Origin of the sequence: Pseudomonas sp. IPO3774 (assembly GCF_013386835.1) — a bacterium.
Lineage (GTDB): Bacteria > Pseudomonadota > Gammaproteobacteria > Pseudomonadales > Pseudomonadaceae > Aquipseudomonas.
Genome location: NZ_JACAQY010000071.1, coordinates 54,406 through 103,072 on the forward strand (window position 1 = coordinate 54,406; position 48,667 = coordinate 103,072).

Consider the following 48,667-nt stretch of genomic DNA (forward strand, 5'->3'; position numbering starts at 1 on the left):
TTGTTGGGTCGTGTGATTCGCACTGCTGGCGAGTGACAACAACGTTGAATTCTTTTAAGACGGCCTCAACCACCTGAGAAGGTGTGTCAAAGCACGCGAGAGCCTGAACAATAAAGGCTTTCACCTCACTTCGAAGAGCTGCCATTGGCGATCATCCGTCTTAACCTGTCTAAAATCAGGCCGACTTGAGCAGACAGGTTCCGCAGGCCCTCGATATGTTCAATTTCCCCACCTCAGCAGGACTGTTTGCCGCATCCACCAACGCTTGAACGTCAGGGCTCGCACCATAGCGGCGGACGACACCGACGAACTCTTCAACGTCGTGGCCCTGTAGCTTGATCTTCGGTGCACCGTCTTGGGTGAATGCTGGTTGACCGTGCTTGTCGGTCGCATGAGCCAGGTGGTACAGCTCGTGTTCGATCAGAGCGCAGAACTCGAGGTCACTGCACTGGGCGCAGTAGTCAGCCGCCAGGGTGATGATGAAGGCCGGCACATCGCCGAACCAATCACGCATCTGTTGCTCCATCCGAGCCTTCTGCCAACCGCCCGCGCGGAACGCTACCTGTTCGGCCTGGCCCAGGACTGTGCGCCCTTGCTTCTCGAAGCTCGACGACGCCCACATTACCCGGATGTCTGTATCCAGTAGATGGGCATGGTCTTCGTTGTGAATGCTGCCGGTGTCGGCAAGGATCTCGGCTCGGAGCCATTCCCACACTTCGGGCGCAGGCGTGAGCCGGATACCGAAGTCGGAGAGGTCAGACAGCTTAAGCAGTGATGATGGAGGGTATGGCCTATCCATATGTCACCTTAAACTTGAAATGATGGCGCTATGCCGGTATTGATGAAAAACACAAAAGGAGCATCAAGGATGAACGTGAAGTTACGAAGCCTTCTAGCCTGCACAGCGGTGGTGACCTCATCAGCATGTATGGCTGCCACGCCATATGGATCTTGCCCTGAACCGGCTCAGAAATATCAAGATCGTTATGAGTCAACGATGCGAGCTAGCGATCTGGTCTGCTATCAAAAGGCTCTTGAACGGGAGATGAGCGGCGGAACTAGCGACCCATGCACCCTAAGTGCCGACCATTATCAAACAGCATACGAAACAGGAATGCGGTCTTCTGACCTTGTCTGTTATCAGAAAGCATTGGAGAGAGAGCTGCGCTGAAAAGGAATTGGGGCCTGTCCGTGCCGCACTCACCTGCGGCACACCTACCCCGCCTTACCGATCTCCAGCTTGCGAACCCGCCCACCAGTGCAGGTGTCGCGCTTCTTCGCCATACGAATCGCATCAGTTGCAGTGGCGCCCATATCCATTGCCGTCAAAGCGTGAGCGCATCCATTGCCTATTGCATATGGTCGGTCGAGCTCCAGAGCATCCTTCCATCCGCCAGTCTTGTCGTCGTGTCCAATCAGCCAAAGTGTGCTGCCATCCCAAGCCAGTGCCGAAGCTTCTACTGCGCTCGACGCCTCGCTTCCGAAGAAGGCCGCAATCAGAGCTGGGAAATCGCAGTTCGCACCCGTGCAGAGAAAGGAGACGCCTTTGACCTTGTAAAGCTTGTTGGCGTCGTCATCCAGGATGGTGGTGCCACGGGTGCAGCGGGAGTCATAGGCGATCACACCATCTTTGTAGGCAATGGTCGTCATCGAAGTGCCACTCCAACTTGAACTGATTAATAGTTACCGGTATTGATAGATGTCAAATCACAAGGACGTTCACATGAGTGAAACGCAACAAGCTAGCCCTCTGCGCCCCAAACTAACAATTGCATTTTGGTCATTCGCTCTGGGGGTCGCCACAACGATAGCTGGAGCAGCCGCTCACTACGGTCGTCAGGACAGCGACCTAACAAACGTAAGGGAGCGAGTCGAAGACTTCAGAAAGGCAAACGACAGCCTAAATACTTCACTTAACCAATGGGTAGGGGCTTACAACAAACAGGCCGCAACGCTCGCAGCATCAGAGGAGAGAGTGCGTCAACTGGAAAACGATCGCTGCACGCCAATCAAAATGGATGTCGACGACATAAGGTCTGATATCAGCTCGGCATTGAGGTATTACCCCGAGAGGGTGAGTTCCCTCAAAGAAATGATGGAGCAATATCAACAAACCTTGCGCGCTTGCTATGCCGCGTCATCGAGCCCCACTCATACACCGTAAAAATCCCGCGCCACGATTTTTCACATTAGAAAACGTGGCGCGGATTACTGAGCTGTCCGGTTTAGAGCTTCGTCCACCTTGTCGACTGCCCGAGCCGCAGACGTTGCTGCCTTGGTGGCCTTCTCTGCGGCGGTACCAGTCTGGCGAGTGAGCTCTTCCAGTCGCTTGTCACGCTCGCTCATAGCGGTGTCGTAGGCCTTGCGAATGTCAGTGACCTGATTGCTCTGGCTCTCGGCGAGCGACCAGTAGGCGGCCTGGTAACCCAGAACGGCACCACCACCCACCAGCACGACGGCAATCGCCCAGACTTCGGCCCGGCGCCACCAGCGGCGTGCGATAAATTCCAATGCGCATCTGTCCATCAGGCTATACCTCCCAGCTTGGTGCGCAGGCGAGTGATCTCGTCGCTCTGCTGCGTCACGCGGTCAGTGAGCTGAGCGACCTGGCTTGTGAGTGCTTCGATCTTGCCTTCCATGCGCCCAACGGCGGCTGCAAGGTCATTCCGCTCTTTCGCGAATTGATCGGCGCGGGCCTCGGCTTCTTTGCGCGCGGCGCGCTCTTGGTTCAGCAACTCGTTAAGGCGCTTCAGCGTGCCGATATCGGCGCTGTCCATTGCCCGGTCGGTCGCGTCCTTGGAAAGGAAGCGGCGCAGCCAAAGCAGGCCGCCCAGAACAACGGTGGCGCTACCGCCCAGCCAGGTAGCTGTGCCTGGGCCGAGGTCAGTAGGATCCATCGTTACTCCATGAAGAAAATGGCCTTGGCCAGAGATAGGTCAGCCCCGGCGGCACTCCCCGCTCAGTGCGAAGGGTGTGGCGGGGCCGAAAACGAAAAAGGCCCCGCACGATGGCGAGGCCTTGAGATTGACCAGGTTTCCCTGAAACCAAACGAAAGAGGCCCCGTACTTGGCGGAGCCTCCTTTAGACCGGACTCATTGGTTGATTTCAACGCTGAAGACCGTTCGAAATGCAGTGTATGGGCACGATGAATAAATACTCTCTCATTTTCTCAATTAATGCAACGTTTCTTCGGATTCTGCATTGTGATTTATAGATGCAGAGTGAGCGGATCCAATGCGCTCTGTCCTTTCGAGAAGCGAAACGCCCGTATTTTGCCGTATTCCCTTCGCATGAATGGGTCGTGCCTACTGACTCAATAAGTAAATGAAGTCGTAGGGCTAACGGTGATCTGATACCGTTTAGCCACATGGTCGTGATACACGAGGTTAGTCATGGACGTAAATACCCACTTCCCTGAGTACGAAGCAGAACGCTTAAAACGCGTTGAGGCCCTTTGCCCGCAAAATGAACAAGACGATGAAGTCTTCGAAAAAATGATTTCAATGACTTCAGAATACTTCAATGCTCCCATCGCCCTGATTTCTATTGTCGACAAGCACCGCCAATGGTTCAGGGCACGGATCGGGATTGAGCAGCAAACTACACCTCGGGACGTTTCGTTCTGCGCACACTCTCTACGCGACAGGAAGGCGTTAGAGGTTTTGGATGCGCAGGATGATGAGCGCTTCAAAGATAACCCCATGGTCACCGGCGCGCCCTTCATTCGCTATTACGCTAGCGCGCCACTTCTCACAAGTGATGGTTTCTCTCTGGGTAGCCTATGCATAATAGATACTTCACCTCGACAACCAATGAGCAAGCGAGATGCAGCAATGCTCGTTTATTTCGCTCAACTCGTTGTCTTGCGGATTATGGGTTTACGTTCCCGTAATTTTATTGATCAGCCAACCGGACTTTTCAACCGACTCAGACTGGAAGAAGATATTCGACTAGCAAGCTCTAGCGGCATTCAGCACGATCTATTTGCTGTGGACGTAATATCTCCAAAATTTTTGAATGACGTAGTAAAAGCGCTCGGTTACAGCTTTTCTCAAAATTTAATGCTCAGCGTTAAGGGCAGACTTCAGTCTTTATTACCTAATAATTCTCTCTTGTACAAAATCAGTCCAACACGTTTTGGGTTTCTGTTAGAAGGTGGCCATCCGGTGGAAGGTCTCTGCCTTAAGATTCTTTCAAATTTTGACGAGCCGGTTGATTGTCAAGGAATCCCAATACTCATGCAGACAGGTATTGGGGTATTGAAAATCGCCGATGCAAAAGAGAGGGACTGGCTACGGTTAGTCGTAGGGGCAGCTGATGACGCAAGGGTTCGAAACTTGGGCTGGGCGATGTATCAACCTGAGTTGGACGCAGCTCAGCAGCGAGCGTTTACCCTATTGAGCTCCCTGTCTGATGCAGTTCGGTCTGAAGATCAGCTGAGCTTAGTTTTTCATCCGAAAGTCACATTACCTAGTCTAGCATGTGAAAATGTTGAAGCATTGATCCGGTGGAATCATCCTACGCTCGGGCCTATCAGTCCCGCAGAATTTATACCACTTGCAGAGAAAACTGCGTTGATGCATGCAATTACCTTCTGGGTACTTGACGCCGTAGTTGACCAAGCCAAGGAGTGGCTCGGCAAAGGTATTGAATTACGAGTTTCCATGAATGTCACTGTCAGTGATCTTGAGAACTCTAAGTTCTTAAATAAAATTACAGAATATATAAACAACGGCGCCCTTCTGTCGAAAAATTTAGAGCTTGAATTCACGGAAAGCATGCTCATGTCAGACCCGAAGACAGTTATTGAGCAGCTTGAGCGCGCCCGCGCGTTAGGCATTGAAGTTTCCGTGGACGACTTCGGCACTGGCTACAGCAACTGGACATATCTAAGGCAACTGCCTGTGAGTACGGTTAAATTAGACCAGTCACTAATCAGCAACCTCAACACCAACGAAAAAGATAAACGGCTAGTTAAGACACTCATCGAGCTTGCCAGAGGATTAGGCTATAGAGTCGTAGCAGAGGGCGTCGAAACCCAAAGCATTCTGGACCTGATCACGCTCTGGGGGTGTTCAGAGGCTCAGGGATACCTGATAACAAAACCCCTGAAAGCGGAACCATTAGAAAAATGGCTGGCGCAAGGTGGTTTCAGCTCGGTATGTGATGGGACTAGAACGCCAGGCACCGAGTCCTTGTAGTCCATCAAAACCTGTCGGCGGGAAGCCTGTTATCACCTCCCGCCGATCTTAAAGCTGATGTCGCTCAGGCCATCTGTCCAGTTCATTGCCGCAGCAAATTATGACGCCATGAATTTCTCCATTAGCCCCTCGGCGTCAAGTATCTCTTGAGCGGCCATCAGCGCCTCATTCACCTGGCCATCCAAAGAATTTCGTATGGATGAACGCCAACGATATCGGGTCGACTCTGGCTTTCCGTCATTGTCCCAATTGGTGATGTCGTACCATGCCGCTGGCAGCACCGCGGCGGAGCGCTTGCCGTCGGCGCCTGCTATCTGAGGAATAGCCCAGGTCAGCACGGCGCATTCCCGAAAGCGCTTCGGTGCTGGAGTCTTTACCGAATTCAGCAGCTCCAGAATGGCTCCGTGCTTGCGCTCTTCGTGAGTGGAGTACTTCGCTACCAGTGCGCGCCAGTGTGCAGGGGTGAGCGCTTTGTGCAGTCGGCCGAATACCCAGCAGTCTTGGAGAAACGCCGCCTCCTTACCGACGATCTCCCCCTTCTGCTTGGCGCACTGCACCTTGGGTTCAAAGTCGCAGCCGCCGGCGGAACTGATGGTCTCCGCCGCAAGGGCTCGAACTACTGCTGAAACAACGTTGCGATAGGTCATGCGGCTTCCCCTTTCTTCAGCTCTCTGGTCATTGCGCGGTATGTAGCCTTGATAGCTTTGATCTCATCTACTGTGTACTTGCGGGCCGGGTGCAGGCCTTCCAGCCAGGCGACCATTTCGACGCCGATACGCTGCACCAGACGGATGCGGTATTCCACTGCGTTGCCGGACAGATTCCGATTGCACTTCACGCACTGTCGATGGATGTTCAGCGGCTCGAAGCGCAGCTCTGGGCAGGCACCGACGGATCGGTAATGCCCGGCGTCCCAGCGGCTACCGGTCATGAGGTCGTTGTCGTTCGGCGTCGAGTCGCAGCTGATGCACGGCAGGTGTGCGTCACGCAGGCGCACGTACTCGTTCACCGCGGCCTGGGCTTCGCGCAGGTGATCCGCCCGGGTCTTCAACTTCTCCTTGCGGACTTTGATCTCGCGGCGCCCTACTTCGGCCAATGCCTTGCCGGCGATCGCCCGTCCCTTCTCGGACTTGCCGTGAGCGATGGCGCACTCGATCTCCCCGCACACGACTTGCGCGTCACGGGTACGCACGAACATCACCCGGCACTCGGGGCAGCGCTTGCGGCGCGGGCCACCGGACGCGAGTGGAGTCTTTCGTTGCAGCGGTGTGCGCTTCATACAGCCTCCTTGGCTTTCTGCTGCCCGAATTCAAAATTGCCACGCAAAGGCATGAGGTATTTCTCAGCAATGCAGCAACGCGGGTGCTCGACAAGGGTCTTGCCGATGGTCAATGACACCAAGCCATCTGCCTCCACCACCCAGGCGTTTGCATCTCCACGGTTAAACCATGGACCGTGGGCGGAAAACGAGTCGCAGCCAGGCCCCAAGCACTCAACCAGCTGCACGCAGCGCCCTATCAGGGTTGGCACCAGTGGACAGGAAACGATCAACGCCAGGTCGCCCGGCTTGAAGTTATGACTCATGCGGCCTCCTTGAACGCTTCAAACTCGGCCATTTCGGTCAGGCGCTCTTCGGTAAGCGTCGGCCAGTCGTGCAGCACCAGGTACGCGCAGCACTGTCGCCAGAAGTCTTGGAATACCTCTTCGCCCATCGAGTCGTAGGAGAGGCTTCGGGGTGTCTTGCGGGTGAGCTGGCCCAGGCCCGGAATGTCGAACGCTTCCTCATCGCAGTACACGCCCGACTCCAGTTGCAGGGCCTTGATCGCGTCGTGGGACTGCTTGCCGGAGAACCGGTCGATGTTCTGGCTCAGCACCCGGCCCAGGCCGTGGACCAAACCATTGAACCGTGGGTTGCGTGGCTGCTTGAGCTCGGCACGAATCTTCGTGTTGATCCGGAATTCACGCTCGCGAAGGATCGACCGATCGGCGTCGGAGGACGGCACGAACGCTGCCACCTCTTTGCCGGAGGCCGGATCGACCAGGCGGCGCAGCACCAGGTAGACAGGCATCGGACGGGGTTTGGCCGGCTTGGTCATGGCTTCACTCCCGTCGTCTTGCTCACCTTCCCTTCCGCCTCAAGCTGACGCATGGTCGCGCGCAAGGTTTTCAGGTCCCAGTAGAACTGCAGGTATTTGCCGAGCAGGTTGATTTTTGCGTTAAGAACCACAGCGACGACTATCAGCATCATCAGCACTAAAAGAGAGCCGCCCACCAACATGGAACCGTAGCCGAGCCACAAAGCGATTGAATCCAGGGTCATGACTGCTCTCCCTTGCCCGTGGCGGCGCGTCGACCTTCGTGGAACGCCATTACCTCCTGCATTCCGTCATCCACGGCGAGAATCTCCCGATCGAAGTAGGCCTGGCTGTCGGTCTCGCCTTCTGGAGGCAGCTCGCCCGGTCCGGCCAGCGAGTTGTAGATCCACTCCATCGCGGCGGCAGGTCCCTTGCCATGCTCTTCCTCGATGAGAGCCGAACGCATGGCGAGGATGTAGCGGCCAAACAGCAGATCCAGTTCCTTGATGCGCATGCGGGCCAATTCGTTCTCGGCTTTGAGCTGGTCGCGCTCGGTGATCAGGGCCAGGACCGCGGCTGGCGTTGCTACGGGTGCGAATTCAAGAAACGCCACTTCTGCTTGGCAATAGCTACGGTCCTCTTCCCATGCTTCACCCGGCAGGTATTCGCCGGCAGCGACACAGGCCTCGGCCAGCCGCTTCAGTTCGGTGTTGTCGGTCATTGCGCTGCCCTCTCCGCTTCCAGTTCCTGAGACTGCCGGATCAGCAGCGCCCGGCGATCCGCCAACTCATTGGCCGCTTCAATCCGCATTTCGGTTTTTCGTTCGGCGCTGGCCTTGCGCATCTCCAGCATCGAGTTTTTGACCAGTTCCAGCTTCTGGCGCAGCACTGGTGCAGGTTGGGTAACGGCGCCGGTGAGCAAACCGGCAATGGCGCGGCCATCCTCGGTAACTGGAACAATGCTCAGGTCAGCCAAGTACTTCTGGCCGTGCTCTTGTGGAATGCGCTTCAGCTCCACAGCCTTGGTAACGGCCTGGATGCGGCGGTTGGAGTCGAAGCCCACGGACACGTGCCAGTTGACCGGTTTCGCATCCTCGCGGGCCTGGCCCACGAACCTTTGGTAGGCGTCGATGAACGCCATGCGTGCACCGATCTTGTCGCCGCCATCCAAGATGGGTTTCGCAGCAGCCAGGGCCAGCTGGATCTCGTCGGTCAGCACCACGGTTTCGAATTCGTCGTTGGTAGTCATGGCGATGGCCCAGGCCTCGTCCTTGCCCGGCCGGCCATCGGAGGATTGGACCCGTTGCAGGATGTCGGCCATCGCCAGCTTTCCCTTCACTTCGAAGCGACACGCCTTCAGCGCCGCCTTCACGACGGGCACCGGGTAGGCACAGAGGTCTTCGGCCATCATCGCGGCAGTGCCCGGGTTCATTTCCTGGCCCATGGCCTCGGCTGTGGCGCAGATGGCGGCGGCCAGCCCGGCAACCTGCTGGTCGTTCATTTCAGAGGTATTCATTGCGGTCACCTGCTTGGCGTTTGGCCAGAACCATCTGGGCGGCCTGTTCTGCTGCGGAGTGGTTCGCCTCAGTCCGCTCCATCTGGCGGGCGGTTGTCCCGTTGATGCGCTGCCCGGTCACCCACTGGGTGTGATAGCTCTCGGCGTTGGCCAGCAGCTCGTTGAGGCTGTGGCACTTTCGCAGCACAGCGGCATCGCTGGTTTTCAGGAAGTGAGCGGCGACGTGGTGGGCGACATCGGCGCCGAGTCGGTCAACCAGTTGGCCGAGTTGGCCGCCGACCTTGGCATTCCACACCGGCCAGGCGCTGTAGCGTTTGCGGTAAGCCATGGCGTAGTTCGCCCAGACCTTGAAGGTTTTGCAGGACTGGTCTTTGGGGCCCGGCATGTCGGCGGGGATCTCGACCCGTGGGGTATCGGTACGATCAACCACCAACACCAAGCTGCGGGACTGAGCCGGCACAACCTCGGCGGGAGCCGGGGGTGCAATTGGTTCAATGACCGGTTCCATGACTGGTTCAAGAGAGTTACTGATTCTGGGTGCAACTGCTGCACTACCCCCTGGTGCAGGAGATTCACTAGGGGGTGAACCTGCTGCACTACCCGGGTGAATCTTCTGCACTACCCCTGGTGCAGGAGGTGCACCACCACCGTCGAGGGTGAGGAAGTAAACGTTCGACGAATTCCCCTTTGGTCCACCCTTCCGGATCTCCTTGCGCAACAGTCCCGCCTCACACAGAGCGGTGATGTGGTTCATGACAGAACGCTTGCTGATCTCGCACTGGTCAGCAATGTGCTGATAGGAGGGCCAGCACTCGCCTACGTCGCTGGCGTTGTCGGCCAACTTGATCAGCACCAGCTTGCGCAGCGGATTACCAACGCGAAGCTTCATTGCGGCAACCATAAGGCCCATGCTCATGCTGCACCTCCGGCGAACGCGCGGAAATCAATCGTCCGCACGCCCTTCCAGCTATTGCAGGACATGCAAAGGGTCTGGAGATTGCCCAAAGAAGCCTCTCCACCTTGGCTTTCAGGTACGACGTGATCAGCCCTCAAGCGCATCAGCACCGAGCAGCCACAGCGCAAGCACGCGTGGCCGTCGCGGGCGAACACCAGAGCACGCAAGCCAGAAGGGATTGGTTTCTTTTTTGTCCTGCGCCGGGCCGGGAGGACCGGCGGTTGGTGCGCGGTGACGTGGCCCATACGGTCCGGGTTCCACTCACAGCCTTTTTCGGTGAGTCGGAATGCTTCAGGGCGAAGCTCAATCAAACCGGCCTCTTCCAGGGCCGTCAGCATGCGATAAGCAGTGTCCGGCTTATCAGTGAGCAGCGGCAGCTCCTCGATGATCTTGGCCTTGCTCAGCGCGAAGAAGATCCCGTCATCAGTCTTGATTGGCTTGGTCCAGCTCGGGCAGCCGTAGACGAAGGCGAACAGCAGGGCTTGCTGAGAATTCAGCCCCCACTCCAACGCCTTCACCTGGTTAATCGTGACGGTGTATTGCATGTCAGGCCTTCCCGACCTTAGCGGCCAATTCAAGGAAGCGATCCACGTACCAGTGAGGCTGCGTCTCGCGGGGGCATTGAGGGCTGGTGAGGTTCTTGCCGTAGGCCATGCCCTTCTCGGTCACGGACCAGAAATCCACCATTTGCTGTTTCGAGTTTTTGCGCTGGAGGACCTTGAGGAAGCCGTGGGCCTCCAGTGCAAGGTTGAAGGCGCGGGCGGTGCTGGCGATGGCGTGATCTTTGATCAGGGCGGTAATTGCCTTGGTGGGCATCGACGAACCACCAGCGGCGTCAGGGGCGGCATCAACGGCGTAGCCTGGGAGGAACTTGGCATCCAGGCCGTTGTTGGCTGCGATCTGCGCGAGCATCATCATCTTGCTCGAGGGCGCCGGCTTCAGCAGGCGATCGAAGCATTCCAGAATGGCGAGTTCGCCAATGACCTTGGAGTTGTTCGTCTCCTGGCCGGTGTAAGAGCCGGTCTTTCGAATGGTCGGCAGGACTTTGCCAACCACCCACTCTTCGAACTGCTCAGCAGCCGGAAGCTTGGACTTCATCACCAGCCGGTAAAGATCGCGTTCAGGGATGATTTGCACTGCGCGGACCTGACCTCCCATTTCGGTATGGCAGGTATTGACCGCTTTGCAGTGAGCATTGATCGCCTTCGACGTGTTGGAGTAGCCCAGGGCTTCGGCGATGTCCTTGGCGATGAACCATGGCTCCCCGTGACCGTCGTCAATTACGCGGACAGGAAAGCCGTGGAAGTCGAAAGGTGTCACTGGTTTAATCCGCGCCACGTTTTCAGATTGCGAAAAACGTGGCGCGAGATTGTTGGGGGTATTGCCTTGAGTTATCTGTTGCATTAGAGTTGCCTCAAGTGATGTAGCAATGAACCGGGCCGTGAACCCGGTTTTTTTGTGCCTGAGATTCAGGCTTTATAGGTGTCCGGCGCATCCGTGGTAATTTCGAATTTCCACAAACGAAGGCCAGGAGGCCGGACATGTCATTAATCGATACTCAAAACTTCAACATCACCTGCGGCGAGTGCGCCCACCAATTCCCTCATTCGGTCGGTTATCTGAAGCTCAATGACCGAATGACCATCTGCCCCGAATGCGGGAATCGCCACCAACTCGACAAGGCCGGGTTTGAGGCTGCCGTCGCTGAGGGTGAAAAGCAGATCGATGACCTTCAAGCGAAGGTGCGGCGCATCGGAGAGAATCTGTTCAAGGGTGGCAAATAGCCCCTCAAGCTCGGAAAGACCGGGCTGAGCGTTCAGTTGAAGTTTCAGTTCGGCTTTCATCAGGCGCGCGCCTTGTGCAGCTCAATCACTGCATTGACTTCTTCGTGTCGAGCTGCCAAGTGTTTGGCATGCAGGGCGAGAATATCTTTGGCTTCTGCGGCATCAATTTCACCATCCTCCAATGCCAGGGCGATCAACTGGTCTACCCTCCCCCGCCTTACCGCTGTACGCAGAGAGCGGTGGTGCATGTCCACGTTATCCAGCGACTCGGAATCAGGAAGGCGGACGAAGATCCCGCCATACATGGCGCAGATGTAATCGGGGAGGAAGGTGGTTTTGGCCTGGGTTTCGAGTACGCAGACTTCGTCATCACTCAGCTTCTTGACCCCTGCCGACTCGTAAATCCGATTCTTGAAACGCTTGAAGTCCTCCTCGCCAAGAAATGCCGCGGCGCAAGGAAGGCCGCCCGATACGGCGTTGGCGGCAGCAATCACTGCTGCTCTGCGGGTTTCTAGCACTTGCGACTTCATCGTCTAGTTTTTCCTTGGGTCGGTTGCGGTCAGAATTGCTTCAATGGAACGGCGGACAGGGATGTCAGGCGGCGCCGCGTAGGACTTTGTGCGCCAGGTCGAGAAGATCCGGTCGCAAACCTGCGATGGTGATCTCTCCACCTGATGCGTCCTGAAGGCGCTCTGCCAGGTCGGCCGAGGCTTTTCGGTGACCGCCTGCCAGCTGCCACAGGTGCCCTACCGTCGTATTGGCAGCGGCAGCCACTGACTGGCGCCGTTCGTTTGAAGCGCTGGCGAGCCAGTCACGCAGATGGTCATTCATGGGATCTCTCCTTAAACATAGGAGAAATTTAGCTTATGGCTAATATCGTAGCAAGGAATATTTAGCTTTGAGCACATTTAGCATTGAGCTAAACGCTGGCATTCTTGCCCGCATGGATATTTATGCGATTCGTAAACAGCAACTGATCAGCCTCATAGGAAACCAGCGAAAAGGCGCGTGCGCCGAGCGCTGGGGAATGGCGCCTGCGCACCTGAGCCAGATTTTGTCGGACAAGACAGCGAAGAATTTGGGAGACGATGTAGCGCGGAGAATCGAGGCGATCGAGGGGCTGCCCAGAGGTTGGTTTGACTCCATATCGCCAGGTGAGTCGATAACTCCAGCTGAAGAGTTGACTTCGAGCGATCACGCAGGCGAGACATCCGCACAGACAGCGGCGGACCAGATAAAGCAGATGCTTTCGAAGGTCAAAGGCTTAACGAGCACGGCTCGTGACAGAATCATTGCGGCCGCTGACGAGTCGAGCAACGTCATAACCGTCGACTTCTCTCGCCCCGGCCAAGTTGGCGATGAGGTTTGGATCGCGCACTACGACGTGCGCGCAGCGATGGGTGGCGGGCAGATCCCGCACGAATACCCGGAAATGCTCCAGGACATACGGGTCAGCCCCAAGCACTTGCGTGACCTGGGCGTTACCTTCAAAGAGCACTTCCACCTCAAGATGATCACCGGGTGGGGTCAGTCGATGGCGCCGACGATCAAGGATCGGGACCCGTTGCTCGTCGACATCACGATCCGGGAGTTCACGGGTGATGGCATCTACCTCTTCTCCCACGACGAGATGCTGTATGTGAAGCGCCTGCAAAAGAAAGGCAAGGATCGCTTCAAGATGATTTCGGACAACAAGCACCACGACCCCGAGGACATTCGTGTCGACGACACCCACATCCTGGCTCGAGTGCTTTACGTGTGGAACGGACAACCGGTATAGCGCCATGCCCCTCACCAATTCGAACAAACAGCTGCGCAACGAGCTCAATTACCTTGGGCTGGGCCTCGAGCAAGCCGCGGGCGGCATAATCAACATCACTAAGGACTGCCAAGATATCGATGTTGCAGCCGTCCTAAAGCTGGTAGCGAAGCTATACGATGATGCGGATCGGCTCGCCGCCCTCGCAGACGAGGTTGGTGCTGGACTGATAACGCGAACCGAATCTGAGTAGGATCGAAGAAACAGCAAGGAGACTGCATGCCCCTCACCATGCCAAACCAGCAACTGCACCGCGACCTTAAAGAGGCTGCCGCCCTGCTCAAGTGGTCAGGCGTCGACCTGAAGCAGGCTGCTGTAAAGCTTTCTGATGCCGGCCAGGAAGATGACGCTCGCGAACTGATAGCGATCGCTATGAGGTTCCAGGAGGTCGAGGAGCTGATGGATGGGTATGCGGATGAGGTAAAGACGGCGCATATAACGCGCGTCAGTCGCTAGGTAAATAATCGCACAGATAAATGCGGAGAACTTGGCTATGACGCAGACTGCAAAATCTGAGGTTGAAGCTTACTCGGCGAACCTTGAAGCTATCGCCGAAACGCTGGCCAGTCAGGCAGTGGAATTAATGAATGCAGGCCTGATCGATCTCGACGAAGCAGCCCTGGAGCAGTCCGTAAAGCTCAGAGACGCCATTGAGCGCCTTCGAGCCATAGATCTGTAAGGACGCATTATGACCCTCGACAAGCCAAACCAAGACCTTAAGCGCGACCTGCAAGGCGTCGCCTCCGACCTCAAGTGGTCAGCCGTAGAGCTGATGAGGATTGCGGAGCGCCTGAGCCTTGCGGGGAACGAGGCGGACGCCCAGGCCGTGCTGAAAATGTGCACAGTGCTTCACGCTGACGAGGATCGGCTGGCCGGCTATGCGGATGAGGTGAAGGCGGGAAGGATTGTGCGTGGGAAGGCTTGAGTAGGCGCATGCCAGCTTGACCAAGAACGTCTGCTGTAATTTTCCGACTCTCCTATCATTTAATCGTTTTGGAACGCTCTTCGATTGCAGTAGAGCAGCAAGCACAGGAGTTTAGAGTGAAGGACATTAGGGATATTGATAAAAATATAATTGAGGCGATTAGCGATGCCAATTCCGCCTTGGTTTCTCTCATAGAGCACGTTGTCGCCTCGGATAAAGTCCTCATTGAGGTCGTAGGAATGCTGACTCAGCGCGCGGTGTCAGATGAGCGTATTGAGGATGTTCGATCTATGGTTAAAGCGCTTGGACAAACAAAGGAAAAATCAACCAACACCCTAGTTTCAATAAAGAAAGCGCTTATATCCGCCGAGAAGCTGTCGAGCCTCGGAGAAGAAGATGAAGAATGATAATTTCTCCAGGATGATGCATGCCCTAACAGATACCGATCATCAGGTTGAACAATGGGAAAAGCTGAATAGGCTTATCGATAACGCCTCGGCGAATGAAACCCTTCCTGAGCGTGACAATGCATCGCGATCAGCGAATACTGTAAGCATGAACGACATCACTCGCGAAGAATTCAATGCCCGCATGGAAACCATCGAAGTCAAGATGGATGCCAGGGTAGAGTCTGTATCCTCAAAAATTGATGCCTTCATGGCGGTACAGGATGAGCGGGATAAGCGGATGGAGGCCACCGTAAATCGTATTGATACCAGCCATGACCAGATAAAATCTGCATTTGGCTCCATGAAAGCCACAATCATTGTCACTGCGATTTCCACGGTTCTCGCAATCGTCATCGGCATTGGTGGTTTCAACGCCATGCTTACGTCGAACATGATTTCATCTTTTCAGATGGGTCGTAGCGAGCTTGCAGCTCATAAAGCAGTAGAGCAAGCGGCTCCAGCTCAGCCAGCCGCACCACCGGCACAGCAGAAGTGACTAAGCCCGGCCCAGCGCCGGGCTTCTTGTATCTGTCTGCGCCTAGTGCAAACCCTTCGGCTTTGTCGGCAATCGGACCCGGATTTCCTTTGCAGGGTTTACCAATGAAGCATCGATACTGCCATCCTCCCCTTTCGCTGTAGGCGCGAGCGTAATCCCTGAGACAGCGACAGCCAGACCCGGCAGCTTGGCCCCGCCGGCCTGAGTGACGCTGGTGCCGTTTGCAGTGAAGTGCATGGTCAACCCCCCAAGAACCAGTGTGGATATTCTGGTCGCGCAATAATGCGGTTATCAGATCACGAATCGAAAATGACCGCTCCTTCGTCGCCATAAGTCCCCCTGTCAGTTCTAAGATTCTCACTTGGAATAGTAGGATGCCTCGGCCAATGATGCCCGGCCCCGCCCCTGGCTTCTTGTTTCTTCCCTTTCCAGTTAGGATCAGTACTCGCATCCGTATGGAGGGGGCTGCATGAAACCCAATGCAACCAGGCTCGTCAAAATCACCGCTCTCATGAGTGTGTGTGCCTGCGTGACCTACGTGGCCCATGTAGTTACACGAGAGGTCGCCTACGTCCAATCCAAAGTCAGCAGATCGACGATCATTGATCCCGCCCACCAGGGGCTTCAATGGCCTGCAAAAGTCGCTATGCCGGAACTGCGGGATTTGTCTGTTAAAACGAAAGTCCAGGCCGGCCCGATGACTGAAGATCACCCGACAAAACGATGATCGGCATTTCACAAACCTTTCACAGTCGAGCGTATATGGTTTACCTCGGCTCCTTGTGAACCCCCTTTAAGCCCGCTATCCCCCATCGCGGGCTTTTCTTTGTCTGCGATTTTAGGAAACCAAAACGGGAACTGGAACCCTGCATCGGAACCTGGGCACTTTTTGATTGGCATCATGTCCATTCTGGATCGCTAACACGTTAGTACTTCATCATGCACAGCTGGAAGAAGATATCGCTCACTGAGGGGCTGGAGAAGAGTCTGCCAGGGCACCAGGTCGACTGTGTTCTAATTAATGGCTGGAATGCTACCGTGTTCGTGCGGCATCCGGAGCATGACTCAATGTTTTGCACTACGGGTATCAACCTAGCCGAGCTTTCAGACAGCTCAAGTGTGCAAAAGCTTGCCGATGAGCTTATTTTTGAGATCGACATGTCCAAGGCAGGGAAAGCTGGTTAGCTCTAGCTGTAGTTTCGCATTTATCATCCGAAAACCGTTTAGGCCGCACCACCCCGAACTTTCTTTGCCGGCATTCGGGTTGATCGCGTGAAGCTATACCTGGGCCGGACCTCTTGCCTCTAGAGCCGCGCTTCAGCAATCTGGCGATCAGCGGGCGTTATTACGCATTCTCTTGGGCTAGACTTGGGCTGAGCTATGGAGGAATCACGCATGGAAAAGTCGAAAACAGCACAAGAGATTCGAGCGCTTCTACTCAGCCAGCGCCCCGACCTTAAAGAAGATCTTGCGAAGATTTCAGACCTTGAGGTGCTGCAGTTCATGGCATGCGCCTATAAAAGTGCGATTGATATCAAAGAAGCCGAACTGGTTGAGATCGATAGGCTACTGGACGAGGCTGCTAGGGCGCTCTTTTCCCCTGTACTCCACTGATCTGCCCGCGTATCCAAAATATAGAACTCGGCTAAATGCGCACGGCAACGCCCACCACGGACCCGGTCCGATGCTGGGCTTCTTGTTTAAGCGCGCCGGTAAAGCTTGTCGGGCAGTTGCGCCCTCGCTCGCATCTCTTCTTTGACCTCCGCGACAAATCTCGCAATGTCCCGACTGGATGCGAGGCTTCTCGGGTCGATACCCGTTACCGTCAATTCTTCCTTTTCGGTTGTAGGGTTGATCAGTTGGATGACCAGCGAATTGCTAGAGTCAACGATGCAGACGCAGTGAGTCGGGAGGAACGCCGTCTCGATGATATGGCGCAATTCAAGGGAAGAAATCATTGTGCAGTCCGTAGGCATTTATTGTTGATGGATCACCAGTCATCACTTGACCAGGCTACTGACTATAGCCCCTCGCGCAGGATTATTCGTTCAAATTTGTTCAATTTGAGACGAGCACATCATAAGCGACGAGAAACTCAAAATGGTGGCCGTACGCCACGAATGATAGAGTACGGGCTTTCAAATGGAGAGTTTAGGGATGAAGGCTTCAATAATTACGGGGGCTATCGCCGCTCTCGTCGCGGTTGGCTGTTGGTTTGGATGGGGTGCATACCAGAGTCACCAAGAGAGCAGCCAGGCATTAAGCGCGGTTCAGGCGTCAGCGGCTTTATTCGAAAGGCAGATTTCTGCTCGGAATGAGGACGGCATAACCCTTGCCGAGTACTCGAGTCGCGCATCCGGTGCGTTGGAGTCACTGGATAAAGAGGCCGGCAAACTGGCCTCGATGGACTGGTCTCACCGCCCTGCCGACAGAGATGTAGTGCTCGAATTTATTGACGAATGCAAGGCAATGACGAGGCTTGCTTCTGCCAGGGTTCGCCTTATGGTGGAGGAGAGCAATGCCCAGAAAGCATATGATCAAGCCACCAAGGAACTCAATGAAGCTACATCTACAGAAAGGGAGTGGAGACACAAAAGGTTCGCCGTTGCCTCGGATGACCTGATAGCAGCACTCCAGAAAAAGATCGATGCATCCAAAGAAGCAAAAGGCAAAGTTGAGAAGTTTCTTGCCGCTGATGATGCCGTGAAAACTGCCTTTGGCGAGAACAAAGGGCTCTCCAAGCCCGTCGCCGAAGACTTCAGGAAAAGCATCTCACCATCACCACCTAAAGGGGGTGATGCGAAAAGCTAGACATTAGATAGAGATTAGAGCCCGCCACTGAGCGGGCTTTTTTGTGCCCGTCAGAAAGGCGCCCCCTCTTCTTCTGGCTCAAACTCGACCTCTCCCCTCCCTGCTACCTCGACTTCCTGCTGCTCCCACCTCACCGTCACGCTGCCGTCGTCGTTGAGCGTCAACTCGAGTTCGTCAGTGTCGGCAATCACACTCAGCACCTCTTCCCACTCCCGATCCCCGTCCGTGTCCAGGCGATGAATCGTCACCCAGCGCTGCGCCTGGGCCACCGGGTGATTGATCATCGATGAGACGCGTAGTGCAAGCCGCTCAATTCCGCTCATTTCCTGCCGTGCTGCCGGTGCCGTCTGTTTCTTTGCCATGACATCCCCTCCCAATTAGAAGCTGTATATACATACAGTTAATGGAAAAATCATAGCTCACTGCTAACTGGCGCGTAAAGCGCTTATAGGCCTCATCCATCGGCCGGGAGGGACACGGCACATCTCAATAATTTCGCCTATCGCTAAATATTTAGCTTGGAGCTATTGACGATATTTTAGCTTGGGGCTAAATTAACTCCATCGAGTCACCCAACAGGTACTCGCCAGGGCCTCAGGGCCTGACCGCTCTTTAGTCACACAGCTTCACCCTTGCCGGATCACCACCGGCCCAGATTCAAAGGCAGCGATGAACCGGCCTAAACGGTTCAGAGGGTTGGCAACTGACCCGGGCGTGCAGCGTAAAGCGCCAAGAACAGTTATCCAGCGGGAGAACAAGCCGAAAGGCCCGCGGCTGGAAGAACATTTGATTCAAGCCGGTGACCGACGCCAGTAGCGGGTCCCGGCGGAAGTTTTCACTGATGTACCCAGCTGCAGTTCGGTCGGGTGCATTGGGAAAACAACCGATCAAGCACGGAGCACCAAATGAGCGAGCAAACACTTCAATCCATGCTGATGGATGGCGTAACCCGATTCACAGACGGCGCCAAGCCAGCAGAAATCATCGATAAGCATGTGGAAAGCATGTTCACCGACATCATCAAAGACAATTTCCGCAGCTACAGCGACATGGGCAAGCTGGTCAGCCAGGCCATTAAAGATGCGCTGCCATCCAACGTGAGCGATCTGTTTGAGCTGACTCGCTACAACGACCTGATCGCCACCGCATTGAAAACACAGTGGGAGTCTTCTGGCGTTACTGGCGAAATGCTTCGTCGTTCGCAAGCAGCGATCGACGATGCGCTGAAAGACGACATCGTGCCGGAATTCGTAAACCTGAGCGATTTGCTGAATGCCTTCATCGAAGAAAACAAAGAGCGCGCAACAGACGAGCAATGGGAAAGCCCGCACATCACTATTCGCGAGGCTGAAAACGACTACATCGGCAGCAGCAAGCACATGCACATCTGCTTTGACCCACAGCCGGAAGAGCGCAGTTCGTCATCTCGATACTCCTCTGGTACCAAGCGCACCGAATGGGAGCTGGCCAATCGGATCAGCATCAGCGTCAAGGGCCAGAACGAGCGGGGCTACGACTTCGGTGAGGTCTACAGCGCGAAGCTGGACGGCGCACCCATTGGCCGCAACTTCATGATTTACAAGAAGTGGGAAAAGCTCACTGCGGCCCTCTACTTCGGTGGTGCCAAGCTGGTGATCGATTGCGACGAGCACGATTTCAGTTATGGCCTGTACGACTGAACAACCAGCGCCATGACGGCCGGGAAAGACCGGCACCTCCCCTTCCCCACCTCTATTACGTCAGCACTCCTCCCCCGCGCCCATCGGCAACCAGCGGGAGGCATGAGTGTTGACGAATACAGGTGAACAACCCGCCACCTTGGAGGCGACCATGAACGCAGCATTGAATATTTGCCAGGAGCGTTACGACGCTCAGTTGCCTCCAGAGGTCAGCGAGGGCGACGAGGTGACGGACTGGCTTGAGCATTCGGCGGAGCGCCTGGTGTGCGGCGTCGACATCAAGTGGAAGCGCCGCTACGGCCAGCCGCAGGTGGTGACGTTCGACCGATTCTGTACCGTCCTGCAAGGCCACCTGAATCAGCGCCAGATCGACGGCCTGGACCAGCGTGATTCGTTTGCCCGCCTGCTGCTGTCGGCAATGCTCGGCAGCCAGAGCGATGCCCGCGCCCACGCTGCCGACTTGCTGGGCCAGCAGCGTCCGATTGAGGCGGTCGAGAAGATCGCTGTAGCGCTGCTGAGGCCCTACGCCGAAGACGCTGTAGCAGCGGAACGGGAAGAGCGCGAAGACGACGTGGATGCTGATCTATGAGCCCGCACATCCTGATCGATGAAGCGCTGGAGGCACTGGAGCATCCCAGCAGCGAACCAGGCGCCCAAGCCGTCATGGTGCGGATGATCACCAACATGCTCACTGGCGATGCAATCACCGTCGAAGAATTCAACCACTACTGCCAGCGCCTGCTGAAAATCACCAGGCACCGCAAGGAGGCTGCATGACCACCGCACCGGTTAAATCGCTGATCGACGAGCAGCTCGACGACGTTGAGTCCAAGCTGATCATGCTGGGCTTCGGCCTCCCCTTCAATGAGCTGATCGGTCGCAAGCGTGAAGACTTGGTGCGGGATCTGCCGCAGCGCTTGGCGCCGACAATGAAGGGCGGCCGGATCGCGGTGAGGGTTCGGCCATGACAATGATTTGCGGAAGCTGCAACCAACCAGGGATTCGCTGGATGGGGCCGATGAGCCAGCTCACCCATACTGAATGCCCTCACTGCGGCGGCACGAATTGCCAGGTGGTCGATCAGCCTGAAGATCCAGAGGAAGAAGAGGAAGTCCTGTGCGCCTGCGGGAGCGAATACGGACCTCCCAACGCTGACGACGGTAAGTTTTACTGCAACCGTGGGCATGGTGGCGCATACCACTGCGCGCCATGACCACCCACCAGCGCACCCGGCGCCTACTCATCTGGCGCGGCTCCTTCTCTGCCCTCTCCGTCTGCACCTTTCTGATGTTGCTCAGCGCCCTCGCTGATCGAATTACTCAATAACCAATGCCTCACAGCGCCCCGCAAGGATGGCGCGGGAGATAGTCATGCTCGCAGCAATTGCAGATCGAATCCGTTCCAAATCCTACGAACTTCCCCTGTCCCGCGATTACGTCCGCCACTGGGGCCTGAAAGAGGCCATCCGGGAACTGGTGCAGAACGCCCTGGATAGTGAGTCACCTTTCGAATACGCCTTCGCTGACGGCCAGCTGTTCATCACCAGCCGCTTTGCAAGGCTCGAGGCCAGCACGCTGGTGCTGGGCAGCACCTCCAAGGCTGACCGCTCCGATGCCATCGGCAGCTTCGGCGAGGGCTACAAAATCGCCCTGCTGGTGCTGACCCGGAATGGCTACGACGTGAAGGTGCTGAACGGCAACAAACAATGGGTACCAGAGTTCCGGCACAGCGACCAGTTCGACGCCGAAGTGTTATGCATCAACGAGACCCCGGCGCACCGGCAGAATCAGGGTGTTGAATTCGTCGTCTCCGGCCTCACCGATGATGACGAAGCGGAAATCCGCAGCATGTGCCTGCGCATGCAGCCACCAATGAGCGACGTGATCGGCACCAAGTACGGCCACATCCTGCCCTCCCGGCCCGGAAAGCTTTACGTCGGCACGCTGTTTGTTTGCGAAACCGACCTGACCTACGGCTACGACATCCTTCCCGAACACCTGCAGCTTGAGCGTGATCGCCAGACGGTCAGCGGTTGGGACTTGAAACAGGTATCTAAAAACGCCTGGATCGACACCGGGCGCCTGGATGAAGTGGCGGAGAAGATCGAGGCAGGAATTCCCGACGTTGAATACGTCGAGTACGGCAGCACCGAGCTTGTGAGAGAGGCCTGCTACAGGTTGTTCCAGCAGAAGCACCCGGGCGCCATTGCCGTTCAATCCCAGGAAGAGCTGAACACCCTGGTCAAGCAGGGAATGACCAACACCGTAGTGGTGAGCCGGACATTCCACTCGCAAGTCGCCAACTCGACCTCATACAAACAGCAGGTCGCCCACGTCGTGGCCATCCAGACGCCCAAAGCTGCCCTGGAAGAATGGTATCGCGACAACAAAAAATACATGAGCAGGCTGCCCGCGGCTTCCTTCAAGGAGCTGGTCAAGCGTGCTGACGGCTGGAGGAATAAGTGATGTCGACGAACATGCAGATCTGGGAAAAAGTCAGCACGACCGACACCCGCTACACCAAAGCTGCGGAGGTTGGCGGCCAGAAGATCACCAGCCTGAACGGTACAGCGATGATCATGAAGGCCACCGAAGTATTCGGTCCGGTCGGAATTGGGTTTGGTTGGTCGGTAATGGAAGAGCGCTTCGACGAAGGCTCAGAAATGGTCAGCGGCGAAGGCGACAAACGCTTGGTGCTGGGCCGTGAGCTCAACCACACCATAAAAATTCGCTTCTGGTTCGAGCTGGACGGAAAGCGCGGCGAGATTGAGCAGTACGGCTGCACTCGCTACCTCTACAAATCGAAGTTCGGCACGACAACAGATGGCGAGGCGCCGAAGAAGTCGCTGACCGATGCCATCAAGAAGTCGCTGTCGATGCTTGGCTTCAGCGCGGACGTGTTCTTGGGCATGTTTGATGACGCCAGCTATGTCGAGCAGCTCAAAGACGATGAGCGTCTTGAAGATGCAGCCGACAAGGATGCCGAAATAGTGCGCCAGAAGCAGGAGCGCATTGACTGGCTAGCATCGGCGGTAGAGACCCTCGGCAAGGCAGTAACAGCCTACGAGCTGAAGACGCTGAACGTGAAATACATCCGCGAGGCAACTCGCCGCAACGAACCCACCTTCATCGCGCGAATCACTCGAGCATTCGAGGAGCGCAAAGCTGTGCTTGAAAAAAGCAAGGAGGCCGCAGCATGACTCAACTCTACGCACTCACCGGTAAGCTCGCCGAACTCCAGGCCATGGCCGACACCGACGACGACGGCTTGAAAGAGGCCCTGCAGCACGCCATGGACGAGGTTCAAGGCGACTTCAACGACAAGGCCGACAACATCGTCATGTTGCGCCGGAACATCGAAAGCGACGTGACAGCGATCGACAACGAGATCGAACGCCTGGCCGAACTCAAACGGATCAAGTCCAACAGCGTCTCGCAGATCAGCGACTACCTGCGCCGCAACATGGAAGCCGCCAACATCAAGTCGATCAAACGGCCGCTGTTCACCATCACCCTGGCCATGGGCAGCGAACGGGTGATCGTTGACAACGAGGATGCGGTGCCGGATGAGTTGACCTCTGTGAAATCAAGCATCACCCCAGACAAAAAAGCCATCGCCTCCAAGCTCAAGGAAATCCGCGATCACAACGAGGCTGTGCGCAAGCGGATGGCCGCCGGTGAAGACGCCGAACACCAACTTCTACCCGAACCAACCTGGGCTCATCTGGAGCGCGGCGACAGTTCGATACGGATCAAGTGAGGCCATCATGATCAGCAACAACCTCAGCCTGGTCGAGGCACTACGCCCGGCCTCGGATGAACTGGCGGCCCAGGTCGCCCAGTTTGTAGCGGCCGGCGGCGAAATCGAAATTGCCGAGCCTCCGCCGCCACCGAAGCCCGTCGTGTATGTGCCCCAGGAGCCGCCAGCACCGAAGCCGTTTGTTCGGCGGCGGGTTGAAGCGTCTCCCCTACCACTCGATAAGGACGACATCCGCACCCAGGAGCGACTCAAGCTGGCTGAGCAGATACGCCAGCTTGGCGTCACCCTCACCCAAACCGAAGTAGCAGCCACCATCGGTGTCAGCCGTCGGCTCATCTACAACTACGCCGCCCGGTACGACATCACGTTCAAGGCGCCAACGAGAGGCGGCGCCCGGAACTTGGTGCACAACACGGTCGATGAGGAGCGCGATGCGAAGTTCGCCGAGCGCATCAAGGCCTTCAAGGAACTGGGGATCTCCCGCCGGCAGTGCTGCGGGAAGCTGGCGATCGGCAACAAGGCCTTCGAGCGGATCATCGCCGCCCACGGCATCGACTATCCCAAAGCGCGGCGTGGCAGCACTTCATGCGCCGCATAGCCCGCATCCAGCAACGCAAACGTCAAACCTGGCTCGCACTGCCGGCCAGCGGAATAGAAGAGGTAGGCCATGGCGCGGATCTACGCCAGACGCAAGACACCGATCATCAGCGAGGTCTTTCAGATCGCCATCATGAAGATGGACTTGATGGGCGACTACGAACTGACCGCAGCTTAGAGTTATCCGCGCTGCGTAATTATGATATGCGAAAACGTGAGACTTAAAAATTTCAGAAAAAAGAAATTGAATAGAGGCTGTACTTCATAGACAAAGAAGCAATCTCGTTTTATCTGAGATTGCCTCACTTTGAATATCGACTCTCTCGTGCCAATATTTGCAAGCTAAAGTCAAAGAGCGGAATTGATTCTCTAAAATCTTGTGTTCACGTCATCTCTGCGACAACGACACTCTCCATTGCAGTAACAAAAGCTTTTAGGAAAGTCACGGCGTCTAATGCCTCTTGCTTGGTAATAGGCCGCATTTTCACCTCACGAGCCCTTTCCTGTATTATTAGGTCTGACTCGTGAACGATTTGGTTTCGCCTTTTCGCTATAGAATTCAATTGATCCTGTAGCTGTTGACTGCCTATGCCCCCACCGTACTCAATGCACATCTTCCTCCAAAAATCATCAACTCCTAATATCCTTGAAGCCTTCGTGATATTTGAAGAATTTTGAAAGGTGAAATCTCGATGAAGTATTTTACGCACTTCTTCTTTAATTGAATTTCCTGGGCGCGCCGCACGATTCTCCCTGATACGCTCAATCGCCCTCCTAACTGCATTAATGGGCAAATTTATTGATTTGAACTCTCTAGTTTGTTGCTCTATCGGCGAATTCAATATTTTCAAAAAATATTTTATAACTAATTCATGACTGTATCGATCAAGAGCGGAAACAGATGCTGAGATCGCCCCCCTCAGAAGCTCAGAGGCATAGTCATGGGTAAAAGACTCTCGGGTTAATCCCACAGATTCTCTAATAATTAATAAGCTTTTTTTGTCCTTGCCATCGATCCTGACAATTTTCTCTGCCTTTGGCCAGCGCATAAAACTAAGAAAGGACGTTCGCCAGTCATCTCGGATGGCTCTTTGGCGCGAGTCATGAACTAAATCATAAAGATCCAGAAAATGGTCAGCTCGTTTTACAGCATTTTTAAACAGATCTAGCGGCTCAATTGCCATCACCAATTCCCTTTTGATCCGGCTCCATGCCGGTAACCCGTAATACCCCAACCCAAACCAAATTGCCACCACCGTTAACCGGAGGGCGGCGCTTACCTGGAGTAAACGAAATGCCTGTACGCCATAGCGTCATCCACAAGATCGACAAGAAGCCCGACGGCAGCCCGGCTGTGCTGATCCTGGGCGCATCCGAACAGGTCGAAAGCCAGGCCCGCGACGACCTGATGAGCCAACTTAACGAAAGCTACAACGCCACCGCTGGTAAGGGCTGGGGGTTCTTCCATCACGAGTCAGGCGCTTTCCCATTCAGCGGCTGGCTCGGCAAGTACATGGCCGGAGTAACCGACTTCCTGGCGTTCAGCACCACAGCCGTCGAGCACCTGACCAGGCTCATGGAAGAATCGAACCTCACCACGGGTGGGCACGCGCTCTTCTGCCATTACCAGCAAGGTATGACCGATTACCTGGTCATCGCCCTGGTACAGGAAACAGAAGCGGTGACCATGACCGAAGAACTCCACCTGATGACAGTGAAGCGCCTGGACCTGGACCACATCCGCCTGGCCGCGCGGATCAATATCAGCGAATGGCAGAACAACCCGCGGTCGCTGCAATACATTTCCTACCTCAAGGGCAAGCAGGGCCGCAAGTTCAACGAGTACTTTCGCGATTTCATCGGCTGCCAGGAAGGAATCGACGGCCCGGGCGAAACCCGCACGCTGTTGAAGGCTTTCAGCGACTTTGTTGAGAGCGAGGACATGGTCGATGAGGCGGCCCGTGAGAAGACGGCCACCCTGGTCAACTATTCAATGGCCCAGGCCAAAATCGGGGAGCCGATCACGCTCGACGAGCTGTCGGGCCTGATCGACGAAGACCGACCGAAGAACTTCTACGACTTCATCAAGGCAAAGGACTACGGCCTGTCCGACACGCTGCCACCGGATAAAAAGACGCTCAACAAATTCCGGCGGTTCACCGGCCGTACCGAAGGCATGTCGATCAGCTTCGATGCCCACCTGCTGGGCGACAAGATCGAGTTTGACCAGGCTGGTGGCACTCTAACGCTGCGCAATCTGCCGACGCAGCTCACTGATCAGCTCAAGCGCGCCGCCGCCTGATTCGAGCCGCCGCGCTCTTCACAGAGTGCGGCACCTGACTGGAGATGCTCCATGGACCAGTTTTATCTACAGGACAGCCGGAGTCACGCTTATGTCGGCGACGGCCTGTCGTTTTGGGGTGTGGGCGGCTCTGGATATGTGACCGACCTGGCTAAAGCCCAGGTATTCACCAGGGACGGCGCCTGCGATCACCGCGACACGGACATACCGTGGCCCAAGGCCTACGTGGATGCCAGGGCGCGATTAGGTGTTGACTGCCAATATGTGACGCTGGGCGAGGCGCTGGACCAGCACCCTGACGCAGCAGAGTTTTACATCCAAAAGCCGCAGTGCTGGAACGGTAACAATCTGATTTGGCTCTGTGATGACGGAATGTTCACTAGCGACCTGTCAAAAGCCGTGGTGGTGCCAAGAGTGCACACCATTACTTGGATCGGAAAGCTGGGGCAAACAGGCGCCGTTGTGTGGCCTAAACCATACATCGACAAGTTCGCCCGCCGTTTGGTTGAGCGCGACGACGTGAACATCAAGGAGGCCTTGCGAGGCACCGGCATAAAACTGGCAAAGCCGCAAAAGCCGAGAATGATGATGTTCAACTGCGGCGGCTGTGGTCGGTTCATAAGTGACGCGCAGCGCTATCGGGAAGACTGCCGGAACTGCGGAACAACCAATACTCCTTGATCCGGCTCCATAGTTAGCCAGCCTTCATGACCTCTCTCATGCTCTCTTGCCATGCCTCAACAACGACTGGATCGGTTGAAATAAGTGGCGTCATTGCCTCTAGATTCGCTGCGACATGACCGAACGCACCGGGCAGCTCCGGGTTTCCGCCCGACGCGTAAATCCCGGCTAGCAGGCTGTTCAGAACAAAAACGTTTTCAATATTCAAGCGGGCCACTTGTTTGAGCTCGTCACGAATTGCCTCCGCTTCATTGCGAGCCTGCTTAGCGGCCTTGGCATCGGTTTTTATGGAGGCTTTCCAGAAAGATATCTCCGAAATACTGTCAGGACCGATAATTAAAAAAATCGCCACGAGCAGCCAAAGCGTGGCCACTGCGGTGAATGTGGCGACACCAATCCCACCTGCAAACAACGCAACGGGAAGGCCGATAAGCAGCGGCCATAAAATCGCGTAACCCGTTCTTCTTCCTATCTGCCCAGCCAATTCACTCATTTTCACTCCATGACCCGACCTCATGCCGGGCCAGACACAAATACCTCATATCTACGAATCACGCCAGCCGGCGAGGATCCTCTATGTCCGCACAACAGAAGAAGCCCCCATTCATCCATGCCCAACCGAGCATGGGCCTGCCATTCCAGAAAGAGCTGGTGGTAGATCTGTTCGCCGGCGGTGGCGGTGCAAGTACCGGCATTGCCCGGGCGTACCGTGAGCCAGACGTCGCGGTAAACCACAACCCGATTGCCCTGGCGGTGCACCGAGCCAATCACCCGCAGACGGCTCACTACGTTGCCGATGTGTTCGAGGTTGACCCGGTCATGGCAACCGGCGGGCAGCCAGTCGGCATCTTGTGGGCATCGCCTGATTGCCGCCACCACAGCAAAGCCAAAGGTGGTGCACCGCGCGACCGTGGAGTGCGCGGGCTGGCCTGGGTTGTTGTTCGCTGGGCGCATGCCACCCGGCCTCGCCTGATGTTCCTGGAGAACGTCGAGGAGTTTTGCGATTGGGGCCCAATCGACGACAGCGGCCAGCCCATCAAGGCCCAGCGCGGGCGCACCTTCAAGTCATTCATTTCGGCGCTCAGCACAGGGCTGCCGGATGATCATCCGGATATGCCGGAAATTCTGGAGGCCATCGGCGAATACGTGCCCAAAGAAGCCTTGGTGCGAGGCCTTGGTTACAAGGTCGAATGGCGGGAGCGTATCGCGGCAAACGCCGGCGCTCCCACCATTCGTAAACGCTTGTACTTGGTAGCGCGCAGCGATGGTATGCCGATTGTTTGGCCGGGGCCGATTCGGCACAAGAAGCCAACAGCGAAACAGCAACCCTGGCGCACGGCGGCCGAGTGCATTGACTGGAGCAACCTGGGCAAAACGATTTTCCGAGACAAGCCAATGGCGCTGCATACCCGCCGCCGGGTGGCCAAGGGGATGTGGCGCCACGTCATTACCAGCGACAAGCCATTCATTGTGCCAATGCGCGGGACGTCGGAAGCGCACACCAGTACACACGGCGTGGATGAGTCAGTTTCGACCATCAGCGCCGGCGGCACACACCACGCCCTGGTGCAACCCGTGGCAGCGCCGTTTCTCACTGAATGTGCCAACGGTTCATCGCAGCGCAACTTCGATGTTCAGGAAGCACTGAGAACTCAAGTTGCCCAGGTAAAAGGTGGCCACTTCGCAATGGCGGCGTGTCACTTGACCCACCTCACACACCATGGTGAACGCAGCGGTTACTCGCCAGATGAGTCGGCCCGCACGGTCACCGGCGCCAATCGCGGCGAACAGGCCATTGTTTGCGGGCATATGACGGCATTCGGGCAGAACGCTGTGGGAGGCTCTCCCTATGATCCTGCTCAGACTGTGCTGGCCGGTGCGGCGCGACACGGGATCGTCGCAGCAAATATGGTCACTTTGCGAAAGGGCTCAGTTGGTGCTGACGTCGACGGCCCCTTGGGCGTGGTTGCAACCAGCACCGGCCATCATGCGGTAACGGCGGCGTTTTTCGAGCAAGCCAATGGCGGTTTCTACAAGGGTGACGGGCGATCCGCTTACCAGCCCACCTCTACCATTTGCCAGTCGGGAGCCAATCAGCGCATCGCCACTGCATATCTGGTGAAGTACTACGGGTGCGATAAGGGTGGTGTCTCGCTGACAGAGCCGATGCACACACTGCCGACAAAAGACCGAGTTGCTTTGGTCGAAGTTGTCCAAGTCCCGGATACCTTAACGCCCGAGCAAATGGAAGGTGCCCGCCGCTGCGCCGCCTTCATGCATGAACATCTGCCGGAGCATTTCAAGGAGCCGGCCGAGATGATCATGATCGGCGGATATGTGCTGGTCGACATCACCTTGCGCATGCTGCAACCGCCAGAGCTGAAGGCCGCACAAGGATTCGACAAGGACTACATCATTGACCGAGGCCTATTCGTTGATCCTGTGACCGGCGCCGAACAGTGGCTGCCTATCAACAAGACGAATCAGGTCAGGCTGATCGGCAACAGCGTTTGTCCAGACGAAGCCGAAGCTCTGGTCAGAGCAAACGCTGCGGACATCATCGAGCTTTACCAGCGCCTCGCTGCATAGGCGGAACACCTACTTGGCAGAGCGACCTGCAATCAGCCTTGACCCGACCTCACGCCCAGCCACCTGCGCCAGGCCACGGTCAACATAGGTTCGGTCACCCGCAACAACCGGCACCACCACTTCGCCACCGCGCTTTACCTCGACGTTGATACGCCAGGTCTCCCGGCCTTCCTCGTCCTTGTCGCACTCCATGTAGTTCCAAACCTGAAAGCCTTCGATCTCATCGTAAATATCGTGCTTGGTCATGGTCCAGCCCATTTAGAGGAAGGGGCCATCGTAGCACCACACCCCGGGCATGGCCCGGCAGGAACTCGTAATGTCCATATCTCAGGCAAAGCTGAAAGAGCTGCTGCATTACAACCCGGTCACCGGAGTGTTCACCTGGGTTATCGGTCGCAGTCGAACTGCCGCCGGCAGCGTGGCGAACACCAAAGATCGGAAGGGTTATTTGAAGGCGGTCATCGACAAAAAGCCCTACTACCTACATCGACTTGCTTTCCTTTTTATGGTCGGTGAGTTTCCTCCTGACCTGGTTGATCACATAAACGGCGATCGCGCGGACAACCGGTGGTGCAACCTCAGGCCCGTCACTTACTTGGAAAACGCCAGGAACCAAAAACTCAATAGCGGGAACCTGACCGGTGTTCGCGGCGTTTCCTGGGATGAGCGTTCAAGCTGGAAGGCATACGCCTATCAAAACAACAGGCAGATTTTCCTCGGAAGATTTGATTCGCTGTTTGAGGCCGCGGCAGCGCGGAGATCTTTTGAGCTGCAGCACAAGTACCACGGAAACCACGGTCGCAACCCGGCAACCATGCGCAGCAAAATCCCTGTCGTGTATGTGGCTGGCCCATACCGGGCGTCCAGTCGGGAAAAGATTGCCGACAACATATCTGCAGCGAGGGCCGTAGCCGTCTCCACGGCGCGTTTGGGCTGGTTTCCAATCTGCCCACACACCAATACCGCTCACTTCGATGACGAGCTACCCGATCAGGACCAGTTCTTCCTAGACGGCACACTGGCTCTGATGGAGCGATGCGACGCAGTTGTTCTGATTGATGGTTGGCGGTACAGCGCCGGCACGCTGGGCGAGGTGCATCGGGCCCGCGAGCTGGGAATGCCGATATTCGGCTGCCTTGAAGACTTGCCTACTGCCGAAGAGTTCTCCGGCATGACGGTTGTGAATGCCCATGATCTGGTATCGATGGGCAACACAGTAAGCAGCTAGAAAACGTCGCAACGCGTCACCTCAAAAGCTGTATCGGACCTAAGACAGCTTTTGCATGCCTAGCACTACTAGATCTCCGAAACCGTTTATCAGGGTGCCAGCAATGAGGATGCTCAACTCCACGGACTTGAGCCGCTTGACTCGTCGCTCAATGTAATTGGCGAACATTGTCTCCAGCCCTTTATTTACCAGCGACTCCAAACCTTTCTTGTATGCGGCGTCTAGAGGGCGACCAAAAAAACGCTCATGCACCTCATAAAGCTCTTGCAATTGCTTTTCATCGCTCATTTCTCGGAAGCGACTTATTTGAGAGGTCAGCACTTCCTGAAGTCTGACAGACGCCGCGATCACCCCGATAACAATGATCACCGAGCCAGCCCTATTCAGCCATGGCGGGTCATAGAAATAACCGGCTAACGCGCCACATATCGCGATCACAACACATATTCCAACGATTATCCGCTCCAACCAGCTGGTTCTAACCTTCATCCTGATAACTCTCGCAGTAGATGCGGGATTCTCAGGCAGAAGGTCGACCAGAGCAAATTTCCCTCTCCCGCTTCAAAGTCAGCCGCTATAGCGGCAAGGATACCTATGCGCCTGAAGAAAGCTGAGCGCGAGCAAGTGCGCCTGAAGTACGGCGGGCACTGCGCCTACTGCGGCGTGCTGTTGGGCGACCGATGGCACGCCGATCACCTGGCCCCGGTTGTCCGTGAGCTGCTGTCCAAGAAGACCGCCGCCGGCACCTGGAAGCTGGTTTCGGGCAAGCCGCTGCGCCCCGAGCATGACGTGCTGGAGAACATGATGCCGGCCTGCGCGCCCTGCAACATCAGCAAGGGTGGCCAAACCCTGGAAGGCTGGCGGACGTGGATCGCCGGGCACATCAACTCCCTCAACAGCTACCACCCCATCTATCGCCTGGCCAAGTCCTACGGGCTGATCGCCGAGACAGGCGCGCCGGTGGTGTTCCACTTCGAAAAGGAGCAGCAGCCATGATCGCCACCCTCTGGTTCGCCTACGTCTTCATCTACAAGGGGCCGAGGCTATGACGCAGACAATGCAGGACGAGTTCGAAGCCGACTACTGCGCCCATGCACACCGGCTCCCGGCGCTGGTGAAGAATTGCCGGCTCTCGAACGGAAGCTACGGCGATCCGTGTATTGCAAAGGCGTGGCACTGGTTCAAGCGTTCGCGCGAGATGCTGGTGGTGGAGCTGCCGCCGGTACCGCAAGTTCCGGATGAGCCAGAAGAGGCTATCGACGACAGCCACATGGACGGATACCACGCCGCAAATCGCATGCGCAGCGCGTGCTTCAAGGCAGTCGACGCTGCTGGCATCACTATCGAGGGGGAATCGAATTGATGCGCCGAATGGTGAGCGTCCACACCGAAGAGTTGGACGGTGCCGCGCTGGGCTGGGCCATCGAATCGATTGAAGACGCGCCAACGCCGGCCTCCGGTCAACTGCAGTTGGCCTTCTGCACGCCACCGGTGGACGAAGCCCAGTGCGAGCTCCTGATCGCCAAGTACGACGTCTGGGTCGAGCCCGGCCACGCCGTCAATTGGGTGGCCGACACGCGGCGCGATCCGTTCCAGCGCGTGCACGGCGAGACCCGGGCAATCGCGGTGTGCCGGGCCGTGCTGGTGAAAGCCATCGGCAAGACCTGCAGCGTCCCCGCCGAATTCGCCTAACCCCAATCCCCCTACATGCCTGCCGGCGATCAAACCGAAGGTACCGGGCCATCCAAGAGTGCGTTGGGGGAGTTGAGAAACGAGTTCCATGCCTCAAAGGCATCGTGATGGCGCAACGTGGCGGCGTCCCAGTCAAGCCCCGAAACTTCCCTCGCAGAAACCATCATCATCATTTTGCTGGTGGCTGCGTCGAGCTCGATTAAGAGCTGGTGAGATTTGAATCTGAAGTCATCTATTCCGCTCATAAATTCGCCTTGCGGCGGTTATTGCCGGAGGCCCCGGAATGTTCCCACCGAAGCAGTGACATCTAATTACATGTGCGCACTCAAATAGAGCGATGAGCGGTCACGTGGACTACTCAGATATCGATCGAGGGAGCTTTGAAAACTTACGCGTATTCAGAGATTTTTCCCTGGAGGTAGTCCAGAGTTCTTTTGCTCTGGATATGCCCCACTCCATCGCTTGCGTCATTGTTTGGCCAGGCCGTGAGTCAAACGACTCCTCAAAAATCATAATTCCTTTCGGAGCGTATAACCCAAGAAACAGCTGCACAGCGCCTGTGCTTGAAGTCCGCACCTGAACGTTGACCTGAGCGCCGTCAGCAAGACGCTCATCTTTGGTTCGGCAATGAAGGTGCGGATTTGCCCAAGTCCAAAAGGTTCTACCGCGAGTGAACATTTCCGAGCCCCCCAAAGCGCCGGAGTATGGGCCTATTTCGCGGCTTTGAGTGCGATGTACTTATATATTTCTGCTCATCCCCTCCCCCTTCAAAGTCAGCCGCTATAGCGGCAAGGACGAGTGTTGCCGTGAGCATCATCGACGACGTAATGACCGACAAGATCACACTGCACGGCCTGGGCTTTGTGCAGGTCCAGCTGGAAGGCAATCAGCGCCTGCATGTCTGGCACTCAGAGTTACCGCGCCGCGCCTGCTTTGAGCACTCGGCCATCCATGACCACCGCTTCAACTTCATGTCGCGGGTGATCGTGGGCACACAGATCAACCACTGCTTCGAACTTGAGCTCTGCGATGACGGAGAATACATGCTGTACCTGCACGAAGGCGTCCGCACCGCGGGCGGCGGCAGGCCCTGGACGCCAGACGGCCGAGCCAACCTGGTGCCGGACGGCACATTCAGGATCGAGGCCGGCAACGACTACAACACCATCGCGTATGACTTCCACCGCACCGAACCCGGTGGTGACGGACGCGTGGCAACGATCATGGCCAAGCGCGGAGAGTACCCGGCGGGCGCGCATTCGACCTGCACCTATGGCGTTCAGCCGGACACAGACTTCGACCGGTACCAGTGGTCACCGGCCCAGCTCTGGGAAATTGTCGCCGACGTGATGCTCGGCCAGCGGGTGACGCCATGACCCTACGCCAGCGCACCACCACATACATGAGCGGCGTCGGCGGCTCCCGCGACAATTGGTTCTGCACCTGGTGGTTCCGGTTCCATATCGAGCCGTTCACCACCAAACAGATCCGCCGCGAGCTGGAACTGATGAAGCGTGAAGGCCTAGTCGAGTCGGACCACAGCCAGAGCAACAACACCAAGTGGCGGCTGACCAAATACAAATCTGATGGGGTGACTCCATGATCGCCACCCTCTGGTTCGCCTACGTCTTCATCTACAAGGGGCCGAGGCCATGAGTCGCATGGTCAGCATTCGAACCGAAGATCTGGCAGGGTCTGCGCTTGGCTGGGCCGTAGAGTCAATCGAAGGTTCCCCGTCACCGGCGACCGGCCAACTGCAACTGGCCTTCTGTGCGCCACCGGTGGACGCCGAACAGTGCGAGCGCCTGGTCGCCAAGTACGCCGTGTGGGTCGAGCCCGGCCACGCCGTTAACTGGGTGGCCGACACGAAGCGCGATCCGTTTCAGCGCGTTCACGGCGAGACGCGAGCGATTGCGGTGTGCCGCGCCGTACTGGCGGTAGCCATCGGCAAGACCTGCAGCGTCCCTGCCGAACTCGTTTAACCCCAATCCCCCTACGTGCCTGGCCTTATCAGAAGGTACTTAAACGTCGAGCTTGGAGTGCTCAAATGATGAGTAGGCATCTTGGGCTTGAAGAAGATCGGCATGTAGAGCAGCGAATGCCTTCTTGTCAGCCGCCTTCCACGGATCAGGAACACGCTGGAAAAAATCTTCCAAACGCTTGCTCGCGCTAGCCACTTGGCGAGCCAGATCAGCGATTTCACTCCAGTAAGTACTCATCCGCACACTCCTTTATGGGCGCAGGAATATTGACACGCCTCAGAAATGAAACTCAAGAACAGCATCTTGTCGAGGTTGACTAGGGCAACTGACTATCAACCCAGCGCTCTGCGACCGACATCGCTTCGTCCAGGGCCGCCGGGTAATCGGACCACGGTCCTGTTATCTCAGCTGCGACTTCACCCATTCCGTGTATGTCCACGGGCTCGATGATTGTCGCGGATGTAGGCACCGGGTCGTTCGGCCTTTTCCAGACGAACTTGAGGAATACCGTGTGACCTCGGTACTCATGAGCGATCGGCACATCTAGGTTGTGTGACACGCGTCCTCCCACAGTCGCAACGACTTGAACACCTGTTGTACACCCATCCAAAGGGTCGAGATACCCGAGCAAAAAGCCATCACTCCATTCCCCTAGATGCCTGCCGGTGAGCGGCGGGCGCACGCCTGGAAAATATTTATGACCATCACCGCCCCGGTCATCCGGTACCACGGCGCCAAGTTCCGGCTTGCGCCGTGGGTGTTGCAACACTTCCCACCGCACACCTGCTACGTAGAGTCGTTCGGCGGCGCCGCTGGCGTGCTGATGCAAAAGCCGCGGTCGTATGCCGAGGTGTACAACGACCTCGATGGCGACATCGTGAATCTGTTCAGGGTTTTGCAAGATCAGGACTCGCGATCGGGACTGGTCGAGCGCCTGGTATTCACGCCCTATTCCCGCGAAGAGTTCGAACTGTCCTGGGAGTCGAGCGCCGAACCAATCGAGCGTGCAAGACGAACAATCATCAGGGCGCAAATGGGCTTCGGCTCCGCCGGTGCCACCAAGGGCGTCACCGGCTTTCGCATCGATACAAAACGCCAGTACGGCACCGCGCAATCACTTTGGGCAACTTATCCAGAGCAGCTCGCCGAGGTTGGCCAGAGGCTGAGCGGCGTCCTAATCGAAAACCGCCCCGCGATCGAAGTGATCAAGGCGCATGACGGGCCGCAGACATTGCACTACGTCGACCCGCCCTATGTGCATGACACCAGGTACAAGGGCGCGTCGAGCGGACGGTACTACAGACACGAGATGGATGACGCCGCACATCGAGATCTACTCGGCGTTTTGCTCGAGCTAGAAGGAATGGTCGTGCTATCGGGTTACCCGAGTGACCTGTACGCGGAGCTGCTACCCGGCTGGGCCAGCTACAGCACATCCGCCCGCATCAGCGCAGGGCGCGGCACCGCCAACCGAACCGAATGCATCTGGCTTAACCCCGCCTGTGTCGATCGCGTAAGCCAGATCGGCCTGGACCTCTGCGAAAGAGCATAACCCTAACCCACCTTCTGCCGCCCAGCGCGGCAAGGACACCACATGTTCGCAATCAAACTCACCCTGATCCTGGTGGGCGCTTTGCTGTACCTGGTCGGCACCGCCGGCTGGTTCTTTTGGCTCGGCCCACGCCTTCTGGCGGATGGCGAAACGGCCGACATCCTCTACGGCTTCGCCGGCACCTGCGGCTGGATGCTGATCACCTTCAGCCTGGTCATTCACATCATCAAGACAGCCCGGCCCACGGCGGCCGGTGGGAGGTAGTTATGGACGGTATTCACTTCCTATCGCATGAAGAGGTTTGCACGCTTACCGGCGCGAAAACGAAAGCAGGCCAGGTGCAAGTTCTCAAAAGAAACGGCATTCGCCACACCATCAAACGCAGCGGGTGGCCTTGCGTCATCGCATCTGCACTCACTGGCGAGGCTGCCGGCGTGATGGAAAAACCGAAATGGCAACCGCGGCTGGTGGGGTAGATGGGACGAAAACCAACCCGGCCTGGGAGCATTCCCCGGCTACGCGAAAGGAAGCGTGGCGACACGACGTATTACCTTTACGACACAGGCGGGACGCCACGCAAAGAAATACCATTGGGCAAGGACTACGGGCTGGCAATTTTGGAATATGCAAAGCTCGAAAAAAGCCGTGTATCCCAGGCCATGGCGCAGGATGTACTGACTTTCGCCTATGTCGCTGAAAAATACATGCTGGAAGTTGTTCCAACTAAAGCGCCGGCGACGCAGAAAGACAACGCCAGAGAGCTGAAGCAGCTACTTGCCTTTTTCAATGACCCACCAGCCCCGCTGGAAGCTATTGAGCCCCAGCACGTTGCTCAGTACTTGAGACATCGAGGAAAGACTGCTCCTGTGCGTGCAAATCGCGAGAAAGCGTTGCTCAGCTCGATCTGGAACTTCGCCAGGACCAGCGGCTACACGTCCTTGGCCAATCCCTGCGCCGGTGTTAAAGGCAATAAGGAAAGCGGACGTGACATCTACGTCGAAGATGAAATGCTCGCGATGGTGTATTTGCACGCAGACCAGCCGCTAAAAGACGCGCTCGATCTGTTCTACCTGACAGGTCAGCGTATCGCTGACACCCTAAAAATGGATGAGCGCGATATCAGGGAGGATCGCCTTGCTGTGCAGCAGGGAAAAACCAAGGCCAAGCGACGAATTGAAATCGTTGGGGAGTTGAAGGTTGTGATCGACCGAATACTGGCCAGGAAAGACAGCCATAAAATCCGGTCCAGCAAACTCATCGTAATGGACAACGGGCAGCCCATGACCAGCAGTATGTTACGGGGGAGATTTGATGCTGCGAGAGAAGCTGCCGGCGTAAAAAAGGCAGACTTTCAGATGCGGGACCTGCGCGCAAAGGCTGGTACCGATAAGGCGGAATCAAGCGGAGATATTCTGCAAGCCAGAGATCAGCTTGGACACACAACCGTGGTGATGACAGAGAACTACATTCGCAAACGCATCGGCAAAAAAGTTACGCCGACGAAGTGAATTGCGGAAAGGAGAAGAATATTGCGGAAAAAAACAAAGAGCCAGCCAAGTCCTAAAACCCAGCAAACCCTTGAATATGATGGTGCCCGAAGCCGGAATCGAACCGGCACGCCCTTACGAGCGGGGGATTTTAAGTCCCATGCGTCTACCAGTTTCGCCATTCGGGCGGTAGCGCTATGCAGCAGGCCAAGCAGCGTTAAAAGCCCTTGCGCGTTGCAGCAGGCTAGGGAATATATAGATCAAGCCCCCTCGATGCAAGGTCGGGTGCGGGCTTTTTCAAACAATCAAGCGGCGCCCTGGCAAACAAAAAAGCTCGCCAGATCAGTCATCTACAGATTTTGCAGGCGGGAGTGGGCAATGGCGATACCGACCGCTTCACCAGGTGCCGCACCCGTGCCCCACCTGCATCAGGAAAAATAAGTCATTACCGCAATAACCACTGAAACCCAAACCAGGGTCATCAAAAACGACAGCGCAGCCAATGTCTTGCCCATTTGCCTACTCGCCCCGATGAAATCACTTCAAGGAACCCTCCCAGCGCCGCTTGAGAATAGCCACGCACGACGCAGTTCGCCTTCAACCTCCCACGAAAATCGTGGATACGATACTCCGCGCAAAAGGTTAGTTCCTTCACCAGCCTCGCCCACAAGGCACTGAGCCGCTGTTTATTCCCTGATACCCCAAAATGATCATCCCCGGCTTTCCTGCTCCTGCGGCGCCCCGGCCCATCTGATACGCTTTTTTCTTCTGCATCTGCCCCTGTATCGAAAACCGCCCTGCCCTGACAATACACCCACTCCCGACACGCCCGTGGAGCCCGGCAGGAACCGTCCTGCCGGCCCGTTCATTTCGGAGGCCTTATGGCTAAGATGGCATTTTTCCTGTTCGGTTTTCTTGCGCTGACCATCGCAATTGGTCTGCTGGCCACCATCTCACCGGTCTAGGATCCATGGCCTGCTGACGCAACCCGCTGGAGGTCAGAGGGCGTGTCAGCCGGCAAAACACATCGGATACAACGACAGCACCAACAGCCCCGCCATCGACCAGTTGAACACCCGCAACCAGCGTGGCTCGCGCAGTACATTGCGCAAGCCGCTGCCACAGCCGGCCCATACGCAAACGCTGGGCAGGTTTACCAAGGCAAACACCGCAGCAATCAACAGCACGTTGGTGACATAACCCTCGGCAGGCGTGTAGGTGGTGATCGCGCCCAGCGCCATGACCCAGGCCTTGGGGTTGACCCACTGGAAGGCCGCCGCGCCGAGAAACGTCATGGGTTTGCGCTTGTTATCGGTGTCATCGGACATCGCGCTGGACGTTGCGATTTTCCAGGCGAGGTACAGCAAATACGCCGCCCCCACATAACGCAATACGGTGTAGGCCCACGGAAACGCCTTGAACACTTCTCCCAGGCCCAGGCCCACGGCGATCACCAACAACATGAAGCCAATGCTGATGCCCAGTGCATGGGGGATCGAGCGAATAAAACCGAAGTTCACCCCGGACGCCAGCAACATGGTGTTATTGGGGCCGGGCGTAATCGAGGAGACAAAGGCGAACAGCGCAAAGGCTGACAACAGGCTTGAAGACATGAACATGGGCAACATCCGAACGAAGTACTGTGGCCAAGACAGTAGAACGTTGCGTCGGTATTCGCCCCGTACAGCTACCGGGAGATACGGGCATACACTTCATCAGGCCCGGGCATTCAACAAACAGTAATAGCGCACATGCACTGCCAGCTATACATCAAGCGGTTCCTTGCCCTGTGCCATTAATCAGCGGACAGCGACGAAGTGATTTGCGCAATCGCCTCCTGATCCAGGCAGTCCAGCGTGCGGTATTGGTTGATAATCGATGTCTCCTTTTCACTCAGGTCGTCCTGGTTGATCGCCGCCCTCTCCCCCGTCAGCACGAAAATCACGTCCACCCCCTTGCGCCGAAGGGCAATCAGGTAATCGGACTTGGGCAGCCGCACTCCACTTTCGTAATGCACCTGGGCATTGGCGGCGACACCGCCAATCGCACCAAACTCCTGCTGGGAAAGCCCAAGGACCTTGCGTTCTTCTTTCAGGCGGGCGCCGAGCTTGTCGTCCATGGTGGGTACCTCAATAACCGTGTTTAACACCCACCATACGCTTATACGCAAGACCGGAGTCCATTCATATGGACACTAACGGCGAATGCACCTTGCATCACCTGGACTCATTGCTCAGGATAGCGCTCTTGAGCTGAACATCGGCAGGGAAGCAGCAGGTTACCGAGGCCGACAACACATGACGCTCCATGAAGATAGCCCGCTGCACATAGAGGTGTGCCAGCGCCAGAAACACCTCTGGTTCTGGCTCCCAATTGGTCTTTTGATGGTTTTCTTGACGGTTACCTCGACGATTTTCCTGGGTACAAATCCGCCGGAATGGATGTTTGTCGCACTCAACTTTGGCTGGGCAATTGTCGCGCTGACACTGCTGGTGAAGCTATCGGGTGTTTGTTGCGCCAAGTGAAGCACCCAGGCGTTTCAGCTTGCATCGCGCATCACTCGGGCTCGTGCCCTCACCTTGATACGTCGTCAATGCCAGACAAACAACGTGAAACAACTCACATTTATGGAGTTTCACGGTTGAAGGTCAAAATTTGACCAAATATATTTCGCCCCACCCGAGCGCTCACCTCTATACGGATATTGTTCTGCGCCTGCTCGGGCCCCCGGAGATGCGCAGGCAATAAAACATTGAGGTTTGCCATGCGTCTTTCCAAACTCGCCCCAGCCGCCGCCCTGTTCAGCCTGTTCACTTTGACCGCCCACGCCGCCGACCTGTCTGCCCTCACCGGTGCCCTGTCATCTGCCTTGGGGGGTGCCGGCAACAGCAACAACACCGTCAACGCCAACAGTGCCTCCTGCCAGCAACAGATCCGCGACCTGCAGACCAATATCAATGCGGCCAATGCCAAGGGCGATACGTTGCGCGCGACCGCGTTCCAGGCAGCACTGACACAAACCAACAAGAGCTGCAGCAACAGCACCTACAACACTCAGGCACAAGTGGACACTAACCCTCAGCGCCAGCAAAACGTGAACAAGGCTGCGGATGCGATCAACGCAATTGGCGGCTTGTTCAAGTAAGTCGGGCTGCCCTGCGAGAAGGCCCGCGATTGCGGTTTTTTCGCCCATCGTACTTACCGGCAGACAATAAAAAACCCCGTAGACGTTAATCTACGGGGTTTTCTGGTGTGGAGGATTGTCGTCCCCCTTCACCTTAGCCAATGGCCGCCGACAGCTGCCATGTTCGCTTATTTCTTGGCCCAGTTGAGGATGTACTTACCGTAAGCACCTTCAAACCCATCGACGGCAATCGAATAGGTTTCACCCTTCTTGGCTGAAAAAGTCACAGCACTGGTTACATCATTTTCCGACTGGTTATTGTTCGTGCCGGCCACCGGCATCGAATTCAGGCTCGTGCTTTTATAAACGGCAAGCACGGTGTCGAATTTTGAGCCTGTGGTATCAAATGTGAAGCTTGCATCTTCTGGCGAAGTCCATTTGCACCAGACCGAATGGTAAGGCTTGGCAAAAGGAATATGTCCAGACTCACCAGCCTGGCTGGTGGCTAGTGTAGTGTCGCCGGCAACTGTACCTTTAACACCCTCGATAACCGTGGCTTGCGAGAAATCATCTGCGCAGCTCAGCGAGCTGCTTGTGCCGTTGAGGCCCTGATAGATCAGCGTGCCGGCTCCGAGCACGACAACAGCAATGGCTATTGGGAAAATAATGCGTGGTACGGCCATGACTCTTCCTTTTGAGGCGTATAGTTTCTGAACTGCTGCCATAGCAAGCGCAGCTTTAAATGGAAAAATGAATATCGGCTGATTAACGCCCACGAAATCATGCCATGGACGTTAAAAATGGCACATCAAGCTATAAATCTCAGGAAACAAGGGGATTTTCTCTCGACCAGCCTGCCCGCCAGAGGCCCCTCGGTCACGAGGGGTGGCGATATTAACATGATGCATGCACCTGATCATCCAACTCCTGTCATCCCGTAGATGTCTTTAGGGGTGTGAATGCGATACAGGTAGAGATCAATTTAAAAATCAATAAATCTATGCCGTCTCCCGCTCAAAAATGGAAGACGGAGTTCAAAATGGAACAGCAAATAAATTATTTCCCTTGGCATCCGAAGATTGCCGCAAGCGATATACCTCATATTCAAAACGTCAGCGTGACCGCAATCGTGTCGGTATAAGTGCCGGCCGGCAAACCCACCTTGCCTGGGGATTTACCGTAAATATTCACGGTTTGCGCAACCCCGGTGCTGGCCGCCAGATTGATAGTGCCGTTGTTGGCAAGAATTTGCGTGTGGGCGGCGTCGGTGTAGATGTCATAGGGCGCAAAGTGGCCGGCACCGTCTGCCAGGGCACGCGTTCCACCGGTGGATTTGCCATCATTGGCGCCGGACGTGATGGTCAATACCGGCGAAGTACCCGCCGAGCATTGAATAGACAAAGGCGCCCCGCCGCCGCCCAGCACTTGCCCATCAGCCTCTGTATACAGGGTGTTGGCGGTACCAAAGTTCAACGCACCGAAATTCAAGCCTGTGGTGCCTCCTACGCCGTTGACCAGGCAACTGTTGATCAATATCAGCGACGCACTGATTTGACCGGTGACGGTGGTCGCGGCCTGCGAGCCGGACACCCAGGCCAGTGTCGTCAACGCCAGTAAGACTCTTGAGATAAGTCCATTCATGAAGCTCTCCTTATGACTTGCCAACCCAGCGCGCCGATTCAGGTCCCTGAGGTGGACCCTTGACACTTGTACAAGGATGGCCGATGCGTAGAAGGTTAGTCAGTCAGGAGGAAACTGCCAGCCCGAGGCCAAATCGCTTTCACTTGCAGGCGGTTGCCTGGAGAGCTTTTCGGCCTTGTACCCGCAGGAGTCACTGGCCAGTTTTCGCTCCGTCGCTGCACGTCAGCGAACGGGTATCGGAACCGGAAATTACAGGTAGCTCCCTATCGATGATAAGCCTTCCGGTAGGTTGTGGGGCTCACGCCCACGATCGAGAAAAAGTGCTGGCGTAACGACAGGCTTGTACCAAACCCGCAAGCGTCAGCGATCGACTCGACGCTGTGGTCGGTTGTTTCAAGTTGCAGTTGGACGGCCTTGATTCGCTCATTCGTGAGCCACTTGCCAAACGTCGAGCCGGTCAGTTGCTTGAAGTGCCGGGTGAAACTGCGTCGACTCATCGCCAGCCTCGTCGCCACCTGATCGATTGACAACGGTTGTCCCAGGTTTGCCCGAAGCCAGTCCAGCAACTGGCCGAGACGCTGGTCGCTTGCGCCTTGAGGAACAGGCTGGCTGATGAACTGGGCCTGGCCTCCGTCGCGATGGGGGGAAACCAGCAGTTGACGCGCCAACGCGTTGGCAACCCCCCGCCCATAGATCCGCCTGACGATATGAATACAGCAATCGAGCCCTGCGGCCACGCCTGCAGAGGTCAGGATTTGCTGCGCCTCGACATAGAGCACTTTGGGGTCCACTTCAATGCGTGGGAAATCTCGCGCCAGATGCGCCGCCCACGCCCAGTGCGTGGTTGCCCGCTTGTCGCACAGCAGGCCCGCATGGGCAAGCACGAACGCCCCCAGGCACAGGCCGACCACCAGCGCGCCCCGTTCATGGGCTGCCTGAAGCGTTTCGAGGAGTGCGCACGGCGGCCTTTCGGTGACGTCCCGCCAGCTGGGAATGATGACGATGTCAGCTCCTGCAACCTGGTCCAAACCATGGTCACAGTGGATCGCGAAACCGGCGTTGGTAACCAGCGCCCCCTCTTCGCCCGCGCAGACCACCAATTCAAACCAGGGCGAATCCCCCACTCGGCGATCTTTACCAAATACGAGGCACGGCACAGAAAGGTGAAAGGGGCTGATGCCGTTAAAAGCGATGACTGCAACTTTCACACTTTTTTTCATAGGGCGGGCCTGATCGAGATTGGCCCGATTCTAATGAAAAATGGTCATTGGGCCAATGGTGTGAGTTCCCGGATGCGTTCACTCTGATCGCAGCTGCATTTCACCGGGAAATGCGCAAATCAGAGCTCAGGGCCTCAATGAACATCGCCACCTTTTGCACGCTGGGAGCACTTATGACCACTCTTTCGATGACCGCACCGGCACACGCCAGCGAACCGGTGCCGTCCGTCCCCTATACCACCGAGTCCACTGGCTATCATTGGTCCAGTGTGGACGGCGTGAGGGTTTTCTATCGCGAGGCCGGCCCCAGGGACGCGCCGACCCTTGTGCTGCTCCATGGCTACCCTTCGTCCTCGCGCATGTGGGATTCGCTGATCCCGCTGCTTGCTGACCGGTATCACGTGATCGCACCCGACTACCCCGGGTTCGGCAGAAGCGACGCGCCCTCGCCCGCGACCTACACCTACACGTTTGACCATCTGGCCGACACCATGAGCAAGCTGCTCACGCAATTGCAAATCCATGAATACACCCTGTTTATGCAGGACTACGGCGGCCCGGTAGGCTTTCGGATGATCCTCAACGCGCCGCAAAAACTGCACGGCATCATCATCCAGAACGCCAATGCCTATGACGAAGGCCTGGGTGCCAAGTGGGCGAACATCGCCAAGTACTGGAAGGCTCCCGCCGAACATCCCGAACAAGTCGATGGGTTCACGGGGTACGAAGGCACGAAGCAGCGCCACCTGGGCACCAGCCCTCATCCCGAGCGTTACAACCCTGATGCCTGGGAAGACGAGTTTGCCGCCTTATCCCGCCCGGGCCAGCGGGCGATACAGTCGGCGTTGTTGCTGGACTACCGAAACAACGTCGCCTCTTACCCTAAATGGCAGCAATGGTTGAAAGACAACCAACCGCCGATGTTGGTCATGTGGGGAAAATACGACCCGTCGTTCATTGTGCCGGGAGCCATGCGCTACAAGGATGATGTGCCGGGGGCCGAGGTTCATATTATGGACGCGGGGCATTTCGCACTGGATGAAAAGACCGAACAGATTGCCAGCCTGACGCGTCAGTTCATGGCGCGTATCACCGCCGGTAAATAGTAAAGAGTGGGAGGCCCGCGCCCGACTGATCGTCGGGTAACCCTGCAGTTCGTCGCCTCAAGCATTCCACTTCACCCAATCTCGAATACTGTATACACATACAGCACCCGAAATACCTCCTATGAATATCGACGAAGACACCTGCGGGTGGCTTGGCATCCCCACGCCTCTCGAAATGCACAAACAACATGCCCGGCTGCTCGAGAACGAGATCCAGGAACTGAACCTGCAACTGCGCAAGGCCCGGGCGGATATCTTCGGCCTGGTCGCGATGCTGACAGAAGCACAGGCAAAGAACGAAGAGTTTGCCGGATACCTCAGGCTGCGCGGTGCCGAAGCTGCAGCGATGAGGAAGCAGATCGCCAACCTCACCACTTCAGATCGACTCAGCACGCGCGAGGCCGAGAGGCTGCGCAGTGTGCTGAACGAACTGATGTCTCACCCGAAAACCATTGTCTAAGCTCAGGTTTCAGGTTGAGGGCTTGGCCATGTGCGGAAGACTTTCCCAGTACAGCGGCATTCACGACTTCGTCGCGGCGCTGAGCATGCCCAATGCCCTGGCGAACTCCGTGGGTGAGTTGCCGCTGGGAGAAAATCGACCTGCAACCGAGTGGAAGCTGACGCTGTTGATGACGGCGCGGAGGATCGCGCCAATCATCGTTTGGCTGAACGCAAACGCAGCCAAACCACCCCGACCAGCCCCAACGGCACCCCCAGGCTGAGCCATGAAAGCAGGTCATAGACGCCGTCACCGATCAGCGCCGAGAGCAATCCGAACAGGCTTAGAACAAAGAGCAACAGCGGCCAGCGAAAGATCATCCACAGTCCGCGCCTCATGATCGGCCCCCCATTTCCGGCCCGCTGGCATGCAATTCATCCAAGCGTTTTTGCAACGGTACCTTGCGACGGCTCAGCCACAGGTAGAGCCCACTGCCGAGGATGACGATGCTGATGAGATCGAGCAGCGTCCAGATGATCTTCAGCGGCACACCACCGTAATCACCAAAATGCAGCGGCTGCGAAACCAGCAAGGTTTTCACGTACAACGGCATCTCACGCATGTCGGTCAGCTCGCCGGTACTCGCATCCACCAGGGCCGGCTTGAGCAATCGCGCAGTGAGCGGCGTGGTGCCGCGCATGAACACTGCGTAATGGTGCTGGCTGCTGAACTGAGTACCGGGAAAGGCGATGAAGCTGGGCTCCATGCCTGGCGCCGCCTTACGCGCGGTATCCAGCGCTTTTTGCAACGACCCGAGGCGCTCCAGCGGCGGCGCATCCTTGTAGGGCGCGGTCATCTGCGCCAACTGGTCACTCTGCCAAAAGTCGAAAATGGGCAATGCCAGCGTATTGATCACGCCTGTCAGCCCCACCACCAACACCCAGGCGAGGGTGACGATGCCGAGCACGTTATGCAGGTCCAGCCACTTCAAGCGTGAACTGCGCCCGTTGCGCACAGTGGCGAAGTCCAGCTTGCGCATGAACGGTGTGTACACCACCACGCCGGACACCAGCGCCGCGACCAACAGCAGCCCCATGAAACCGAGGAACAGATAACCGGGCAACCCCATGAATAAATCGGTATGCAGGCGCAACATCAGGTTCATGAACCCTTCGTCTGGCGGCACCGCAGGAAATAACTCGCCAGTGCGTGTATCGAACGACTGCGAATGCCCCTCGATCGGTGGCGGCATAATGCTCGTTGCCGTGTACACCGTACCGAGCGGACTTTCCGGATCGAAACCGACAAAACGCACGACCTCCCCCGGCTGCGCCACCAATGCACTGGCAATGACGGTGTCGTAGTCGATTCGTGGTGTATCGGCGGTCAGCGGGCGCAGGGGCGGCGGCGGCTCGAAGTAGTGCTCAATCTCTTCATGAAAGATCAGTGGCAGCCCCGTCAGGCACAGCAACAACAGGAAAACGGTAGCGATCAGGCTGGTCCATTTGTGGACCAGAAACCAGATACGCAAGGTGCGTGCAGTCATGCTCGGTGGTTTTCCTTAAAGCGCCAGGGGCGCCGTAGCTGGCGGTCACGCAGCAAAGCCTGATTGCGCTGAGCATCGGATAATTCCTTGGTGTGTTGTTGGTTGGAGGCGGCCAGGTGCTGCTCGATGGCCAGGCGCTTGTCCTGCTCGGCGCGGGCCTCGGCGCTAGCGGCATTGCCGATCGCGTCAAGGTCCGTCTGGAATTGCCCCGCCTGCTTTGCCAGCTTCCCGTCAAACCGCCAGTCCTGCACCTTCCAGGCAGCGCCGACGCTAACGGCCATGGCCAGCAGGATCAGCGACGCCAAGCCTGCCAGCTTCTGCATGGTCGTCATGCCAGCACCTCCAGCGCTTTGTCATACAGCGCCTGGCGATCTTCCAGTCCATTGATTCCGCCATTGATGCGGCGAGTGATCTTCACGAAGTCGCCCTGATCCGCCAGGGTATTAAGCCCCGCGTCGACCAGAACCACGCCGCCGACATCGTGGCGTATTGCGGCTGCTCGAGCAGTTCGGGCTGATTGATCAGGTCCAAGCCCAGGGCATCGCCACACGACTTGTAGTTGGCCCGCCCGGTGATCTGGATCAGGCCGCGGCCACGGTACTTAAAGCCATCACCATTCACCGTATTACCCAAATCGGTGCGCCGTTCGTAGCCTGCCTGCTGCGCTGTGGGGCCCCACAACTCTTTCAGCCAGCGGAACGGCCCCGACTCATGCCCGACCTGGGCGATGAACGCAGCAATGCGCAGTCGAGTGACGATTCCGTACTTGGCCATGGCCGAATTCAGCACAGGAACAAAAACGCCGGCTTGGCGGCCGGAGCTCGAGAGGATCTGCAGCAATTGCTGCGCCGTAATCGGCATGCTTTTCTCAAGGCGAAAAAAAGCCCGCTCATTGGCGGGCTTGTATTTGGTGGCAATCAATTATTGAATATCCAGCTGAGTGAGATCAAATCCATGTTATGTATATCAATCCAAGGCAAGAACAACTGTTAAATTCGGAGAGAATGTCACGTCTACTCTTTGAAGATATAAAAAACCAAAGAATCTATCAAAGATCCATCTTATGGGTCTCGCGAATAAATTGTAAATCGCGTATTTAGCAGGAGATCCAAATATTGGCATTGATGGAGCACCGCAGTATCTAACACTAAGACCAACAGAATCTGCAAAATATCTAATTTTCCCGCTACCGATAGTTGTCTTATGCGTAACATCTCCGTGCTGATGAATTCGGCCAAGAGGACTATCGCCATTTGGGAACCTAGCCAATATTGCACCGCCAGGATTTAGCTTGTTTTTTACCTCGGCTAAAAAACCAGGAATTTCAACCTGATCGATATGCTCTAATACATCGAAGATTGCGACAACATCAAATCTTTTACCGCTTGGAATATCGGACAAACTAGAATATGACTCATACCCCATAGATGAAGCCATGCCCACAAGCTCATCATTTAACTCGACCCCTACAGTTTCAAGTCCGGAATCAACAGCGAATGACATGAACTCTCCATTTCCAAACCCAATCTCTAGAACGCTTTCAATATTTGAAACGCCCGTCCTCTTAAGTTCAGAATTAAAAAAGGATCTGTGCCACTTGCTATGCGAACCAAAGGAATCACAATCCCAGCCCTTCCAGGAGAGATAATTTTCTTTATTTTCACCTACCATAATTCCCTCTCGCTTTTTATTCTGTAGAAGAAGTCAAATCATCTTGATGCGCTTCTTGCTGGGTATGAAATCCATCTACCTCTCTTGACTTCCTTCCGAAAAGTATAACTATTACTGAGAAATACAATAACGAATACAGATAAAAGCCACCGGCAGAATTTATTGTAGAGGCAACAAGTACTGACAAATAGAAAACAACAAACTCCCTATTAACCATTCTTGCCCTAAGCATTCCAAGAACGACAAGCGAGAGAAATACTAAAACTCCGATTATTCCATAGAACAAAAACATCGAAATCCACAAGGAATTCTCTCTAACCTCGGCGGTCTCAAGGACCAAGT

74 protein-coding genes, 1 tRNA gene and 4 pseudogenes (1 of these 79 cut by a window edge) are annotated in these 48,667 nt (G+C 56.2%); 39 read left to right on the forward strand and 40 right to left on the reverse strand.

Annotated elements, in window-relative coordinates; translation table 11 throughout:
- The 3 genes from HYE77_RS31020 to HYE77_RS31030 form a co-directional block, all read right to left on the reverse strand.
- On the reverse strand, positions 1–145 hold the 5' end (the start) of the coding sequence (locus HYE77_RS31020) for a DUF2280 domain-containing protein (protein WP_167665108.1). Its footprint begins 317 nt before the window's first position; only the first 145 of its 462 coding nucleotides appear in the window; the start codon lies at positions 143–145; the stop codon falls past the left edge of the window.
- Between the two features lie 30 nt (positions 146–175).
- Positions 176–799: a putative metallopeptidase gene (locus HYE77_RS31025; RefSeq protein ID WP_177070404.1), complete on the reverse strand. Its 624-nt coding sequence runs from the start codon at positions 797–799 to the stop codon at positions 176–178.
- 416 nt (positions 800–1,215) lie between these two features.
- The gene (locus HYE77_RS31030) at positions 1,216–1,650 is read right to left on the reverse strand and encodes a proteasome subunit beta (RefSeq protein ID WP_177070405.1); all 435 of its coding nucleotides are present in this window, start codon (positions 1,648–1,650) and stop codon (positions 1,216–1,218) included.
- 73 nt (positions 1,651–1,723) lie between these two features.
- Between HYE77_RS31030 and HYE77_RS31035 the strand changes: the two genes are divergently transcribed.
- Positions 1,724–2,164, forward strand: a complete 441-nt coding sequence (locus HYE77_RS31035; protein ID WP_177070407.1) for a hypothetical protein — start codon at positions 1,724–1,726, stop codon at positions 2,162–2,164.
- Positions 2,165–2,208: 44 nt separating this feature from the next.
- On the opposite strand, the gene HYE77_RS31040 is transcribed toward HYE77_RS31035, so the two are convergent.
- Both HYE77_RS31040 and HYE77_RS31045 read right to left on the reverse strand, forming a co-directional pair.
- Positions 2,209–2,526, reverse strand: coding sequence for a hypothetical protein (locus HYE77_RS31040; protein ID WP_177070409.1), 318 nt, complete (start codon positions 2,524–2,526; stop codon positions 2,209–2,211).
- Positions 2,526–2,897 carry a chemotaxis protein gene (locus HYE77_RS31045; protein WP_025856073.1) on the reverse strand — a complete coding sequence of 124 codons (372 nt, stop codon included), beginning with the start codon at positions 2,895–2,897 and terminating at the stop codon, positions 2,526–2,528. Before HYE77_RS31045 ends, HYE77_RS31040 begins: the two co-directional genes overlap by 1 nt.
- A gap of 495 nt (positions 2,898–3,392) precedes the next feature.
- On the opposite strand from HYE77_RS31045, the gene HYE77_RS31050 reads away from it, so the two are divergent.
- Complete coding sequence (locus HYE77_RS31050) at positions 3,393–5,201, forward strand: GGDEF and EAL domain-containing protein (protein ID WP_177070411.1); 1,809 nt, start codon at positions 3,393–3,395, stop codon at positions 5,199–5,201.
- A 98-nt stretch (positions 5,202–5,299) separates the two neighbouring features.
- On the opposite strand, the gene HYE77_RS31055 is transcribed toward HYE77_RS31050, so the two are convergent.
- The 14 genes and pseudogenes from HYE77_RS31055 to HYE77_RS31115 all read right to left on the reverse strand — a co-directional run bounded on the left by HYE77_RS31055 (position 5,300) and on the right by HYE77_RS31115 (position 12,361).
- The gene (locus HYE77_RS31055) at positions 5,300–5,848 is read right to left on the reverse strand and encodes a hypothetical protein (protein WP_059398246.1); all 549 of its coding nucleotides are present in this window, start codon (positions 5,846–5,848) and stop codon (positions 5,300–5,302) included.
- Positions 5,845–6,480: a recombination protein NinG gene (locus HYE77_RS31060; RefSeq protein WP_177023268.1), complete on the reverse strand. Its 636-nt coding sequence runs from the start codon at positions 6,478–6,480 to the stop codon at positions 5,845–5,847. Before HYE77_RS31060 ends, HYE77_RS31055 begins: the two co-directional genes overlap by 4 nt.
- Positions 6,477–6,785 (reverse strand): hypothetical protein, encoded by a 309-nt coding sequence (locus HYE77_RS31065; protein ID WP_177023269.1) that lies wholly within the window; start codon positions 6,783–6,785, stop codon positions 6,477–6,479. Before HYE77_RS31065 ends, HYE77_RS31060 begins: the two co-directional genes overlap by 4 nt.
- Positions 6,782–7,297: a hypothetical protein gene (locus HYE77_RS31070; RefSeq protein ID WP_177070413.1), complete on the reverse strand. Its 516-nt coding sequence runs from the start codon at positions 7,295–7,297 to the stop codon at positions 6,782–6,784. The genes HYE77_RS31065 and HYE77_RS31070 overlap by 4 nt, the downstream gene beginning before the upstream one ends.
- Positions 7,294–7,521 (reverse strand): hypothetical protein, encoded by a 228-nt coding sequence (locus tag HYE77_RS31075; RefSeq protein WP_177028238.1) that lies wholly within the window; start codon positions 7,519–7,521, stop codon positions 7,294–7,296. The genes HYE77_RS31070 and HYE77_RS31075 overlap by 4 nt, the downstream gene beginning before the upstream one ends.
- On the reverse strand, positions 7,518–7,997 hold the full coding sequence (locus HYE77_RS31080) for a hypothetical protein (protein WP_177028237.1): 480 nt from the start codon (positions 7,995–7,997) through the stop codon (positions 7,518–7,520). The genes HYE77_RS31075 and HYE77_RS31080 overlap by 4 nt, the downstream gene beginning before the upstream one ends.
- Complete coding sequence (locus tag HYE77_RS31085) at positions 7,994–8,791, reverse strand: hypothetical protein (protein WP_177028236.1); 798 nt, start codon at positions 8,789–8,791, stop codon at positions 7,994–7,996. The genes HYE77_RS31080 and HYE77_RS31085 overlap by 4 nt, the downstream gene beginning before the upstream one ends.
- Positions 8,778–9,707 carry a helix-turn-helix domain-containing protein gene (locus HYE77_RS31090; protein WP_177070415.1) on the reverse strand — a complete coding sequence of 310 codons (930 nt, stop codon included), beginning with the start codon at positions 9,705–9,707 and terminating at the stop codon, positions 8,778–8,780. The genes HYE77_RS31085 and HYE77_RS31090 overlap by 14 nt, the downstream gene beginning before the upstream one ends.
- Positions 9,704–9,991, reverse strand: coding sequence for an HNH endonuclease (locus HYE77_RS32775; protein ID WP_256347606.1), 288 nt, complete (start codon positions 9,989–9,991; stop codon positions 9,704–9,706). Before HYE77_RS32775 ends, HYE77_RS31090 begins: the two co-directional genes overlap by 4 nt.
- Before the next feature lie 2 nt (positions 9,992–9,993).
- Positions 9,994–10,291 (reverse strand): annotated as a pseudogene (locus HYE77_RS32780) (phage replication protein); the annotation flags it as partial.
- 1 nt (position 10,292) lies between these two features.
- The gene (locus tag HYE77_RS31100; protein ID WP_177070426.1) at positions 10,293–11,150 is read right to left on the reverse strand and encodes a Bro-N domain-containing protein; all 858 of its coding nucleotides are present in this window, start codon (positions 11,148–11,150) and stop codon (positions 10,293–10,295) included.
- Positions 11,151–11,293: 143 nt separating this feature from the next.
- Complete coding sequence (locus HYE77_RS31105) at positions 11,294–11,590, reverse strand: hypothetical protein (RefSeq protein WP_177023278.1); 297 nt, start codon at positions 11,588–11,590, stop codon at positions 11,294–11,296.
- Positions 11,590–12,060, reverse strand: coding sequence for a YmfL family putative regulatory protein (locus HYE77_RS31110; protein ID WP_177023279.1), 471 nt, complete (start codon positions 12,058–12,060; stop codon positions 11,590–11,592). The genes HYE77_RS31105 and HYE77_RS31110 overlap by 1 nt, the downstream gene beginning before the upstream one ends.
- A 64-nt stretch (positions 12,061–12,124) precedes the next feature.
- Positions 12,125–12,361, reverse strand: coding sequence for a hypothetical protein (locus HYE77_RS31115; RefSeq protein WP_177070428.1), 237 nt, complete (start codon positions 12,359–12,361; stop codon positions 12,125–12,127).
- Between the two features lie 112 nt (positions 12,362–12,473).
- Between HYE77_RS31115 and HYE77_RS31120 the strand changes: the two genes are divergently transcribed.
- From HYE77_RS31120 to HYE77_RS31160, 9 genes are all read left to right on the forward strand, one after another.
- Positions 12,474–13,310 (forward strand): S24 family peptidase, encoded by an 837-nt coding sequence (locus HYE77_RS31120; RefSeq protein ID WP_177070487.1) that lies wholly within the window; start codon positions 12,474–12,476, stop codon positions 13,308–13,310.
- A gap of 4 nt (positions 13,311–13,314) precedes the next feature.
- Positions 13,315–13,542, forward strand: a complete 228-nt coding sequence (locus HYE77_RS31125; RefSeq protein WP_177070430.1) for a hypothetical protein — start codon at positions 13,315–13,317, stop codon at positions 13,540–13,542.
- Between the two features lie 26 nt (positions 13,543–13,568).
- On the forward strand, positions 13,569–13,805 hold the full coding sequence (locus HYE77_RS31130) for a hypothetical protein (protein WP_177070432.1): 237 nt from the start codon (positions 13,569–13,571) through the stop codon (positions 13,803–13,805).
- A gap of 37 nt (positions 13,806–13,842) precedes the next feature.
- Complete coding sequence (locus HYE77_RS31135) at positions 13,843–14,028, forward strand: hypothetical protein (RefSeq protein ID WP_177070434.1); 186 nt, start codon at positions 13,843–13,845, stop codon at positions 14,026–14,028.
- Positions 14,029–14,037: 9 nt separating this feature from the next.
- The gene (locus HYE77_RS31140) at positions 14,038–14,274 is read left to right on the forward strand and encodes a hypothetical protein (protein ID WP_177070436.1); all 237 of its coding nucleotides are present in this window, start codon (positions 14,038–14,040) and stop codon (positions 14,272–14,274) included.
- Between the two features lie 116 nt (positions 14,275–14,390).
- Positions 14,391–14,681: a hypothetical protein gene (locus tag HYE77_RS31145; protein ID WP_177070438.1), complete on the forward strand. Its 291-nt coding sequence runs from the start codon at positions 14,391–14,393 to the stop codon at positions 14,679–14,681.
- Positions 14,671–15,219, forward strand: a complete 549-nt coding sequence (locus HYE77_RS31150) for a hypothetical protein (RefSeq protein WP_177070440.1) — start codon at positions 14,671–14,673, stop codon at positions 15,217–15,219. Before HYE77_RS31145 ends, HYE77_RS31150 begins: the two co-directional genes overlap by 11 nt.
- A gap of 469 nt (positions 15,220–15,688) precedes the next feature.
- The gene (locus HYE77_RS31155) at positions 15,689–15,946 is read left to right on the forward strand and encodes a hypothetical protein (protein ID WP_177067416.1); all 258 of its coding nucleotides are present in this window, start codon (positions 15,689–15,691) and stop codon (positions 15,944–15,946) included.
- Positions 15,947–16,614: 668 nt separating this feature from the next.
- On the forward strand, positions 16,615–16,833 hold the full coding sequence (locus HYE77_RS31160; RefSeq protein WP_034135944.1) for a hypothetical protein: 219 nt from the start codon (positions 16,615–16,617) through the stop codon (positions 16,831–16,833).
- Positions 16,834–16,919: 86 nt separating this feature from the next.
- On the opposite strand, the gene HYE77_RS31165 is transcribed toward HYE77_RS31160, so the two are convergent.
- Complete coding sequence (locus tag HYE77_RS31165; RefSeq protein ID WP_177070442.1) at positions 16,920–17,177, reverse strand: DUF1652 domain-containing protein; 258 nt, start codon at positions 17,175–17,177, stop codon at positions 16,920–16,922.
- 199 nt (positions 17,178–17,376) lie between these two features.
- On the opposite strand from HYE77_RS31165, the gene HYE77_RS31170 reads away from it, so the two are divergent.
- The gene (locus HYE77_RS31170; protein ID WP_177070444.1) at positions 17,377–18,030 is read left to right on the forward strand and encodes a hypothetical protein; all 654 of its coding nucleotides are present in this window, start codon (positions 17,377–17,379) and stop codon (positions 18,028–18,030) included.
- 50 nt (positions 18,031–18,080) lie between these two features.
- On the opposite strand, the gene HYE77_RS31175 is transcribed toward HYE77_RS31170, so the two are convergent.
- On the reverse strand, positions 18,081–18,392 hold the full coding sequence (locus tag HYE77_RS31175) for a DUF1654 domain-containing protein (protein WP_177070446.1): 312 nt from the start codon (positions 18,390–18,392) through the stop codon (positions 18,081–18,083).
- 543 nt (positions 18,393–18,935) lie between these two features.
- On the opposite strand from HYE77_RS31175, the gene HYE77_RS31180 reads away from it, so the two are divergent.
- The 8 genes from HYE77_RS31180 to HYE77_RS31215 all read left to right on the forward strand — a co-directional run bounded on the left by HYE77_RS31180 (position 18,936) and on the right by HYE77_RS31215 (position 24,066).
- Positions 18,936–19,709 (forward strand): hypothetical protein, encoded by a 774-nt coding sequence (locus tag HYE77_RS31180; protein ID WP_058419779.1) that lies wholly within the window; start codon positions 18,936–18,938, stop codon positions 19,707–19,709.
- Positions 19,710–19,860: 151 nt separating this feature from the next.
- Complete coding sequence (locus HYE77_RS31185; protein WP_177070448.1) at positions 19,861–20,298, forward strand: hypothetical protein; 438 nt, start codon at positions 19,861–19,863, stop codon at positions 20,296–20,298.
- Entirely contained in the window at positions 20,295–20,486 is a 192-nt protein-coding gene (locus HYE77_RS31190; protein WP_177070450.1) for a hypothetical protein, read from the forward strand. Before HYE77_RS31185 ends, HYE77_RS31190 begins: the two co-directional genes overlap by 4 nt.
- Positions 20,483–20,677 (forward strand): hypothetical protein, encoded by a 195-nt coding sequence (locus HYE77_RS31195; protein ID WP_177070452.1) that lies wholly within the window; start codon positions 20,483–20,485, stop codon positions 20,675–20,677. Before HYE77_RS31190 ends, HYE77_RS31195 begins: the two co-directional genes overlap by 4 nt.
- Before the next feature lie 402 nt (positions 20,678–21,079).
- Entirely contained in the window at positions 21,080–22,174 is a 1,095-nt protein-coding gene (locus HYE77_RS31200; RefSeq protein ID WP_177070454.1) for a hypothetical protein, read from the forward strand.
- On the forward strand, positions 22,174–22,908 hold the full coding sequence (locus tag HYE77_RS31205; protein ID WP_218174623.1) for a hypothetical protein: 735 nt from the start codon (positions 22,174–22,176) through the stop codon (positions 22,906–22,908). Before HYE77_RS31200 ends, HYE77_RS31205 begins: the two co-directional genes overlap by 1 nt.
- Positions 22,905–23,468 (forward strand): siphovirus Gp157 family protein, encoded by a 564-nt coding sequence (locus HYE77_RS31210; RefSeq protein ID WP_177070458.1) that lies wholly within the window; start codon positions 22,905–22,907, stop codon positions 23,466–23,468. Before HYE77_RS31205 ends, HYE77_RS31210 begins: the two co-directional genes overlap by 4 nt.
- Positions 23,469–23,475: 7 nt before the next feature.
- A complete protein-coding gene (locus HYE77_RS31215) occupies positions 23,476–24,066 on the forward strand; it encodes a hypothetical protein (RefSeq protein WP_177070355.1) in 591 nt (196 codons plus the stop codon).
- 382 nt (positions 24,067–24,448) lie between these two features.
- Here the strand turns inward: HYE77_RS31215 and HYE77_RS31220 are convergent, their stop codons facing one another.
- Entirely contained in the window at positions 24,449–25,249 is an 801-nt protein-coding gene (locus HYE77_RS31220; protein WP_068967262.1) for a HEPN domain-containing protein, read from the reverse strand.
- Between the two features lie 110 nt (positions 25,250–25,359).
- Between HYE77_RS31220 and yejK the strand changes: the two genes are divergently transcribed.
- Together yejK and HYE77_RS31230 are read left to right on the forward strand one after the other, a co-directional pair.
- Positions 25,360–26,367: a nucleoid-associated protein YejK gene (gene yejK, locus HYE77_RS31225; protein ID WP_068967263.1), complete on the forward strand. Its 1,008-nt coding sequence runs from the start codon at positions 25,360–25,362 to the stop codon at positions 26,365–26,367.
- A 51-nt stretch (positions 26,368–26,418) separates the two neighbouring features.
- Positions 26,419–27,048 carry a hypothetical protein gene (locus HYE77_RS31230; RefSeq protein ID WP_068967264.1) on the forward strand — a complete coding sequence of 210 codons (630 nt, stop codon included), beginning with the start codon at positions 26,419–26,421 and terminating at the stop codon, positions 27,046–27,048.
- A 13-nt stretch (positions 27,049–27,061) separates the two neighbouring features.
- On the opposite strand, the gene HYE77_RS31235 is transcribed toward HYE77_RS31230, so the two are convergent.
- A complete protein-coding gene (locus HYE77_RS31235) occupies positions 27,062–27,541 on the reverse strand; it encodes a hypothetical protein (RefSeq protein WP_068967265.1) in 480 nt (159 codons plus the stop codon).
- An 83-nt stretch (positions 27,542–27,624) separates the two neighbouring features.
- On the opposite strand from HYE77_RS31235, the gene HYE77_RS31240 reads away from it, so the two are divergent.
- Positions 27,625–29,637 (forward strand): DNA cytosine methyltransferase, encoded by a 2,013-nt coding sequence (locus HYE77_RS31240; protein WP_177070460.1) that lies wholly within the window; start codon positions 27,625–27,627, stop codon positions 29,635–29,637.
- 9 nt (positions 29,638–29,646) lie between these two features.
- Here the strand turns inward: HYE77_RS31240 and HYE77_RS31245 are convergent, their stop codons facing one another.
- On the reverse strand, positions 29,647–29,883 hold the full coding sequence (locus HYE77_RS31245) for a hypothetical protein (protein WP_068967770.1): 237 nt from the start codon (positions 29,881–29,883) through the stop codon (positions 29,647–29,649).
- A gap of 70 nt (positions 29,884–29,953) precedes the next feature.
- Here HYE77_RS31245 and HYE77_RS31250 point away from each other — a divergent pair, with 70 nt between their 5' ends.
- On the forward strand, positions 29,954–30,865 hold the full coding sequence (locus HYE77_RS31250) for a DUF1937 family protein (RefSeq protein WP_177070462.1): 912 nt from the start codon (positions 29,954–29,956) through the stop codon (positions 30,863–30,865).
- 39 nt (positions 30,866–30,904) lie between these two features.
- On the opposite strand, the gene HYE77_RS31255 is transcribed toward HYE77_RS31250, so the two are convergent.
- A complete protein-coding gene (locus HYE77_RS31255; RefSeq protein ID WP_177070464.1) occupies positions 30,905–31,354 on the reverse strand; it encodes a hypothetical protein in 450 nt (149 codons plus the stop codon).
- A gap of 105 nt (positions 31,355–31,459) precedes the next feature.
- Between HYE77_RS31255 and HYE77_RS31260 the strand changes: the two genes are divergently transcribed.
- Genes HYE77_RS31260 through HYE77_RS31270 form a run of 3 tightly spaced genes read left to right on the forward strand, consistent with a single transcriptional unit; the run spans position 31,460 to position 32,557 of the window.
- Positions 31,460–31,861: an HNH endonuclease gene (locus tag HYE77_RS31260; protein ID WP_177070466.1), complete on the forward strand. Its 402-nt coding sequence runs from the start codon at positions 31,460–31,462 to the stop codon at positions 31,859–31,861.
- Between the two features lie 49 nt (positions 31,862–31,910).
- Positions 31,911–32,228, forward strand: coding sequence for a hypothetical protein (locus HYE77_RS31265; protein WP_177070468.1), 318 nt, complete (start codon positions 31,911–31,913; stop codon positions 32,226–32,228).
- Entirely contained in the window at positions 32,228–32,557 is a 330-nt protein-coding gene (locus tag HYE77_RS31270; RefSeq protein ID WP_177070470.1) for a hypothetical protein, read from the forward strand. The genes HYE77_RS31265 and HYE77_RS31270 overlap by 1 nt, the downstream gene beginning before the upstream one ends.
- Positions 32,558–32,586: 29 nt before the next feature.
- Here HYE77_RS31270 and HYE77_RS31275 read toward each other — a convergent pair whose 3' ends face one another.
- A complete protein-coding gene (locus tag HYE77_RS31275) occupies positions 32,587–32,802 on the reverse strand; it encodes a hypothetical protein (protein ID WP_177070473.1) in 216 nt (71 codons plus the stop codon).
- Between the two features lie 109 nt (positions 32,803–32,911).
- Positions 32,912–33,235, reverse strand: a complete 324-nt coding sequence (locus tag HYE77_RS32785; RefSeq protein ID WP_256344569.1) for a hypothetical protein — start codon at positions 33,233–33,235, stop codon at positions 32,912–32,914.
- A 149-nt stretch (positions 33,236–33,384) separates the two neighbouring features.
- Here HYE77_RS32785 and HYE77_RS31280 point away from each other — a divergent pair, with 149 nt between their 5' ends.
- Genes HYE77_RS31280 through HYE77_RS31290 form a run of 3 tightly spaced genes read left to right on the forward strand, consistent with a single transcriptional unit; the run spans position 33,385 to position 34,539 of the window.
- Positions 33,385–33,933 carry a hypothetical protein gene (locus HYE77_RS31280; RefSeq protein ID WP_177067525.1) on the forward strand — a complete coding sequence of 183 codons (549 nt, stop codon included), beginning with the start codon at positions 33,385–33,387 and terminating at the stop codon, positions 33,931–33,933.
- Positions 33,930–34,160, forward strand: a complete 231-nt coding sequence (locus HYE77_RS31285; RefSeq protein ID WP_177067436.1) for a hypothetical protein — start codon at positions 33,930–33,932, stop codon at positions 34,158–34,160. The genes HYE77_RS31280 and HYE77_RS31285 overlap by 4 nt, the downstream gene beginning before the upstream one ends.
- 49 nt (positions 34,161–34,209) lie before the next feature.
- Complete coding sequence (locus HYE77_RS31290) at positions 34,210–34,539, forward strand: hypothetical protein (protein ID WP_177067437.1); 330 nt, start codon at positions 34,210–34,212, stop codon at positions 34,537–34,539.
- A 39-nt stretch (positions 34,540–34,578) separates the two neighbouring features.
- On the opposite strand, the gene HYE77_RS31295 is transcribed toward HYE77_RS31290, so the two are convergent.
- Positions 34,579–34,776, reverse strand: coding sequence for a hypothetical protein (locus HYE77_RS31295; RefSeq protein WP_177067438.1), 198 nt, complete (start codon positions 34,774–34,776; stop codon positions 34,579–34,581).
- A gap of 460 nt (positions 34,777–35,236) precedes the next feature.
- Between HYE77_RS31295 and HYE77_RS31300 the strand changes: the two genes are divergently transcribed.
- From HYE77_RS31300 to xerC, 4 genes are read left to right on the forward strand one after another with little or no spacing between them, the layout of a single operon-like run.
- Positions 35,237–36,091 (forward strand): DNA adenine methylase, encoded by an 855-nt coding sequence (locus HYE77_RS31300; RefSeq protein WP_177070475.1) that lies wholly within the window; start codon positions 35,237–35,239, stop codon positions 36,089–36,091.
- A gap of 42 nt (positions 36,092–36,133) precedes the next feature.
- Positions 36,134–36,355, forward strand: a complete 222-nt coding sequence (locus tag HYE77_RS31305; RefSeq protein ID WP_177070477.1) for a hypothetical protein — start codon at positions 36,134–36,136, stop codon at positions 36,353–36,355.
- Between the two features lie 2 nt (positions 36,356–36,357).
- Entirely contained in the window at positions 36,358–36,567 is a 210-nt protein-coding gene (locus HYE77_RS31310) for a DUF4224 domain-containing protein (RefSeq protein ID WP_177021937.1), read from the forward strand.
- Complete coding sequence (gene xerC / locus HYE77_RS31315) at positions 36,568–37,599, forward strand: tyrosine recombinase XerC (RefSeq protein WP_102368912.1); 1,032 nt, start codon at positions 36,568–36,570, stop codon at positions 37,597–37,599.
- 80 nt (positions 37,600–37,679) lie between these two features.
- On the opposite strand, the gene HYE77_RS31320 is transcribed toward xerC, so the two are convergent.
- From HYE77_RS31320 to HYE77_RS31330, 3 genes are all read right to left on the reverse strand, one after another.
- Positions 37,680–37,766, reverse strand: a tRNA-Leu gene (locus HYE77_RS31320).
- An 822-nt stretch (positions 37,767–38,588) separates the two neighbouring features.
- Positions 38,589–39,197, reverse strand: a complete 609-nt coding sequence (locus HYE77_RS31325; protein ID WP_177070479.1) for a LysE family translocator — start codon at positions 39,195–39,197, stop codon at positions 38,589–38,591.
- A 176-nt stretch (positions 39,198–39,373) separates the two neighbouring features.
- Positions 39,374–39,697, reverse strand: a complete 324-nt coding sequence (locus HYE77_RS31330; RefSeq protein WP_177070481.1) for a helix-turn-helix domain-containing protein — start codon at positions 39,695–39,697, stop codon at positions 39,374–39,376.
- An 85-nt stretch (positions 39,698–39,782) separates the two neighbouring features.
- Between HYE77_RS31330 and HYE77_RS31335 the strand changes: the two genes are divergently transcribed.
- On the forward strand, positions 39,783–40,103 hold the full coding sequence (locus HYE77_RS31335; protein ID WP_177070483.1) for a hypothetical protein: 321 nt from the start codon (positions 39,783–39,785) through the stop codon (positions 40,101–40,103).
- Between the two features lie 239 nt (positions 40,104–40,342).
- The gene (locus HYE77_RS31340; RefSeq protein ID WP_177021944.1) at positions 40,343–40,723 is read left to right on the forward strand and encodes a DUF1090 family protein; all 381 of its coding nucleotides are present in this window, start codon (positions 40,343–40,345) and stop codon (positions 40,721–40,723) included.
- Between the two features lie 167 nt (positions 40,724–40,890).
- Here HYE77_RS31340 and HYE77_RS31345 read toward each other — a convergent pair whose 3' ends face one another.
- The 3 genes from HYE77_RS31345 to HYE77_RS31355 form a co-directional block, all read right to left on the reverse strand.
- Positions 40,891–41,385 carry a hypothetical protein gene (locus tag HYE77_RS31345; RefSeq protein WP_087693941.1) on the reverse strand — a complete coding sequence of 165 codons (495 nt, stop codon included), beginning with the start codon at positions 41,383–41,385 and terminating at the stop codon, positions 40,891–40,893.
- Between the two features lie 421 nt (positions 41,386–41,806).
- Entirely contained in the window at positions 41,807–42,343 is a 537-nt protein-coding gene (locus tag HYE77_RS31350) for a spore coat protein U domain-containing protein (protein WP_032899364.1), read from the reverse strand.
- 263 nt (positions 42,344–42,606) lie between these two features.
- On the reverse strand, positions 42,607–43,563 hold the full coding sequence (locus HYE77_RS31355; protein ID WP_218168931.1) for a GlxA family transcriptional regulator: 957 nt from the start codon (positions 43,561–43,563) through the stop codon (positions 42,607–42,609).
- A gap of 173 nt (positions 43,564–43,736) precedes the next feature.
- Between HYE77_RS31355 and HYE77_RS31360 the strand changes: the two genes are divergently transcribed.
- The 3 genes and pseudogenes from HYE77_RS31360 to HYE77_RS32790 form a co-directional block, all read left to right on the forward strand.
- Positions 43,737–44,669, forward strand: coding sequence for an alpha/beta fold hydrolase (locus HYE77_RS31360; RefSeq protein ID WP_256347597.1), 933 nt, complete (start codon positions 43,737–43,739; stop codon positions 44,667–44,669).
- 121 nt (positions 44,670–44,790) lie between these two features.
- Positions 44,791–45,129: a hypothetical protein gene (locus HYE77_RS31365; protein ID WP_008435088.1), complete on the forward strand. Its 339-nt coding sequence runs from the start codon at positions 44,791–44,793 to the stop codon at positions 45,127–45,129.
- A gap of 28 nt (positions 45,130–45,157) precedes the next feature.
- A pseudogene (locus HYE77_RS32790) lies at positions 45,158–45,298 on the forward strand (DUF159 family protein); the annotation flags it as partial.
- Positions 45,299–45,323: 25 nt separating this feature from the next.
- Here the strand turns inward: HYE77_RS32790 and HYE77_RS31370 are convergent.
- From HYE77_RS31370 to HYE77_RS32480, 6 genes and pseudogenes are all read right to left on the reverse strand, one after another.
- Entirely contained in the window at positions 45,324–45,506 is a 183-nt protein-coding gene (locus tag HYE77_RS31370; RefSeq protein WP_023658797.1) for a hypothetical protein, read from the reverse strand.
- Positions 45,503–46,654 carry a PepSY domain-containing protein gene (locus tag HYE77_RS31375; RefSeq protein WP_177008549.1) on the reverse strand — a complete coding sequence of 384 codons (1,152 nt, stop codon included), beginning with the start codon at positions 46,652–46,654 and terminating at the stop codon, positions 45,503–45,505. The genes HYE77_RS31370 and HYE77_RS31375 overlap by 4 nt, the downstream gene beginning before the upstream one ends.
- Positions 46,655–46,695: 41 nt before the next feature.
- Positions 46,696–46,986, reverse strand: a pseudogene (locus HYE77_RS31380) (lysis protein); the annotation flags it as partial.
- Positions 46,983–47,515: pseudogene (locus tag HYE77_RS31385) on the reverse strand (glycoside hydrolase family 19 protein). The pseudogenes HYE77_RS31380 and HYE77_RS31385, both read right to left, overlap by 4 nt.
- A 105-nt stretch (positions 47,516–47,620) precedes the next feature.
- A complete protein-coding gene (locus HYE77_RS31390; RefSeq protein ID WP_087693945.1) occupies positions 47,621–48,325 on the reverse strand; it encodes a bifunctional 2-polyprenyl-6-hydroxyphenol methylase/3-demethylubiquinol 3-O-methyltransferase UbiG in 705 nt (234 codons plus the stop codon).
- 16 nt (positions 48,326–48,341) lie between these two features.
- Positions 48,342–48,667: hypothetical protein (locus tag HYE77_RS32480; protein ID WP_218174624.1), on the reverse strand; the 326-nt coding region annotated here is incomplete at its 5' end.

What these genes read in the sequence shown, in the direction of transcription:
- HYE77_RS31295 (WP_177067438.1), bottom strand. Translation starts at nt 34,776, where the DNA reads ATGAGTACTTACTGGAGTGAAATCGCTGATCTGGCTCGCCAAGTGGCT.
- HYE77_RS31150 (WP_177070440.1), top strand. Translation starts at nt 14,671, where the DNA reads ATGAAGAATGATAATTTCTCCAGGATGATGCATGCCCTAACAGATACC.
- HYE77_RS31370 (WP_023658797.1), bottom strand. Translation starts at nt 45,506, where the DNA reads ATGAGGCGCGGACTGTGGATGATCTTTCGCTGGCCGCTGTTGCTCTTT.
- HYE77_RS31335 (WP_177070483.1), top strand. Translation starts at nt 39,783, where the DNA reads ATGCACCTTGCATCACCTGGACTCATTGCTCAGGATAGCGCTCTTGAG.
- HYE77_RS31050 (WP_177070411.1), top strand. Translation starts at nt 3,393, where the DNA reads ATGGACGTAAATACCCACTTCCCTGAGTACGAAGCAGAACGCTTAAAA.
- HYE77_RS31220 (WP_068967262.1), bottom strand. Translation starts at nt 25,249, where the DNA reads ATGGCAATTGAGCCGCTAGATCTGTTTAAAAATGCTGTAAAACGAGCT.
- HYE77_RS31195 (WP_177070452.1), top strand. Translation starts at nt 20,483, where the DNA reads ATGACCACCGCACCGGTTAAATCGCTGATCGACGAGCAGCTCGACGAC.
- HYE77_RS31210 (WP_177070458.1), top strand. Translation starts at nt 22,905, where the DNA reads ATGACTCAACTCTACGCACTCACCGGTAAGCTCGCCGAACTCCAGGCC.
- HYE77_RS31040 (WP_177070409.1), bottom strand. Translation starts at nt 2,526, where the DNA reads ATGGACAGATGCGCATTGGAATTTATCGCACGCCGCTGGTGGCGCCGG.
- HYE77_RS31025 (WP_177070404.1), bottom strand. Translation starts at nt 799, where the DNA reads ATGGATAGGCCATACCCTCCATCATCACTGCTTAAGCTGTCTGACCTC.
- HYE77_RS31130 (WP_177070432.1), top strand. Translation starts at nt 13,569, where the DNA reads ATGCCCCTCACCATGCCAAACCAGCAACTGCACCGCGACCTTAAAGAG.
- HYE77_RS31160 (WP_034135944.1), top strand. Translation starts at nt 16,615, where the DNA reads ATGGAAAAGTCGAAAACAGCACAAGAGATTCGAGCGCTTCTACTCAGC.
- yejK (WP_068967263.1), top strand. Translation starts at nt 25,360, where the DNA reads ATGCCTGTACGCCATAGCGTCATCCACAAGATCGACAAGAAGCCCGAC.
- HYE77_RS31340 (WP_177021944.1), top strand. Translation starts at nt 40,343, where the DNA reads ATGCGTCTTTCCAAACTCGCCCCAGCCGCCGCCCTGTTCAGCCTGTTC.
- HYE77_RS31125 (WP_177070430.1), top strand. Translation starts at nt 13,315, where the DNA reads ATGCCCCTCACCAATTCGAACAAACAGCTGCGCAACGAGCTCAATTAC.
- HYE77_RS31365 (WP_008435088.1), top strand. Translation starts at nt 44,791, where the DNA reads ATGAATATCGACGAAGACACCTGCGGGTGGCTTGGCATCCCCACGCCT.
- HYE77_RS31260 (WP_177070466.1), top strand. Translation starts at nt 31,460, where the DNA reads ATGCGCCTGAAGAAAGCTGAGCGCGAGCAAGTGCGCCTGAAGTACGGC.
- HYE77_RS31390 (WP_087693945.1), bottom strand. Translation starts at nt 48,325, where the DNA reads ATGGTAGGTGAAAATAAAGAAAATTATCTCTCCTGGAAGGGCTGGGAT.
- HYE77_RS31035 (WP_177070407.1), top strand. Translation starts at nt 1,724, where the DNA reads ATGAGTGAAACGCAACAAGCTAGCCCTCTGCGCCCCAAACTAACAATT.
- HYE77_RS31120 (WP_177070487.1), top strand. Translation starts at nt 12,474, where the DNA reads ATGGATATTTATGCGATTCGTAAACAGCAACTGATCAGCCTCATAGGA.
- HYE77_RS31235 (WP_068967265.1), bottom strand. Translation starts at nt 27,541, where the DNA reads ATGAGTGAATTGGCTGGGCAGATAGGAAGAAGAACGGGTTACGCGATT.
- xerC (WP_102368912.1), top strand. Translation starts at nt 36,568, where the DNA reads ATGGGACGAAAACCAACCCGGCCTGGGAGCATTCCCCGGCTACGCGAA.
- HYE77_RS31140 (WP_177070436.1), top strand. Translation starts at nt 14,038, where the DNA reads ATGACCCTCGACAAGCCAAACCAAGACCTTAAGCGCGACCTGCAAGGC.
- HYE77_RS31250 (WP_177070462.1), top strand. Translation starts at nt 29,954, where the DNA reads ATGTCCATATCTCAGGCAAAGCTGAAAGAGCTGCTGCATTACAACCCG.
- HYE77_RS31170 (WP_177070444.1), top strand. Translation starts at nt 17,377, where the DNA reads ATGAAGGCTTCAATAATTACGGGGGCTATCGCCGCTCTCGTCGCGGTT.
- HYE77_RS31300 (WP_177070475.1), top strand. Translation starts at nt 35,237, where the DNA reads ATGACCATCACCGCCCCGGTCATCCGGTACCACGGCGCCAAGTTCCGG.
- HYE77_RS31310 (WP_177021937.1), top strand. Translation starts at nt 36,358, where the DNA reads ATGGACGGTATTCACTTCCTATCGCATGAAGAGGTTTGCACGCTTACC.
- HYE77_RS31280 (WP_177067525.1), top strand. Translation starts at nt 33,385, where the DNA reads ATGACCGACAAGATCACACTGCACGGCCTGGGCTTTGTGCAGGTCCAG.
- HYE77_RS31180 (WP_058419779.1), top strand. Translation starts at nt 18,936, where the DNA reads ATGAGCGAGCAAACACTTCAATCCATGCTGATGGATGGCGTAACCCGA.
- HYE77_RS31305 (WP_177070477.1), top strand. Translation starts at nt 36,134, where the DNA reads ATGTTCGCAATCAAACTCACCCTGATCCTGGTGGGCGCTTTGCTGTAC.
- HYE77_RS31375 (WP_177008549.1), bottom strand. Translation starts at nt 46,654, where the DNA reads ATGACTGCACGCACCTTGCGTATCTGGTTTCTGGTCCACAAATGGACC.
- HYE77_RS31065 (WP_177023269.1), bottom strand. Translation starts at nt 6,785, where the DNA reads ATGAGTCATAACTTCAAGCCGGGCGACCTGGCGTTGATCGTTTCCTGT.
- HYE77_RS31355 (WP_218168931.1), bottom strand. Translation starts at nt 43,563, where the DNA reads ATGAAAAAAAGTGTGAAAGTTGCAGTCATCGCTTTTAACGGCATCAGC.
- HYE77_RS31045 (WP_025856073.1), bottom strand. Translation starts at nt 2,897, where the DNA reads ATGGATCCTACTGACCTCGGCCCAGGCACAGCTACCTGGCTGGGCGGT.
- HYE77_RS31190 (WP_177070450.1), top strand. Translation starts at nt 20,295, where the DNA reads ATGAGCCCGCACATCCTGATCGATGAAGCGCTGGAGGCACTGGAGCAT.
- HYE77_RS31060 (WP_177023268.1), bottom strand. Translation starts at nt 6,480, where the DNA reads ATGAAGCGCACACCGCTGCAACGAAAGACTCCACTCGCGTCCGGTGGC.
- HYE77_RS31100 (WP_177070426.1), bottom strand. Translation starts at nt 11,150, where the DNA reads ATGCAACAGATAACTCAAGGCAATACCCCCAACAATCTCGCGCCACGT.
- HYE77_RS31325 (WP_177070479.1), bottom strand. Translation starts at nt 39,197, where the DNA reads ATGTTCATGTCTTCAAGCCTGTTGTCAGCCTTTGCGCTGTTCGCCTTT.
- HYE77_RS31275 (WP_177070473.1), bottom strand. Translation starts at nt 32,802, where the DNA reads ATGAGCGGAATAGATGACTTCAGATTCAAATCTCACCAGCTCTTAATC.
- HYE77_RS31090 (WP_177070415.1), bottom strand. Translation starts at nt 9,707, where the DNA reads ATGAGCATGGGCCTTATGGTTGCCGCAATGAAGCTTCGCGTTGGTAAT.
- HYE77_RS31055 (WP_059398246.1), bottom strand. Translation starts at nt 5,848, where the DNA reads ATGACCTATCGCAACGTTGTTTCAGCAGTAGTTCGAGCCCTTGCGGCG.
- HYE77_RS31215 (WP_177070355.1), top strand. Translation starts at nt 23,476, where the DNA reads ATGATCAGCAACAACCTCAGCCTGGTCGAGGCACTACGCCCGGCCTCG.
- HYE77_RS31075 (WP_177028238.1), bottom strand. Translation starts at nt 7,521, where the DNA reads ATGACCCTGGATTCAATCGCTTTGTGGCTCGGCTACGGTTCCATGTTG.
- HYE77_RS31105 (WP_177023278.1), bottom strand. Translation starts at nt 11,590, where the DNA reads ATGAAAGCCGAACTGAAACTTCAACTGAACGCTCAGCCCGGTCTTTCC.
- HYE77_RS31115 (WP_177070428.1), bottom strand. Translation starts at nt 12,361, where the DNA reads ATGAATGACCATCTGCGTGACTGGCTCGCCAGCGCTTCAAACGAACGG.
- HYE77_RS31290 (WP_177067437.1), top strand. Translation starts at nt 34,210, where the DNA reads ATGAGTCGCATGGTCAGCATTCGAACCGAAGATCTGGCAGGGTCTGCG.
- HYE77_RS31175 (WP_177070446.1), bottom strand. Translation starts at nt 18,392, where the DNA reads ATGGCAAAGAAACAGACGGCACCGGCAGCACGGCAGGAAATGAGCGGA.
- HYE77_RS31030 (WP_177070405.1), bottom strand. Translation starts at nt 1,650, where the DNA reads ATGACGACCATTGCCTACAAAGATGGTGTGATCGCCTATGACTCCCGC.
- HYE77_RS31265 (WP_177070468.1), top strand. Translation starts at nt 31,911, where the DNA reads ATGACGCAGACAATGCAGGACGAGTTCGAAGCCGACTACTGCGCCCAT.
- HYE77_RS31110 (WP_177023279.1), bottom strand. Translation starts at nt 12,060, where the DNA reads ATGAAGTCGCAAGTGCTAGAAACCCGCAGAGCAGCAGTGATTGCTGCC.
- HYE77_RS31345 (WP_087693941.1), bottom strand. Translation starts at nt 41,385, where the DNA reads ATGGCCGTACCACGCATTATTTTCCCAATAGCCATTGCTGTTGTCGTG.
- HYE77_RS31155 (WP_177067416.1), top strand. Translation starts at nt 15,689, where the DNA reads ATGAAACCCAATGCAACCAGGCTCGTCAAAATCACCGCTCTCATGAGT.
- HYE77_RS31135 (WP_177070434.1), top strand. Translation starts at nt 13,843, where the DNA reads ATGACGCAGACTGCAAAATCTGAGGTTGAAGCTTACTCGGCGAACCTT.
- HYE77_RS31080 (WP_177028237.1), bottom strand. Translation starts at nt 7,997, where the DNA reads ATGACCGACAACACCGAACTGAAGCGGCTGGCCGAGGCCTGTGTCGCT.
- HYE77_RS32775 (WP_256347606.1), bottom strand. Translation starts at nt 9,991, where the DNA reads ATGGGCCACGTCACCGCGCACCAACCGCCGGTCCTCCCGGCCCGGCGC.
- HYE77_RS31330 (WP_177070481.1), bottom strand. Translation starts at nt 39,697, where the DNA reads ATGGACGACAAGCTCGGCGCCCGCCTGAAAGAAGAACGCAAGGTCCTT.
- HYE77_RS31270 (WP_177070470.1), top strand. Translation starts at nt 32,228, where the DNA reads ATGCGCCGAATGGTGAGCGTCCACACCGAAGAGTTGGACGGTGCCGCG.
- HYE77_RS31070 (WP_177070413.1), bottom strand. Translation starts at nt 7,297, where the DNA reads ATGACCAAGCCGGCCAAACCCCGTCCGATGCCTGTCTACCTGGTGCTG.
- HYE77_RS31205 (WP_218174623.1), top strand. Translation starts at nt 22,174, where the DNA reads ATGTCGACGAACATGCAGATCTGGGAAAAAGTCAGCACGACCGACACC.
- HYE77_RS32785 (WP_256344569.1), bottom strand. Translation starts at nt 33,235, where the DNA reads ATGTTCACTCGCGGTAGAACCTTTTGGACTTGGGCAAATCCGCACCTT.
- HYE77_RS31285 (WP_177067436.1), top strand. Translation starts at nt 33,930, where the DNA reads ATGACCCTACGCCAGCGCACCACCACATACATGAGCGGCGTCGGCGGC.
- HYE77_RS31085 (WP_177028236.1), bottom strand. Translation starts at nt 8,791, where the DNA reads ATGAATACCTCTGAAATGAACGACCAGCAGGTTGCCGGGCTGGCCGCC.
- HYE77_RS31200 (WP_177070454.1), top strand. Translation starts at nt 21,080, where the DNA reads ATGCTCGCAGCAATTGCAGATCGAATCCGTTCCAAATCCTACGAACTT.
- HYE77_RS31255 (WP_177070464.1), bottom strand. Translation starts at nt 31,354, where the DNA reads ATGAAGGTTAGAACCAGCTGGTTGGAGCGGATAATCGTTGGAATATGT.
- HYE77_RS31230 (WP_068967264.1), top strand. Translation starts at nt 26,419, where the DNA reads ATGGACCAGTTTTATCTACAGGACAGCCGGAGTCACGCTTATGTCGGC.
- HYE77_RS31240 (WP_177070460.1), top strand. Translation starts at nt 27,625, where the DNA reads ATGTCCGCACAACAGAAGAAGCCCCCATTCATCCATGCCCAACCGAGC.
- HYE77_RS31165 (WP_177070442.1), bottom strand. Translation starts at nt 17,177, where the DNA reads ATGATTTCTTCCCTTGAATTGCGCCATATCATCGAGACGGCGTTCCTC.
- HYE77_RS31350 (WP_032899364.1), bottom strand. Translation starts at nt 42,343, where the DNA reads ATGAATGGACTTATCTCAAGAGTCTTACTGGCGTTGACGACACTGGCC.
- HYE77_RS31185 (WP_177070448.1), top strand. Translation starts at nt 19,861, where the DNA reads ATGAACGCAGCATTGAATATTTGCCAGGAGCGTTACGACGCTCAGTTG.
- HYE77_RS31245 (WP_068967770.1), bottom strand. Translation starts at nt 29,883, where the DNA reads ATGACCAAGCACGATATTTACGATGAGATCGAAGGCTTTCAGGTTTGG.
- HYE77_RS31360 (WP_256347597.1), top strand. Translation starts at nt 43,737, where the DNA reads ATGACCACTCTTTCGATGACCGCACCGGCACACGCCAGCGAACCGGTG.